The 57,671-nt window shown below is 36.8% G+C and carries 49 protein-coding genes (2 of these 49 only partly in view); 30 read left to right on the top strand and 19 right to left on the bottom strand.

Annotated features, from left to right (window positions below):
- Positions 1-2,043, bottom strand: partial view of a M16 family metallopeptidase gene (locus SB679_RS03000; protein WP_410700742.1) — the 5' portion only. Its footprint begins 897 nt before the window's first position; 2,043 of the gene's 2,940 nt are visible here — the first part of the coding sequence; its start codon is at positions 2,041-2,043; its stop codon lies off the left edge, out of view.
- Between the two features lie 34 nt (positions 2,044-2,077).
- Complete coding sequence (locus SB679_RS02995; RefSeq protein ID WP_410700741.1) at positions 2,078-3,271, bottom strand: pyridoxal phosphate-dependent aminotransferase; 1,194 nt, start codon at positions 3,269-3,271, stop codon at positions 2,078-2,080.
- 175 nt (positions 3,272-3,446) lie between these two features.
- Between SB679_RS02995 and SB679_RS02990 the strand changes: the two genes are divergently transcribed.
- The 5 genes from SB679_RS02990 (at position 3,447) to SB679_RS02970 (ending at position 8,714) form a co-directional block, all read left to right on the top strand.
- Positions 3,447-4,274, top strand: coding sequence for a GLPGLI family protein (locus tag SB679_RS02990; RefSeq protein ID WP_410700740.1), 828 nt, complete (start codon positions 3,447-3,449; stop codon positions 4,272-4,274).
- A gap of 105 nt (positions 4,275-4,379) precedes the next feature.
- Entirely contained in the window at positions 4,380-5,015 is a 636-nt protein-coding gene (gene rsmG, locus SB679_RS02985) for a 16S rRNA (guanine(527)-N(7))-methyltransferase RsmG (protein ID WP_410700739.1), read from the top strand.
- Between the two features lie 65 nt (positions 5,016-5,080).
- Positions 5,081-5,485 (top strand): hypothetical protein, encoded by a 405-nt coding sequence (locus SB679_RS02980; RefSeq protein WP_034714752.1) that lies wholly within the window; start codon positions 5,081-5,083, stop codon positions 5,483-5,485.
- Positions 5,482-6,024 carry a DUF922 domain-containing protein gene (locus SB679_RS02975; RefSeq protein ID WP_410700738.1) on the top strand — a complete coding sequence of 181 codons (543 nt, stop codon included), beginning with the start codon at positions 5,482-5,484 and terminating at the stop codon, positions 6,022-6,024. The genes SB679_RS02980 and SB679_RS02975 overlap by 4 nt, the downstream gene beginning before the upstream one ends.
- Entirely contained in the window at positions 6,021-8,714 is a 2,694-nt protein-coding gene (locus SB679_RS02970) for a PD-(D/E)XK nuclease family protein (protein WP_410700737.1), read from the top strand. Before SB679_RS02975 ends, SB679_RS02970 begins: the two co-directional genes overlap by 4 nt.
- 60 nt (positions 8,715-8,774) lie before the next feature.
- Here SB679_RS02970 and SB679_RS02965 read toward each other — a convergent pair whose 3' ends face one another.
- The 4 genes from SB679_RS02965 to SB679_RS02950 all read right to left on the bottom strand — a co-directional run bounded on the left by SB679_RS02965 (position 8,775) and on the right by SB679_RS02950 (position 14,199).
- Complete coding sequence (locus SB679_RS02965) at positions 8,775-10,724, bottom strand: T9SS type A sorting domain-containing protein (RefSeq protein ID WP_410700736.1); 1,950 nt, start codon at positions 10,722-10,724, stop codon at positions 8,775-8,777.
- Between the two features lie 161 nt (positions 10,725-10,885).
- Positions 10,886-12,064: an acyl-CoA dehydrogenase family protein gene (locus tag SB679_RS02960; RefSeq protein WP_410700735.1), complete on the bottom strand. Its 1,179-nt coding sequence runs from the start codon at positions 12,062-12,064 to the stop codon at positions 10,886-10,888.
- Between the two features lie 120 nt (positions 12,065-12,184).
- On the bottom strand, positions 12,185-12,988 hold the full coding sequence (locus tag SB679_RS02955) for an NUDIX hydrolase (protein ID WP_410700734.1): 804 nt from the start codon (positions 12,986-12,988) through the stop codon (positions 12,185-12,187).
- A gap of 23 nt (positions 12,989-13,011) precedes the next feature.
- Positions 13,012-14,199, bottom strand: a complete 1,188-nt coding sequence (locus SB679_RS02950; RefSeq protein ID WP_410700733.1) for an MFS transporter — start codon at positions 14,197-14,199, stop codon at positions 13,012-13,014.
- A 175-nt stretch (positions 14,200-14,374) separates the two neighbouring features.
- On the opposite strand from SB679_RS02950, the gene SB679_RS02945 reads away from it, so the two are divergent.
- From SB679_RS02945 to SB679_RS02920, 6 genes are all read left to right on the top strand, one after another.
- On the top strand, positions 14,375-17,218 hold the full coding sequence (locus tag SB679_RS02945) for a SusC/RagA family TonB-linked outer membrane protein (protein WP_410700732.1): 2,844 nt from the start codon (positions 14,375-14,377) through the stop codon (positions 17,216-17,218).
- 10 nt (positions 17,219-17,228) lie between these two features.
- Entirely contained in the window at positions 17,229-18,668 is a 1,440-nt protein-coding gene (locus tag SB679_RS02940) for a RagB/SusD family nutrient uptake outer membrane protein (protein ID WP_410700731.1), read from the top strand.
- A 3-nt stretch (positions 18,669-18,671) separates the two neighbouring features.
- Positions 18,672-20,105, top strand: coding sequence for a glycoside hydrolase family 30 protein (locus tag SB679_RS02935; protein ID WP_410700730.1), 1,434 nt, complete (start codon positions 18,672-18,674; stop codon positions 20,103-20,105).
- Positions 20,106-20,115: 10 nt separating this feature from the next.
- Positions 20,116-22,338 (top strand): glycoside hydrolase family 3 N-terminal domain-containing protein, encoded by a 2,223-nt coding sequence (locus SB679_RS02930; RefSeq protein ID WP_410700729.1) that lies wholly within the window; start codon positions 20,116-20,118, stop codon positions 22,336-22,338.
- A gap of 86 nt (positions 22,339-22,424) precedes the next feature.
- Positions 22,425-23,234 carry a family 16 glycosylhydrolase gene (locus SB679_RS02925; RefSeq protein WP_410700728.1) on the top strand — a complete coding sequence of 270 codons (810 nt, stop codon included), beginning with the start codon at positions 22,425-22,427 and terminating at the stop codon, positions 23,232-23,234.
- Between the two features lie 44 nt (positions 23,235-23,278).
- Positions 23,279-24,718 (top strand): glycoside hydrolase family 30 protein, encoded by a 1,440-nt coding sequence (locus SB679_RS02920; protein WP_410700727.1) that lies wholly within the window; start codon positions 23,279-23,281, stop codon positions 24,716-24,718.
- A 173-nt stretch (positions 24,719-24,891) separates the two neighbouring features.
- On the opposite strand, the gene SB679_RS02915 is transcribed toward SB679_RS02920, so the two are convergent.
- The 3 genes from SB679_RS02915 to SB679_RS02905 all read right to left on the bottom strand — a co-directional run bounded on the left by SB679_RS02915 (position 24,892) and on the right by SB679_RS02905 (position 26,574).
- Entirely contained in the window at positions 24,892-25,098 is a 207-nt protein-coding gene (locus tag SB679_RS02915) for a bacteriocin-like protein (protein ID WP_410700726.1), read from the bottom strand.
- 248 nt (positions 25,099-25,346) lie between these two features.
- Positions 25,347-26,156 carry an enoyl-ACP reductase gene (locus SB679_RS02910; RefSeq protein WP_317739575.1) on the bottom strand — a complete coding sequence of 270 codons (810 nt, stop codon included), beginning with the start codon at positions 26,154-26,156 and terminating at the stop codon, positions 25,347-25,349.
- Positions 26,157-26,274: 118 nt separating this feature from the next.
- Positions 26,275-26,574, bottom strand: a complete 300-nt coding sequence (locus SB679_RS02905) for a hypothetical protein (protein WP_034714453.1) — start codon at positions 26,572-26,574, stop codon at positions 26,275-26,277.
- 621 nt (positions 26,575-27,195) lie between these two features.
- Between SB679_RS02905 and SB679_RS02900 the strand changes: the two genes are divergently transcribed.
- The gene (locus SB679_RS02900; protein WP_410700725.1) at positions 27,196-28,563 is read left to right on the top strand and encodes a hypothetical protein; all 1,368 of its coding nucleotides are present in this window, start codon (positions 27,196-27,198) and stop codon (positions 28,561-28,563) included.
- A gap of 25 nt (positions 28,564-28,588) precedes the next feature.
- Here SB679_RS02900 and SB679_RS02895 read toward each other — a convergent pair whose 3' ends face one another.
- The 3 genes from SB679_RS02895 to SB679_RS02885 all read right to left on the bottom strand — a co-directional run bounded on the left by SB679_RS02895 (position 28,589) and on the right by SB679_RS02885 (position 30,361).
- Positions 28,589-28,918 (bottom strand): hypothetical protein, encoded by a 330-nt coding sequence (locus SB679_RS02895; RefSeq protein WP_410700724.1) that lies wholly within the window; start codon positions 28,916-28,918, stop codon positions 28,589-28,591.
- Between the two features lie 111 nt (positions 28,919-29,029).
- Positions 29,030-29,884, bottom strand: a complete 855-nt coding sequence (locus SB679_RS02890) for a nucleoside phosphorylase (RefSeq protein ID WP_410700723.1) — start codon at positions 29,882-29,884, stop codon at positions 29,030-29,032.
- An 18-nt stretch (positions 29,885-29,902) separates the two neighbouring features.
- Complete coding sequence (locus tag SB679_RS02885) at positions 29,903-30,361, bottom strand: hypothetical protein (protein WP_410700722.1); 459 nt, start codon at positions 30,359-30,361, stop codon at positions 29,903-29,905.
- A gap of 231 nt (positions 30,362-30,592) precedes the next feature.
- Here SB679_RS02885 and SB679_RS02880 point away from each other — a divergent pair, with 231 nt between their 5' ends.
- The 4 genes from SB679_RS02880 (at position 30,593) to SB679_RS02865 (ending at position 37,408) form a co-directional block, all read left to right on the top strand.
- The gene (locus tag SB679_RS02880; protein WP_410700721.1) at positions 30,593-32,425 is read left to right on the top strand and encodes a cytochrome-c peroxidase; all 1,833 of its coding nucleotides are present in this window, start codon (positions 30,593-30,595) and stop codon (positions 32,423-32,425) included.
- Between the two features lie 416 nt (positions 32,426-32,841).
- Complete coding sequence (locus SB679_RS02875; RefSeq protein WP_410700720.1) at positions 32,842-33,777, top strand: T9SS type A sorting domain-containing protein; 936 nt, start codon at positions 32,842-32,844, stop codon at positions 33,775-33,777.
- 521 nt (positions 33,778-34,298) lie between these two features.
- Complete coding sequence (locus SB679_RS02870; RefSeq protein WP_410700719.1) at positions 34,299-36,455, top strand: alkaline phosphatase PhoX; 2,157 nt, start codon at positions 34,299-34,301, stop codon at positions 36,453-36,455.
- A gap of 53 nt (positions 36,456-36,508) precedes the next feature.
- Positions 36,509-37,408 carry a leucine-rich repeat domain-containing protein gene (locus SB679_RS02865; protein ID WP_410700718.1) on the top strand — a complete coding sequence of 300 codons (900 nt, stop codon included), beginning with the start codon at positions 36,509-36,511 and terminating at the stop codon, positions 37,406-37,408.
- Between the two features lies 1 nt (position 37,409).
- Here SB679_RS02865 and SB679_RS02860 read toward each other — a convergent pair whose 3' ends face one another.
- A complete protein-coding gene (locus SB679_RS02860; protein WP_034714472.1) occupies positions 37,410-37,733 on the bottom strand; it encodes a translation initiation factor in 324 nt (107 codons plus the stop codon).
- 230 nt (positions 37,734-37,963) lie between these two features.
- Between SB679_RS02860 and gpmI the strand changes: the two genes are divergently transcribed.
- The 5 genes from gpmI to SB679_RS02835 all read left to right on the top strand — a co-directional run bounded on the left by gpmI (position 37,964) and on the right by SB679_RS02835 (position 42,838).
- The gene (gene gpmI, locus SB679_RS02855; protein WP_410700717.1) at positions 37,964-39,505 is read left to right on the top strand and encodes a 2,3-bisphosphoglycerate-independent phosphoglycerate mutase; all 1,542 of its coding nucleotides are present in this window, start codon (positions 37,964-37,966) and stop codon (positions 39,503-39,505) included.
- Positions 39,506-39,653: 148 nt separating this feature from the next.
- On the top strand, positions 39,654-40,634 hold the full coding sequence (locus SB679_RS02850) for an acyl-ACP desaturase (RefSeq protein ID WP_034714476.1): 981 nt from the start codon (positions 39,654-39,656) through the stop codon (positions 40,632-40,634).
- Positions 40,635-40,726: 92 nt separating this feature from the next.
- Positions 40,727-41,158 carry a BT0820 family HAD-type phosphatase gene (locus SB679_RS02845; RefSeq protein WP_034714478.1) on the top strand — a complete coding sequence of 144 codons (432 nt, stop codon included), beginning with the start codon at positions 40,727-40,729 and terminating at the stop codon, positions 41,156-41,158.
- Positions 41,159-41,261: 103 nt separating this feature from the next.
- Positions 41,262-42,071, top strand: a complete 810-nt coding sequence (gene map, locus SB679_RS02840) for a type I methionyl aminopeptidase (RefSeq protein WP_034714480.1) — start codon at positions 41,262-41,264, stop codon at positions 42,069-42,071.
- Positions 42,071-42,838 (top strand): class I SAM-dependent methyltransferase, encoded by a 768-nt coding sequence (locus SB679_RS02835; protein WP_410700716.1) that lies wholly within the window; start codon positions 42,071-42,073, stop codon positions 42,836-42,838. Before map ends, SB679_RS02835 begins: the two co-directional genes overlap by 1 nt.
- A gap of 63 nt (positions 42,839-42,901) precedes the next feature.
- Here the strand turns inward: SB679_RS02835 and SB679_RS02830 are convergent, their stop codons facing one another.
- A complete protein-coding gene (locus SB679_RS02830; protein ID WP_034714484.1) occupies positions 42,902-43,228 on the bottom strand; it encodes a DMT family transporter in 327 nt (108 codons plus the stop codon).
- Positions 43,229-43,300: 72 nt separating this feature from the next.
- A complete protein-coding gene (locus tag SB679_RS02825; protein WP_410700787.1) occupies positions 43,301-43,864 on the bottom strand; it encodes a Crp/Fnr family transcriptional regulator in 564 nt (187 codons plus the stop codon).
- A gap of 356 nt (positions 43,865-44,220) precedes the next feature.
- Between SB679_RS02825 and SB679_RS02820 the strand changes: the two genes are divergently transcribed.
- From SB679_RS02820 to SB679_RS02780, 9 genes are all read left to right on the top strand, one after another.
- Complete coding sequence (locus SB679_RS02820) at positions 44,221-45,222, top strand: LacI family DNA-binding transcriptional regulator (RefSeq protein WP_410700715.1); 1,002 nt, start codon at positions 44,221-44,223, stop codon at positions 45,220-45,222.
- A 33-nt stretch (positions 45,223-45,255) separates the two neighbouring features.
- The gene (locus tag SB679_RS02815) at positions 45,256-46,161 is read left to right on the top strand and encodes a carbohydrate kinase family protein (protein WP_410700714.1); all 906 of its coding nucleotides are present in this window, start codon (positions 45,256-45,258) and stop codon (positions 46,159-46,161) included.
- Between the two features lie 10 nt (positions 46,162-46,171).
- Positions 46,172-47,416 carry an L-fucose:H+ symporter permease gene (gene fucP / locus SB679_RS02810; RefSeq protein WP_410700713.1) on the top strand — a complete coding sequence of 415 codons (1,245 nt, stop codon included), beginning with the start codon at positions 46,172-46,174 and terminating at the stop codon, positions 47,414-47,416.
- 39 nt (positions 47,417-47,455) lie between these two features.
- Complete coding sequence (locus tag SB679_RS02805; protein ID WP_410700712.1) at positions 47,456-48,295, top strand: sugar phosphate isomerase/epimerase family protein; 840 nt, start codon at positions 47,456-47,458, stop codon at positions 48,293-48,295.
- Positions 48,296-48,506: 211 nt separating this feature from the next.
- The gene (gene era / locus SB679_RS02800; protein WP_034714496.1) at positions 48,507-49,382 is read left to right on the top strand and encodes a GTPase Era; all 876 of its coding nucleotides are present in this window, start codon (positions 48,507-48,509) and stop codon (positions 49,380-49,382) included.
- A gap of 67 nt (positions 49,383-49,449) precedes the next feature.
- A complete protein-coding gene (locus SB679_RS02795; protein ID WP_410700711.1) occupies positions 49,450-49,878 on the top strand; it encodes a DoxX family protein in 429 nt (142 codons plus the stop codon).
- A 110-nt stretch (positions 49,879-49,988) separates the two neighbouring features.
- Positions 49,989-50,522, top strand: coding sequence for a hypothetical protein (locus tag SB679_RS02790; protein ID WP_410700710.1), 534 nt, complete (start codon positions 49,989-49,991; stop codon positions 50,520-50,522).
- Between the two features lie 136 nt (positions 50,523-50,658).
- A complete protein-coding gene (locus SB679_RS02785) occupies positions 50,659-53,061 on the top strand; it encodes a prolyl oligopeptidase family serine peptidase (RefSeq protein WP_410700709.1) in 2,403 nt (800 codons plus the stop codon).
- A gap of 205 nt (positions 53,062-53,266) precedes the next feature.
- Positions 53,267-53,770 (top strand): GNAT family N-acetyltransferase, encoded by a 504-nt coding sequence (locus SB679_RS02780; RefSeq protein ID WP_410700708.1) that lies wholly within the window; start codon positions 53,267-53,269, stop codon positions 53,768-53,770.
- Positions 53,771-53,813: 43 nt separating this feature from the next.
- Here the strand turns inward: SB679_RS02780 and SB679_RS02775 are convergent, their stop codons facing one another.
- The 4 genes from SB679_RS02775 to SB679_RS02760 form a co-directional block, all read right to left on the bottom strand.
- Complete coding sequence (locus SB679_RS02775; protein WP_410700707.1) at positions 53,814-55,175, bottom strand: MATE family efflux transporter; 1,362 nt, start codon at positions 55,173-55,175, stop codon at positions 53,814-53,816.
- Between the two features lie 72 nt (positions 55,176-55,247).
- Positions 55,248-56,432 carry a sigma-54-dependent transcriptional regulator gene (locus SB679_RS02770; RefSeq protein ID WP_410700706.1) on the bottom strand — a complete coding sequence of 395 codons (1,185 nt, stop codon included), beginning with the start codon at positions 56,430-56,432 and terminating at the stop codon, positions 55,248-55,250.
- 56 nt (positions 56,433-56,488) lie between these two features.
- Complete coding sequence (locus tag SB679_RS02765) at positions 56,489-57,148, bottom strand: YggS family pyridoxal phosphate-dependent enzyme (RefSeq protein WP_410700705.1); 660 nt, start codon at positions 57,146-57,148, stop codon at positions 56,489-56,491.
- A 246-nt stretch (positions 57,149-57,394) separates the two neighbouring features.
- Positions 57,395-57,671 carry the 3' portion of a polysaccharide deacetylase family protein gene (locus tag SB679_RS02760; protein WP_410700704.1) on the bottom strand. 590 nt of this gene lie beyond the right edge of the window, so only the last 277 of its 867 coding nucleotides appear in the window; its start codon lies beyond the right edge, outside the window — the gene reads right to left on this strand; the stop codon is at positions 57,395-57,397.

Genomic DNA, 57,671 nt, shown 5'->3' with positions numbered 1-57,671 from the left:
TCCTTTGTTCTGTTTTGCGTTCGCTCTGGCCTTCTTTAACCTGATTTTATAAGCATCCAATGCTTCCTGATCTGCCTGACAGTTTTTGATCAGATCTTCAAACAGAGAAGCGGTTTGGGCAAAGTTTTCATTTAGCCCTTCGAGAGACACATAGGTTTCTTCATTTCCGGCGCTTACATTAAAGCTTGAAGCCAGTTTGTAGAATTCTTTACTGATGGTTTCAGAAGATTTGTTTTTTGTTCCCAGGTATTGAAGGTATTCTGCTGCCAGAGGAAGAATTTTATTGTTCCATTTCCCGGAATCAAAGTGATAATATAATCTGAACAGGGCGTTATCCGTATTTTTTACAGACAATACATCTACACTTCCTAATTTGTTTTTGGCGATATCTTTATCATAGTTCAGCCATACCGGAGCAATAGCGTTTTCCGGCATTTCATCGATCTTTTTAAGGAAAGGTGACTGATCTTCTCTGTTTACAGAAACGGGAGTAATTGTAGGCTTATCTACTTTTACAATGCTTTTGTCTTCACCTTTTCTCTTGTAGATCGCTACATAATTGTTGTTTTGAAGATACTTTGCAGCGAAATCCATAATATCCTTTTTGGTAAGTTTGGATATTTCGTCTACATATTCCAAAGAAGCTTTATGATCAATATCAGAAGTAAATTCATCCATCAGGATACTTGCTCTTGAAGAATATTTTTCATCTTTCTGAATGATACTTTTCTTTTCATTATTAACAATAGACTGAATCAGGTCATCCGAGAATTCCCCTTTTCTAAGTTTGTCAATTTCCTGAAGAAGAAGGTTTTTCACTTCGTCTAATGATTGTCCTTCGGTAGGTTTCCCCTGTAATAAAAGAACTGAATAGTCTTTTAAAACATATGGGAAAGCATAGGCTCCTAATAATTTTTGTTTTTTTACTAAGTCAAGATCAATTAATCCAGCCTGTCCGTTGGTAAGCATATTACCTACTAAATTAAGTAATCTCGCATCTTTTGTGGTGGCACCCGGAAATCTGAAGCCAAGCATTACATTTTCAGGATTTGGACCTACTACTTCTTTAACGATTGGTGCAGTGATTGATTTTTCCTGTCCTACCTTATATTCAGGAACCGTTTTAGGTTTCATATAAGAAAAGGCTTTATCTATCTTGGCAATCATTTCATCAGGGTTGAAATCTCCGGACATAATGATTCCCATATTATTAGGAACATAATAACTGTTGAAATAATTTCTGATGGCATTAAGAGAAGGGTTCTTTAAATGCTCGATCGTTCCGATGGTGGTTTGCTTTCCGTAGTTGTTATTAGGAAATAAGCTGGCAAACATCATGTCATACACTTTGTCAGCATCATCATCAAGAGATCTGTTCTTTTCCTCGTAAACTGCCTCCAGCTCTGTATGGAAAAGTCTTAAAACAGGCTCTCTGAATCTTTCTCCCTGTACAGCCAGGAATTTATCCACTACATTAGCAGGAATATCTTCTGTGTATACGGTTTGTTCAAAAGAGGTGAAGGCGTTTGTTCCATCAGCACCCATTCCGGCCATCATTTTGTCGTACTCGTTGGCGATGGCATATTTTGCAGCTTCCCCGGAAACTCTGTCAATTTCCTTATAAATTGCTTTTCTTTGAGTTTCGTCTGTTGTTTTATTGTATTTCTCGTAAAGAGCATCAATCTGGTCTAATAGAGGTTTTTCTTTTGCCCAGTCTTTAGAACCGAATTTATCCGTTCCCTTAAAAAGCATATGCTCCAGGTAATGGGCAAGTCCTGTATGATCTGCGGGGTCAGTTTTACTTCCTGCTTTTGTCGCAATATAAGCCTGGATTCTTGGATCTTTACTGGTTGGGCTTAAAATAACAGTCAACCCATTTTTTAAGGTATAATATCTTGCTGAAGTAGGGTCGTTGGTGACGTACTTATAGGAGTAGCCATTCGATTTAGCTTCCTTCCATTGGAAATCCTGTCCGTAAGCATAGCCCGTGAAACTCGCCGCAGCAATACTTGTTACAATTGTGATTCTCTTAAAAAAATTCATGTGTTATAGTCGTATGTTTATATAATAATTATATTTAATTGAATTTAGCCAACAGATCTTTAATTCTTTTCATCGCTTCTGTAAGGTCTTCTTCCGATGCAGCATAAGAGAATCTGATACATTCAGGACTACCGAAAGAAACGCCACCTACACATCCGACACGTGCATTTTCCAACAGGAACATGGCGAAATCATCAGAATCTTTTATCTCTGTTCCGTCTAAAGTTTTCCCGATATAATAAGAAATGTCCGGGAAGAAGTAGAAGGCTGCTTTCGGCAGTAATACTTTAAATCCTGGAATTTCTTTCATGAGGCCATACACAAGATCTCTTCTTTTTTTGAAGGCATCAATCATGTATCTATATTCAGATGGATCTGTCATTAGCGCTGTGATAGAAGCTCTCTGTGCTACCGTATTCGCGCCGCTGGTCATCTGTCCCTGTACTTTCTCACATGCTTTCGCCAGCCATTCCGGGCAGGCAGAATATCCGATTCTCCATCCTGTCATGGCAAACGCTTTAGACATTCCGTTGATAACGGCAGTCTGCTCATATACTTCAGGGAATTGGGCGATAGAAGTAGTTTTTGTTTCGTAGTTGATGTATTCATAGATCTCATCAGAAATCACAGTTACATGTGGATATTTGGCAATTGCTTTTGCCAGAGATTTCAACTCGTCATATGTATAATATCCACCGGAAGGGTTACACGGAGAACTGAAAAGAATAGCTTTTGTTTTTTCAGTAATCGCTTCTTCCAGTTGTTCCGCAGTGATCTTGAAATCAGTGATGTAGGAAGCGGGAAGCATGACAGAGTTTCCACCCATCATTTTTACCATTTCATCATAGCTTACCCAATAAGGAGCGGGAAGCAATACTTCATCTCCGTCATTAACGATGGCTGCCAAAACATTTAAAATAGCTTGTTTGGCACCGTTTGATACACAGATCTGGGTAGGTTTATATTCGAGGTTGTTATCTCTTTTTAATTTATGAACGATCGCCTGGCGCAGTTCTAAAAATCCCGGAACAGGAGAGTAGTGGCTGTAGTTTTCGTTGATGGCATCAAAGGCTGCCTGTTTTATATTGTCTGGAACATCAAAATCCGGTTCGCCAAGGGTCAGGCTGATAACGTCTATTCCGTTGGCTTTCATTTCTCTGGCTTTGTTAGACATTACAAAAGTCTGAGAGTAGCCTAGTCTTTTTACTCTATCTGAAAGTTTGTCCATGTAGTATTTTTGAATTGTAACAAATATATAATAAAAACATCTTGCCGGGAAATAAAAACAATTCTAGTTTATAAGAATTTTGTCAGGTTTATATTAAATCATTAGATTTGGAAATAAGATTAAATGACCGGCTTTTACGGCATTTAACGGTATTGTAACCAAATTAGTATTGAAAATGTACAGATTATTGTTTTTATTATTTGCAACCCTTTTTTCAGCGCAGAACTATCGTTTTGTATATGAATATAAAATGAAGCCGGACGCCGGAAAGAAAGATTCCGTAGTGACGGATTACATGAATCTGGATACGGACGGTAAAAAATCTTATTTTTATAATGCTGTAAAATATGAGAGAGATTCTGCGTATACTGCCGATAAAAACAATGCCGCGCTCTTTCAGAGTAAACATTATGACCAGAACTTAAATTATATCATTGAAAAACAGTATGCTAAAAAAACAGTGAATTTCTATGATAAATTTAAAAGCGTCAATCTGCTGATCACAGAGAACGATGCTCCGAAATGGAAAATAGAAAATGAATTTGCAACCATTAATACTATGAACTGCCAAAAAGCAACAACCGACTATAAAGGTAGAAAATGGGAGGCGTGGTTCAGTAAAGAATATCCTATCAGTGATGGTCCTTATAAGTTCAGCGGACTACCGGGAGTTGTTTTAAAATTGAAAGATGCTGATGATAACCATGTTTTTAATTTAATACAAATCAAAAAAATACAATCACTTTTTGCACTTGTTCCTAAGAGCAGCAAACAGGTGACAAGAGAAGAATATAAAAAGATTATAAAAAACTATACCTTCATTGCCGCTGATGACATCCAGAGCATGAATATGGATTCCAAAGCGGGAATGATGAGCATTCAGTTAAAAGACGGGTATATTGGTAAGTTTGATACCAATCAGCTGAAAAAAAGCGGTGCCGGAATGGATGCTGAAATTGCCAAAAGGTTACGGAAAACAAATAATCCCATTGAAATGGATTAAAAATAAAATAAAAGACTGCTAAAAGGCAGTCTTTTTTTATATACCCGCCTTCAAAATTTGAATAAAGCCAATAAAAAGTTATTTTTGCAGATTATAATAATTCACATGTCTACATCGTTACTATTAAAATACTTTCCGGATCTTACCGAAACACAGATCGAGCAGTTCACATCATTGGAATCCCTTTATCATGAGTGGAACGAAAAGATCAATGTGATTTCCAGAAAAGATATGGAATCGCTTTACGAAAAGCATATTCTCCATTCTTTGGGAGTTGCCAAGGTAATGGTATTCGAGCCGGGAACCAGAGTGCTGGATATCGGAACCGGAGGTGGTTTTCCGGGAATTCCTTTAGCGATATTATTTCCTGAAACAGAATTCACTTTGGTGGATTCTATCGGAAAGAAAATCACCGTAGTTAATGCAGTTGCTGAAGGAGCCGGACTGAAAAACGTAAAAGCCATCCACGGAAGAGCTGAAAAAGTAAAAGAAAAGTTTCATTTTGTAGTCAGCAGAGCGGTAACGCAGATGCCGGAATTTCTGAAATGGCTCAAAGGGAAATTTGAAAAAGAACAGATTAATTCCAAACACAACGGTGTTTTATACTTGAAAGGCGGAGAGCTTGCAGAAGAGCTTGCCGGAATTAAATGTGAAATTTACAACCTTAAAAATTATTTTGATGAAGAGTTTTTTGATACTAAAAAAGTGGTTTATGTATCAAAAGGGAATTTTAATTCTTAATTTAATAGGATTGAGTGATATTTTTTGCTTAATATTGATTGATAATCAAAAATAACGATAACGTCATGAAAAAACTTTTACGTCTAGCGTTTTGTGCACTGTTTTTAGGATTATTTCTAATTTCTTGTGATGATGATGATTATCAAACCGTTGAATCTGTGGATAAAATAAAGATAGACAGTGTAAAAATTGTTAAAGATACCATGGATGTTTTTTCCATACAGCATATCAAGACGTATTCCACATATCCTTCTCATTGCGAAGGGTTTTATGGCTACGACTATGTGTATGATACCAAATTTGACAGAACTGTTACTTCATACAAATACAGATCAAGCGGACCGTGTGGACAGGGGAGTTATACTGCTGCCAGCCAGATTAATTTCAGTCCGCAGCAGACAGGTACCTATACTTTTAGATTCTGGAATGGAGGCAATAACTGGATTACCAAAACAATTGTAGTGGAATGATAATGAAATGGATCATGTTAATCTGTCTGATGGCTGCAGGGGCGATATTTGGGCAAAAGATTAACTGGAAGGAAGATCAGAAACTGGTTTGGGACAATTTTAAAAGTTCCGTAAACAGAAAAAGCAATCCCGATGTGGTAGCGTATACACATTGCGGGTGGGAATATTCCGTAGTGAAGTCTACCAATCCAAAATCTCCCGTTACCATTGAAATTACGACTATTTTCAATGAAGACAAATCCTGGAAAGATGTAAAAAGGATTAATGATTATGTACTGCTGCACGAGCAGAAACATTTTGATATTGCAGAAATATTTGCCAGAAAACTTCGAAAAGAAGTCAGTGAAAAGATCAAAACCTCCGGAGATTTCGATAAAACTTTCAAATCGGTTTACAATACGATATCTACAGAGTACAGAAATTATCAGATCTCCTATGACAAAGATACCCAGCACGGAATGAACAAGGAGAAACAGGCAGAATACAATGCTGCTATTTCTGAACAATTAGAAAACCTAAAAAGCTATAAAGCCTCTTGAAGTTCCTCAATAAAATCATCGACGAATTATTAGTACAAAACACAGATTTATCGGTGTTTAATATCATTCTGCCCGGAAAACGTCCTATTGTATTTATCCGGCAGATTTTAGAAGAAAATAATTATTCGGGATTTCTTCCCAACTTTTTTACAATAGAGGAACTGATCGACAGGATTGCAGATAAATTGCCCATTCAGGGGATTTCTTTGTGGCTTTTTTCGTTTGATGTGTATCAGAGTATGAATTTCATTCCCAGAGAAAGTTTTGCAGATTTTTTAAAATGGTTTCCCACCTTACAAAAAGATTGGGACGATATTTTAAAGTTTTCTGATAGTGATGAAGCGGTGCTTCAATATATGTTTGATGAAGAGCGGATAAAAGAATGGGCACAGGATCTGGGTGATGATGAAGATGTTCCAAGAAGGAAATTCCTTAATTTCTGGAAAAATATGACGGTTTTCCTTCCTGCGTTAAAGAAAAAGCTGCAGGAAAAGAATTGGGCGACTTCAGGAATGATTCACGAAGAAGCAAAATCTAAAATTGAAGCCTTTGCTAAAAATAATACCGAACAGTTTGTTTTTTGTGGGTTCAATGCTTTTACCCCTGTGGAAGAAAAGCTGGTGAGAAACCTGCTGCAATGGGATAAAGGACAATGTTTCTTTCAGGCAGACCGCTATTATTTTGATGACGAAAGACAAGAGGCAGGAAAATTCCTGAGAAATCATATAACATGGAAAGAATTTAATGACAGCAGAGCTTTTCAATGGATTGAAGATGATTTTAACCAGCCTAAAAATATAAAAGTTTACGAAGTTTCGGGGAATGTGGCCCAAACTAAAATCCTTCCGGAAATATTCAAGGAAATTACCAATAAAACCTTTTCAAACACAGCCGTGGTGTTGTTAGATGAAAATCTATTGCCTGCAAGCTTAGATGTGATGTATGGTGTTGATCATCTAAATATTACCATGGGATTTCCGCTGAAAAATTTATCATTCTCCAATGCGGTGAAACAACTTTTTTACCTGCAGAAGCAGTTAGAAAAAAATAAATCTTCTTATTATTACAGGGATATATTTCCGATTCTTGAAGAACTTCCCAAATCTGCTGAAGATGGAGAGATTATCAGTCAGTTTAAAGCTAAAATAGAGGAAAGAAATATCGTTTATATATCCAGAAAGCTTTTGCATGAGCTGCTGAGCGAACTTTCTTATTTTAATTTGCTTCAGAAAGCAGATTCTGTAAGCGCATATCTCGATGAGTTTATTGCCTTCTGCCGCCAGGTGAAATGGCTGGAGATCGATGATATTCAGTATGAAAATGTATCTCATTTTGAAAATGCCTTCAGGATAATCAAAAACCAGCTTACTCCATACGATTTTGAGATTAAAATGGAAACCCTGGAGATTTTGATCAATCAGCATATTAATTCTGAAAGTATTGACTTTCAGGGAGAGCCTTTGCGTGGGCTTCAGATTATGGGACTTCTGGAAACGCGTCTTCTCAATTTTGAAAACGTGATCATGCTTTCTGTGAACGAAGGAAAGCTTCCATTGGGAAATTCACAGAATACCTATATTCCATTCGACATCAGAAGATTTTTTGATCTTCATACCTTTCTTGAAAACGACAGTATTTATGCCTACCATTTTTACAGGTTGATCCAGGATTCCAAGAATGTCCATCTGCTGTTTAATGCCTTAAGTTCCGGAGTAAATACTGGGGAAAAAAGCCGGTTCATCACGCAGATTGAAATGGAGAGTTCTCATCCTATTGAGCACCTGATTATTGAAAATTCTTCGGAGCCGATTACCACCCAGCCCATTGAAATTACGAAGACGGCTGTGGTGTTGGAAAAGCTTGAAAAGTGGAAAGAAAAAGTATCCGCTTCACATCTTACGAGCTATCTCTATAATCCTATTGATTTCTATCTTTCCAAGATTCTGAACACCTCTGAAACCGATGAAATTGAAGAAGAACTGTCTATAAAAAATTACGGGAATCTAGTGCATTACTCACTTCAAGAAGTATATGAAGTATTAAAAGGTAAGGTTTTAAAAGAAAGTGATTTAAACAATTCAATTAAAGCAATAGATCAATATGTTAATATTGCTATAGAAAAGCTTAAACACCAGCCGGAATTCTATGAAAAAGGGATGAATTACATCCATAAGGCCATTGCAAAAAAAGTAATCGAAAGCATTCTTACCTATGATCTTGAGTTGGTGAAAAGCGGAAATGCATTAGAAATTATTGACATTGAAAGGAGGTTTGAAAATGTTGATTTTTATCTGGCTGATAAAGATAAAATTTCGTTCTTTGGATTTATCGACCGCATCGACCGTCTTAATGGAACGTTGAGAATTATTGATTATAAAACAGCAAAAATAAAAAATCTCAGCGTAAAGATAGACGAAGATAATGTTGAGGAATATTTCCTTAACAGCGACCGTAAACAGGCACTACAGCTTTGTATTTATCAGTACGTCGTTCAGAGTCTTCCTGAGTTTTGGGGACTTCCGGTGGAAACAGGTATCTGGAGCTTTGCTGAAGCCAGAAAAGGTGTAATTTCTTTGCAATTTGATAAAGGAACGATTGATGATGCAATGCAATCGGTGAAAAATTTAATTCTTCAGATTTTAGATCCTGACCTTACTTTTATAGAGAATATAAAATCGTATATCAACTAAAATGCACCCCATTGCTGAAGTGCACTACTGTAAAGATTTGATATTGAGAAAAAACTGAATTTATAATTTTACTTTTTTACTGAGTATTTTTCCATTGTTTTGAATGACCTGAACCAGATACACGCCAGATTCTAAACTTTTAGATTCAAATTGTGTTGTACTTACGTCCTGATGAAGAATTAATGCTCCGGAAATACTGTAAATACTGATGTTTTTAATATCATTTTTTGCTTTCACCATAATCTGCCGGTTTTGGGTAAAGATATCTGGTTGTTCTTCAGACTTACCATTGCCTATTGTTTTGTTAAACTGCAAATTGTAGAACTCGGTGACGATTTCAAAAGTATATGGCTGATTTTCCAGGTCTTTGATAGCAATTCCTCCGTCTTTATCATATTGTTCTTTTGAAACTGTTTTCACTACATTTTTATTTCCATCGAAAATATTCACCGCAGACAGTTCATCCCGATTGATTTTTAAGGTAAGAACCCCATTGTTTTCAGATTGTACAATAGCTTCTTCCGTAATGGCAGCAGGAGTTGTTTTAACATAAGGAATCATTTTATTTTCATTGTTATGATCTGATACTTTCAATAAATAAACGCCATCCTGCAAAGAGGACAAACTACGGTCTGAACCTGTTTTTCCTGTCGCTTTTTCATGGTTAAAATCGGTAATTTCAACCAATTTCATTCCCTGAAGCTCCGGTTTTATTTGTGAAGAATAGGGTGGAGGCAAGGTAGATTGATTATTTCCTGCCTGTTTAGAAGTTAATACGGCCCATTCATTGAATAAACCACCGCTTCTAAGCGTATTTAATTTTGCATTGGAAGCCAGTACAAAAGGCAGAATTCCTCCTATATGTCCTAAAGGTCCCCAATAAAAAGAATCCAATTTATATTTATTCAAATCCCACCAGGCATAATATCCACGCTGAACCTCAATGGTTTTCGAAGTATTTTCAGGCGCAATGGCGAGGTCTACCGTTGAGTGTCCTAAAGTCATAGGCGTTTTGTTATACCAGTCATACACATCACTGGCTTTTAAGCACTTTCTGAATACGTGATTTGGATTATTCGTCACTTCATTCACAAATTGAGTTGTAAACAGTTTTCGCCAAATCACCGGACCCCACAATAATCCGCCGTTATCCTGAGTGACATGTTCATCATATTTTTGAAGATATTCCGGGGAAATCACTTCAGAGATATTGTTGGTATAGCTCTTATAGCCAATGTTATTACAGGTATTGACTACATTCGCGAGAAAAGAAGAAAAAGGATAGATATCTTTTTCCAGAACTCCTTTTTGAAGGGTAACTCCTGAAAAATCATACGGACCGTCTCCCATATAAGCATATTTGAATTGGAGATTACCCGGATTAGAAACACTTAATCTTTTTAGAGTAGACATTGCTGCATGAGCTCCCTGAGAATAACCTGTCAAGAAATATTCATTGTACCGCCTTATTCCTAATTGGGCTAACACTTTATTGGCTGCTGTTACGAAATCAATTGTAGCGCCGGCCTCCGTGGGATAGTGTACATACGGATGAACACCGTCTCCGCTTCCCATTCCGACATAGTCCGGAGCCATGACAATATAACCGTTCAGGGCATAAGACAACTCTACAACAAAACCTGCATACAGGACTCCTTTCAGGTTTGAAGGTACATTCTGACGGCTGTCTGTCGTTCCATGATCCGATACTACAGTGGAAAGCTTATAGTTGACATTGGGGTACATAACCAACCCGGTAGCTTTCACCAGCGTATTGTTTTCATTTTTAGTGTAGTAGGTTATTTTATACGCCTTTAAGCCTGTATTGAACCCGTTAAGGTAGCTTACAAAGTCAGGAGCATTCTGTTCTCCCAAATTTTGGGCAATGAAGTTGATTACTCCCTGAGGGGTCAGATCTAAATTCTTTTCAAAATTAACTACATCTCCGGCCTGTTGTGCAAAATAGTAAGGTGCAGCAAGGCTTAATAAAAATAAGGATATTTTTTTCATATTGATATTTTAAGTGATGATTAAGTTAAATATTTACATTAAATAAGCATCAGTGTTAATAGATCAACAACTATTCATTGAATATAAATTCCTCTTGAGGTGAGTAAAATAAAAGAGTCCGGCCAAATGACCGGACTCTTTTATACTATTTTGTTATCTTCTTAAAATGCGTTGATTCCTGTGATATCCATTCCGGTAATCAATAAATGAACATCGTGTGTTCCTTCATACGTAATTACTGATTCTAAGTTGGCCGCGTGTCTCATCATCGGGAATTCTCCCATAATTCCCATTCCGCCAAGGATCTGTCTTGATTCTCTTGCGATATCAATAGCCATTTTCACATTATTTCTTTTTGCCATTGAAATCTGTGCAGGACTCGCTTTATGATTGTTTTTAAGGGTTCCTAACTGTAGGCATAATAACTGAGCCTTAGTGATTTCCGTTAAAAATTCTGCTAATTTTTTCTGTTGAAGCTGGTAAGAACCAATAGGTTTTCCGAATTGCTTTCTTTCTTTAGAATATTGTACCGCTGTACAGTAACAATCAATTGCAGCACCGATTACTCCCCATGAGATACCATATCTGGCAGAGTTCAGACATGATAAAGGACCTTTCAGACCTGTAACTCCCGGAAGAAGATTTTCTTTAGGAATTTTCACGTCATTAAATACCAATTCTCCTGTTTGTGAGGCTCTTAAGCTCCATTTATTGTGGGTGGCAGGAGTCGTAAAGCCTTCCATTCCTCTTTCAACGATAAGCCCCTGTACTTTTCCTTCTTCATTTTTTGCCCATACTACGGCAATATCGCATAAAGGAGAATTCGTGATCCACATTTTAGCCCCATTTAAAAGATAATGGTCGCCCATATCTTTAAAATAAGTTTCCATAGAACCGGGATCGGAACCGTGGTTAGGCTCTGTAAGGCCAAAAGAACCGATCATGTCTCCGGAAGCCAGTTTGGGTAAATATTTTCTTTTTTGTTCCTCAGAACCAAATTCATTAATAGGAAACATCACCAAAGAACTCTGTACAGAAGCAGCTGAACGCACTGCAGAATCTCCTCTTTCCAATTCCTGCATGATAATACCATAAGAAATCTGATCTAACCCGGAACCTCCGTATTCAACCGGAATATAGGGGCCTAGAGCTCCGATTTTACCCAATTCTTTCATTAAGCCTGGCAAATCGGTGTGGTTTTGTGCAGCCTGATCAATCTGTGGCATTACAAAACTTTCTACCCAATCTCTTATCGATTGACGGATCAGTTTGTGTTCTTCAGTTAATAAAGCATCAATTCCGTAATAGTCGGGAATGCTTGTAAGAGGATAGTATGACATTTGTTTTTAATTTCCCTAAAAATAGCACTTTTCAGTATTCCGGGAAAATTTTTTTTGAAAGGCTTTTCATATCCTTTATTTTCACCTTTTTAATGAATAATTCTGGCGGAATTGTTCAGTCTATTTTTCATCGTCACTATCGTCATCCCGGTTTGAAATGGGATATTGACTGGTAGAATTGTGCACTTTGCTTTTAAATTTATACAGATACGGAGCCTTGTTGGCAGAGCCGTCGTACAGCTTTTCCAGCCTGTCAAGAATATTTAAGCTTAAGATCTTCCGCTGAAAATTGTTCCTCCTGAATTTCTCATTTAAAATCGTTTCATAAAGAGATTGCAGATCTTTCATGGTGAATTTTTCAGGCAGAAGATTGCTGGCTGCAACCTCCGTATTGATGTTCATCCGGAGATATTCAAGCCCCGTTTCTATCACGCGGTCATGATCGAAGGCCATTTGTGGTAATTTGCCAACCTCAAACCACTCACAGGTTTCATTGAATGCATCAGGAAAAGTATTGGCAATAGAAAAATCGATAAGGCTGCAATAGCCCACCGTAATAAAACGCTGAAAGATCCAGTGGTCTTTGGGTACTTCAATTCCTTTATTATTAAGTAAAATCTGATGCACATTATTTTCCGTACGGTCGATTCTCCCAAACGTATGAAACTGCTTTAAAAACAGGTCTTTTAGTTGGGTTCTTTCATATAATACCCTTGCAGCAGCCTCTCTGAGGTCTTCATCATTAAAGACAAAACCACCGGGAAGCGACCACAGATCCAAGTCGTGGTATTTTAAGAGCAAAACCTTCAGAATGTTATTATGAAAACCAAAAATAGTGCAGTCAACAGATACGTGTGCCACAAAATCTTTTGTATCAATAAGTTCCTGAAGTGTTTCTTTGTTTTTTGTATCCTTGATTTCCATGGCAGTAAAAATAAAATTATTTTTTATACTTTTTTCCTGGCAAGGTGAAAATATATTAAACTTATCGTAAGAAGCACGATTACAGCAAGTAAAATGTAGAGAGGATAATAGTTTAAGAGCTGTTTTCCGAACAATAATGACATAATAATTGAACTGACAGAGCTGCCCAGCGATGAAAAAATGACAATTAATGAAGTAAACAGATTTATTTTTTCCTTGTGGATCTGAGCAATCATTTTAGAATTGATAACAGGGTAGAGCGGCGCCAGAAATAGTCCGATGACAGGAAATAAAAACAAAAGTACTTTTGAGTTTTCAGAGTCAAAGTATTGTATTCCCAGAATAATAATCAAAACACTGATAATTAAAAAAATACAAAGCGTATAATAAGCAGGTAATGAAAATCTTTGAATAATATTCGCGGTAGCTATTCTTCCTGCATAAGAAAAAAGAGCCAGAAAAGAAGTGGCCTGCAAAGCAAAAAATGAATTGACCTTCAAATGATTTTTATAAAATGAAGGAAGCCATGAATTGAATCCCTGCTCTACAAAAACAATAAAAAATACAACTCCTAAAAAGCTAACAATTACAGGATTAACAAATTTAGAAAGTTCTGAAATAATACTTTCTTTATCCACTTTCTGAGGTTCTGAAATCTCCAGTTTTGAAAATAAAAATATAGTCACTGCACAAATCATGGATATGGATAAGAAGCCAAATTTCCAAAATTCAGAATATTGACTTGATATCAGCCATCCAAAACCTGTATTAACTACAAAAATACCAATCATGAACGACGCTTCGACGCTATTCATCATCTTGGCAAGAGATTTTTCGTCTGAAATATTGTTCCTGATAATCCCAAAAACACAAATCTTGCCGATCGCAAAACAGGTCCCAATGATAGCAAACCAGACCTTATAGAACCAGAAAACTTCTACAAAAGGTAAAACTGATGCGCAAATACCTACAATAATAAGAGCTAAAATCAGTGCCTTTTTTGTACCGATTTTACTGATAAAGTTAACGGCAAAAAGCGAAATAAATGCTATCGGAAGATCTTTAAATGATTCTAAAAATCCCAGTTTTTCGTAGGTTATTTTTGCCTCAGAAAGTTGAAGAATCACAATGCCCATGCAGTTTAAAACCATTGAAAAAATCAGGAAAGTGAGTTTCAGAGGAAGCGAAATATGGGAGAGCTTAGTCGTCATTTTGGGGATTTTTTTATTGGATTTTTATGAGTTTTTATGATTTATACGAAAGAAAAGATGCCTTTAAACCCCCAAAAATAAACGAAAAATTAAAATATTTATTAATATAATGTTAATTATTTAAAAAAAAATATATTTTTATTGTCTCAATTTGAGAATTAAAAACTAACTGTATATGAATGTTAAAATATCAAAATGCCTGGGAATGGTTGCTGTCCTATACTTTACAGCAAATTTCAATGCTCAGAGCCAGGTGAAAAAAGACACTGTTCCGAAAGAGAAGGCTATAGAAGAAGTTGTTCTTGTAGGCTACGGATCAGTAAAAAAGCAGAACCTTACCAGTGCAGCTACTACGGTAAAAGCAGATGCATTTGATAACAGACCGCTCTACAATGTAGGACAAGCATTGCAGGGACAGGCTGCGGGAGTAAGTGTCATTCAGTCCTCAGGAAAACCGGGAGCGACCATTGATATCAAGATTAGAGGAAATAACTCAATTTCGTCAGCAGTAAGTCCTCTTTACGTAGTGGATGGTATACAAACCAATGATATCAGTGGGATCAATACAGATGATATTGTAGATATGACTATTCTGAAAGATGCATCATCTACTGCAATCTATGGTATTAACGGATCTTCAGGTGTGGTAATTATTACAACCAAAAGAGGAAAAGCAGGAAAGCCTCAATTGAACTTTAATGCATACTGGGGATCTTCTAAAACAGTAAAAAATATAGACGTACTTTCTCTTGATCAATATAAATCGTTATTAGGAGACATCAAACTGAACGGAGGAGGAGATTATCTTGCTACAGCAAATAACAGCCGTTATGCAGGGATTAATACGGATTGGACTAAAGAAGTCTTTCAGACAGGATTTGATCAAAATTACAATGTAAATTATTCTTTCGGAAACGAAAATGTTAAAGCATATGCAGCCCTTGGATATCAAGATATCGATGGGATCATCAAGCCTGCAAAGTTCCAGAGAACCTCTGCAAAATTGAATTTGGATGCAGTAATTCTTCCCTGGCTGAAATTAAACTCATCTGTTAATTATTTCCTTACGAACCTTACCAATACCAACGATAATTTAAGTACAGCAAGGGGTGGAGTTGTATTAAGTGCTTTCAATACACCCACATTTTTGCCGGTATATGGAAACCAGGTTAATATGAGTCCTGGAGATTCAGAGATATACGATCAGACAACAGGAGCTATAAAAGATGGGTATAAGTCGGGGCAATTTGCTCCCAACCCCTATCAGTCATCATGGGAAAACCCTGTTGCGTATCAATCCAGAAAAGACAAAACTCTTACGCAGAGATTTTTAAGCAATTTAGGGCTTGAAGTAAAAATTTTTAAAGATCTTACCTGGAGACCAAGTGTATCATTTGATATGACGGATTCAAGGAATACTAAATTTACCGATGGATATCAGACCAGCTATGGAAGATCTAAATTCGGTATTGGTTCTCAGGAATTTTATCAGTATCAGGAATATAATTTTGAGAACACGTTGAATTACACCTTGAAGAGATCAGTACACGATTTATCTATACTTGGAGGACTTCAGATCAATGAAAAAAATATACAGAATACATACTATAGTGGTGATAATTTCCCGGGTGACACGTTTAATTTTAATTATGATTTAGCCAAGAATCAAGGGAATGATTTCCATAAAGAGATTCTAAGACAGGTTTCATTTTTCGGAAGAGTTCTTTATACACTTAATGGTAAGTATACAGTGATGGGTGTTTTCAGAGAAAATGCAAATTCTGCTTTAGCACCGGGTAATAAATGGGGATTCTTTCCGGGAGTTTCAGCTTCATGGCTGATTTCCAAGGAAAATTTCCTTGCAGACAGTAAACTGATTAGTGAATTGAAAATTAGAGGAGGTTGGGGAAAAACAGGTAATGCATCAGCCATTCCGGCCTATTCCCATTTTAATCTTTATGATCCTTACTGGTCTAATGGCATTCCTACCTATACCAATACCCAATCTGATAGCAGTGATCTTACATGGGAAACTACCACAGATACAAACGCGGGTCTGGATATTGGATTGATCAGTAACCGTATCAGACTAAGTGTTGATGTTTATCAGAGAAAAACAGACAACCTGATAACTTCAATTCCTTTAGGTACGAACGATTTTAAAATTTTCAGAAATATAGGTTCTCTTGAAAATAAAGGATTGGAATTAACACTTAATACAGTAAATATTAAAAATGAAAATTTTACATGGAATACTTCATTCAATATTTCATTTGCTAAAAATAAAGTAACGCACATCAGCGATTATCTTAGAACAATTCAGGCTGCAAATATAGACGGGATGGGAAATCTGGTTAGAATCCAGGAAGGTGAGTCATTAGGAATGTTCTACGGATATCAGGTGGCAGGAGTAAACCCTAATAATGGGGATCAGATGTATGTAAACGCCAGCGGAAATACAGTGGCTTATGCAGATTTGAAACCGGAAGACAGAAAATACATAGGAAATCCAAACCCTGATTTTACATTTGGCTTCAGCAATAATTTTACCTTTAAAAACTGGTATGTGGATATGCTGATTACAGGGTCAGTAGGAAATGATCTCTTCAATGCAACGAGATTCGATCTGGAAATGATGAATGATTATAAAAATCAGTCCACAGCAGTATTGAATCGCTGGACAACAGTAGGGCAGATCACAGATGTGCCTAGAGCTAACTCCACTTCTGCACAGGCAATTTCTGATAGATTTATTGAAGATGGTTCTTATGTAAAGTTAAAAGCGGTTACATTAGGATATAACTTCAATAAACCGTTTAAAGGAGTGAATAAACTTAATCTATATGTAACGGGGCAGAATATTTTTACCATCACCAATTATTCAGGGATGGATCCTGAAGTGAACGGATTTAGTCCTAACAGAAATACATCTGGTGCTGATAGATCAGTTTTTGGAATAGATTACGGAACTTATCCTCAGGTAAGAACTTTCATCATCGGGTTAAAAGCTAACTTCTAAATTATTTACAATGAAAATCAACAAAGCAATATATTATTTATTTGGAGCATCAGTTCTTGTTACCGCTGTTTCATGTAATAATTTCCTGGATACAGAACCTATTACAGAGCAAGGGATTCCAGTTGCAAATCCTTTAAAAACAGCAACAGACGCAGAAAATAGAATGAACACCATTTATGCGGCATTCGGAAATGAATACTGGCAGCTGGATTACGGAATGAATGGAGATTCACAAACAGATATTTCCTATGCCGGCGCGGATAACGTTCAAAACTTCCAGCAGGATGAATACCGTATCATTGCCACCAATACTAATATAACAAGAGATTGGAAATACATATACGGTTTCATCAATGACTGTAATATGATTCTTAATTATGTAGATGAAATCAATGATCCTGCATTAACAGCAGCCAGAAAAGCTGAAATGAAATCGGAGGCATCCATTATGAGAGCATTGTATTATTTTCATGCTGTACAGCTTTGGGGAGATGTTCCTTTGGTGACAAAAGCAGTAATAGGGGTGAATTCAGGTAACTTTGATGAAGTATACAGTCAGGTGTATCCGGCAAGGAAAACAGTTCAGGAGGCATATGATCTGATCATTGCAGATCTTGAAGGAGCTATTGCCAATGCTCCGGCTGGAAGTGAAAAATACAGAGCCAATAAAAACTTTGCTTATGGATTGCTGGCTAAAGCTAATGCAACAAAACCAAACCCTGACTGGGCAAAAGTAAAACAATATACTTCCAATATCGCAGGTGTAAACTTACTTCCCGTATATGATAATCTTTTTGACGGACTGCACGAAGCCAATGCCGAATCTATTTTCGAAGCCGACGGTAATGCGGGAAGTGTGTGGGCTTGGGGATCATCAATGTTTTTAGGAACCGACTGGAAGAAATTCAATGTTCCTTCCAATGACCTTGTTAAAACTTTTTCTGATGCCGGAGATACTCAGAGAATGAATAGTTCTATTAATTTTTCGCCGGTGGCATGGTCCGATAATTACTGGCCAAGCACCAACTATCCTTTCATGTATAAAATGCGGAAAACGGATGGAACACAGAATTTTTACGTCATGAGATATGCAGACATCCTTTTACTGAAGGCAGAAGCGGCTGTAAGAACAGCAGATTACACAGGAGCAGCAGGGTATATTAATCAGGTGAGATCCCGAGTGGGCTTGGCCCCGGTTGCAGTTTCTTCTGAAACAGACGGAATTGCTAAAGTTTTGGCAGAGAGAAAAATGGAACTGGCTTTTGAGGGACAGCGCTGGTTTGATCTGAAAAGAACCGGAACGGCCGTTGCTATTCTTTCCCAACAGAAAGACGGAAATGGGAATATTCTTCCGTATGCGGCAAATATCAATCAGAATAGACTGCTATGGCCTATTCCTCAAGGACAGAGAGATAACAATCAAAATTTAACCCAAAATCCAGGTTATTAAAATATGAAGTTTCAAAGTTTATATAGTTTCTTTTTTAAAAGTACTACACTGCTCTATAGTGGTGTGGTACTTTTACCTTTATTGTCATGCAAAACAGCTGCATCCGGTGCAGGAAATGAAGTTCAGGTTTGGCTTACAAAAGGTGATGAAAGCGTAAAATTGCAGATACAACATCCTGTCCGTTTTGTAAACACTCCTAATAACATTCAAAATATTGAAATTGATGACACCCAAAAGTTTCAATATGTTGACGGTTTTGGATATACCTTAACAGGAGGAAGTGTAGAAGTGATTAATAAGCTTTCACCTTTAAAGAGAAAGGCCTTGCTTCAGGAGCTTTTCGGAAGTGGTAAAAACGCCATAGGAGTAAGTTACCTGAGGCTAAGCATAGGAGCATCTGATCTTGATGGTACTGTTTTTTCTTACGATGATCTTCCGGAAGGACAAACAGATCCCTCTCTTTCTAAGTTCAGTTTGGCAAAAGATAAAAATTTAATCGCCATGCTTAAAGAGATTCTGGCAATAAATCCTAACATTAAAATTATTGCAGCTCCCTGGTCGGCTCCGGTTTGGATGAAAGACAACGGGAAATCAAAAGGCGGAAGCTTGAAACCAGAATATTATGGTGTATATGCCGATTATTTTGTAAAATATATTCAGGGAATGCAGAGAGAAGGGATTGCTATAAATGCCATTACCCCTCAGAATGAACCGTTGCATCCGGGGAATAATCCCAGTTTGTATATGCCTTCCAATCAGCAGAAAGATTTTATTAAAAATAATTTAGGTCCGGCTTTTAAGAAAAACAATCTTAAAACAAAGATTGTAGTCTATGACCACAATTGCAACAAGCCGGAATATGCTATGGATATTTTAAGCGATCCGGATGCGTATCAATATATTGATGGATCAGCTTTCCATCTTTATGAAGGTGATGTCTCTGCTTTAGGTACTGTTCATGCTGCTTTTCCCGATAAAAATTTGTATTTTACCGAGCAATGGACAGGCGCAAAAGGAACTTTTAATGAAGATTTAAATTGGCATACCAGAAATGTGGTCATCGGTTCCATGAGAAACTGGAGCAAAACAGCACTGGAATGGAATCTGGCCAATGATCCGCAATACGGACCTCATACAGATGGAGGCTGCACAGAATGTAAAGGAGCAATAACCGTTACCGATAAAGAAAACTTTACGAGAAACGTTGCTTATTATATCATTGCGCATGCTTCAAAATTCATCCCTGCAAATTCCAGAAGAATTGCTTCTACACAGACGAAAAACCTTTCTACAGCAGCTTTTATAACACCTGCAGGAAAGAAAGTTTTGATTGTACAGAACGACTCTAAAAATGAAGAAACCTTTACTATCAAGTATAACGGAAAAACAGCAGCTGTAAACCTCTCAGGAAGTTCAGTGGCAACCTACGTTTTTTAAAGAAAAAGATATGAAAAAAAGATGCCTTTTATTAGCATTCGCAACATTCGGAATAAGCATTTCTGCACAAAAATCTATTGATCAGAAAGTTGCTGATCTGTTGTCTAAAATGACCCTTGAAGAAAAGGTGGGCCAATTGGTACAGTACAGTGGTTTTGAATATGCTACAGGACCTCAGAATTCTAATTCCGCGAGTGTTCTGGATGAAATAAAAAAAGGTAAAGTAGGATCTATGCTGAACGTAGCAGGAACTGAAGAAACGCATTCTTTTCAAAAACTGGCGTTGCAGTCGCGTTTAAAAATTCCTTTATTATTCGGTCAGGATGTGATTCATGGTTACAGAACCACTTTTCCTGTTAATATCGGACAAGCGGCAAGCTGGGACCTTGCATTAATTGAGAAATCTGAACGAATTGCAGCAACAGAAGCATCTGCCTATGGAATTCACTGGACCTTTGCACCGATGGTAGATATTGCAAGAGATCCGAGATGGGGAAGAGTAATGGAAGGTTCCGGGGAAGATACCTATCTGGGAACAAAGATTGGACTTGCAAGAATCAAAGGATTTCAGGGAAAAGGGTTAGGAAATATTGATGCAGTGATGGCCTGTGCAAAACATTTTGCGGCATATGGAGCAGCAGTGGGCGGAAGAGATTACAATTCTGTTGATATGAGTCTAAGACAGCTGCATGAAACCTATTTACCTCCTTTCAAAGCAGCGGCAGAAGCCGGAGTAGCTACTTTCATGAATTCATTTAATGATATCAACGGGATTCCTGCGACAGCTAACAAATATATTCAAAGAGATCTTTTGAAAGGAAAATGGAATTATCAGGGATTTGTAGTTTCAGACTGGGGAAGTATTGGAGAAATGGTTCCTCACGGCTATGCAAAAGATAATAAAGAAGCAGCAGAAAAAGCAATTTTGGCCGGAAGCGATATGGACATGGAAAGCCGTGCCTACATGGCTGAACTTCCAGGATTAGTAAAGGAAGGAAAAGTAGATGCAAAGTTCATTGATGATGCTGCAAGAAGAATTTTAATTAAAAAATTTGAAATGGGTCTGTTTGATGATCCTTACAGATTTAGCAATGATAAAAGACAGCAGGAGCAGACAAACAATTTAGAGAACAGAAAATTTGGAAGAGAGTTTGGCTCCAAGAGTATTGTATTATTAAAAAATACAAATAAGGTTCTGCCACTTTCAAAATCTACAAAGACAGTTGCTTTAATCGGACCTTTCGGAAAGGAAACAACAGCCAATCACGGTTTCTGGTCGGTAGCTTTCAAAGATGACAATCAAAGAATTGTAACTCAGTTTGACGGAATCAAAAATCAGTTGGATAAAAACTCAACTTTATTATATGCTAAAGGCTGTAACGCTGATGATCAGGATACATCCATGTTTGCGGAAGCTGTAGAAACGGCTAAAAAAGCAGATGTCGTGATTATGACCCTGGGAGAAGGACATGCAATGAGCGGAGAAGCCAAAAGCCGAAGCAATATCCATTTTTCAGGGGTTCAGGAAGAATTGCTGAAAGAAATTGCAAAAACAGGTAAACCTATCGTGTTGATGATCAATGCCGGAAGACCGTTGGTTTTTGACTGGGCGGCCGACAATATTTCAACGATCGTGTATACCTGGTGGCTTGGAACGGAAGCAGGAAATTCTATTGCAGACGTTCTGTTCGGAACAGTGAACCCGGCTGGAAAATTACCAATGAGTTTTCCGAGAACCGAAGGACAGATTCCGGTATACTATAATCATTATAATACAGGAAGACCTGCTAAAAATAATACCGACAGAAATTATGTTTCCGCATATATCGATTTAGATAATGATCCGAAATTCCCTTTTGGGTATGGACTAAGTTATACAGATTTCAACTATTCTGATATGACGTTAAGTTCAACGGATCTGAAAGGAAATCAGACATTAGATATTAAAGTAACGGTTTCCAACAAAGGAAAATATGATGGGGAAGAAGTCGTACAGCTTTATATCAGAGATCTTTTTGGAAAAGTGGTAAGACCGGTAAAAGAATTAAAAGGATTCCAGAAAATCTTCATTAAAAAAGGAGAAAGCAAAACGGTAAACTTTAAACTTACCACGGAAGATTTGAAATTCTATGATGATGCACTGAATTATGATTGGGAAGGCGGTGAGTTTGACATCATGGTGGGAACCAGTTCTAAAGATGTTCAGACTAAAAGAATTAATTGGGTAAAATAAATAAAAATACACCAACACGAGCGGGCTTTAGTCCGCTTTTGGAGGTAAAGGGAGTTCGGTTTTAACTCAATATATAAAAATCATTAATGAAAATCAATATTCAACATATCATGACTCTGTTAATGGGAGGAGCTTTGGCTTTTTCTGTTTCAGGCTGTGTCTCAAATAAACCCGATTCCAGCAGGAAATTGATCTGGAATGATGAATTTAATGGAAAAGGATTACCGGATTCTTCGAAATGGAATTATGAAGTAGGCGGAGATGGCTATGGAAATGACGAAGCCCAGTTTTATACCAAAAACCGCCTGGAAAATGCCAGGGTTGAAAATGGAAACCTGGTCATTGAAGCCAGAAAAGAAAACTGGGAGAAAAGTAAATATACTTCCGCAAGGCTTTTGACCAGAGGGAAATTCTCCTTTCAGTATGGAACCGTGGAAGTAAGGGCAAAACTCCCCAAAGGCCGCGGAACCTGGCCAGCGATCTGGATGATGAGCGAAAATATGAAGCAATGGCCTGATGACGGGGAACTGGATATCATGGAACATGTGGGTTTTAATCCCGGATATATCCATGCCTCAGTGCATACAAAAAAGTACAATCATATTCTGGGAACCCAGAAAACAGACACTCTGATTGTACGTGATGCCAGTGAAAAATTCCATGTCTATAAAGCAGACTGGACTCCTGAAAAGATTGATGTATACATTGATGATACAAAGTTTTTCACCTATGAAAATAAAGAAAAAAGCTATGAGGCCTGGCCTTTTGATCAGCCGTATTTTATCATTTTAAATCTGGCTGTAGGAGGATTTTGGGGTGGAAAAGAGGGAATAGATGACACCATTTTCCCTCAGAAATATTATATAGATTATGTAAGGGTGTATCAGAATAAATAATGAAGTGAGAGTGATTTTTCTCTCCATAAATAGAAAGAAAAAATATGAAAAAATTAATCGTAAGTTGTTTTGTAATGGGACTTGCTTTGAATGCAAATGCCCAGAATTATTGGAAAAAAAATGCAGGGAAAACAGCTAAGGTAATTCTTACCAGTTCCAAAACCAATGAAAAAATGGTGGATAAAGGAACGGTAAAGTTTGAAAAATTTGGACAGCCAAAAGAAACGGATGCCTGCATCTTTGTAGATCCGGATTTTAAATATCAGAAATTGATCGGAATTGGAGGTGCCATCACCGATGCATCTGCTGAAACTCTTGCTAAAATGCCTAAAAATAAGCAGAAGGAGATTATGGAAGCCTATTTTGGGAAAAATGGACTGGGATATACGGTGGTTCGTACCAACATGAATTCTTGTGATTTCTCAAGCGATTCCTATACGTATGTTGCTGAAAATGATACTTCTTTGAAGTCTTTCAATGTAGCTCATGATGAGAAATATAAAATTCCTATGATCAAAGAGGCTCAGAAAATGATAGGAAAAGACTTTACATTTTACTTTTCTCCATGGAGCCCGCCAGCTTGGATGAAATCCAATAAAAGTATGCTGAAAGGAGGCAGATTGGAAAATCAATATTATCAGCCTTGGGCAGACTACTATGTTAAATTCATTAAAGAATACGAAAAAAGAGGAATCAATGTCTGGGGAATGACTATCCAGAATGAACCGATGGCGACGCAAACCTGGGAGTCTTGTATCTATTCTGCGGAAGAAGAAGGGGAGTTTCTTAAAAATAATTTAGGACCAACCCTTTGGAAAAATGGATACAAAGATAAAAAAGTAATGATCTGGGATCACAACAGAGATTTAATTTACCAAAGAGCTACCACGACGCTAAGCGATCCGGAAACTTCAAAATATGCTTCAGGTATTGGCTACCACTGGTATGAAACATGGAACAACAAAACGCAGTTGTTTGATAATTTATTAGAAACTCAGAGGGCATTTCCGGATAAATTTTTAGCATTTACAGAAGGATGTAAAGAGCAGTTTGATATGTCCAGAATCAATGAAGTGAGCCTGGGGGAATTATACGGAAGAAATATGATCAATGATTTCAACAAAGGAACCGCCTTATGGACAGACTGGAATGTTTTGCTGGATGAAACCGGAGGCCCGAATCATGTTGGAAACTTCTGTTTTGCACCTATTATTGCCGATACAAAAACAGGAGAAGTTCATTACACCTACGAATATTATTATGTAGGCCATGTGTCAAAATATATCAAGCCTAATGCCCAGAGAATAGGAAGTTCTTCCAACAGAGCTGCCTTAACCTCTACAACGTTTATGAATGAAAATGGACAATTGGTAACGGTAATTATGAACGACACCGATAATGATATCGAAACCAACCTTTGGATCGAAGGAATGTCAGCGAAGCTTTCAGCACCTTCACACTCTATACAGACCGTAATTTTATAGACTTCATATTAACATTTTAATGAAAACCGGCGGGCTCTCTGAGCCCGCCGGTTTGTTTTGTCTGAATAAAATTGATTACATCTTTTGATATTCATATATTCCCAGGAAACCTAAAATGGTTTGATAGAGTTTGCGAGTTGATATAAAGAATTAAATTTAGAAATCTAAGGAAATTAATTCAGTATCAAATCAGCATTCCAGCCAGCAGGGAAACAATTGCTTTCTTCTGAATATGAGCATGTTTTTCCTGTTGCATTTTCACATTGTTCTTGTGTAGCATAAGGATGGTAGAATGGTGATTTAGGTCCCGGGCATCCTTCTTTAGTGCCTCCTTTTACTGATTTTAAAGCCTCTCTTGAGATGTTTCTAAGATTTTTCATGATAATAAGTTTTTAGTTTTCCTACTCTGTTATAAGCTTTTCAGATTCCGCTTTTATTTAATCCTAAAGTAGTGATTTTTTTAATATGTCAATTATAATCATATGAATTATTGATTGTATGTAAAAATAGAAGGATATTTTTAGGTGAATCTTAAAAATGGACATAAAAAAACAACGCAAAATAGTTTGCGTTGTTTTTTTATAGTATGATCCAAATAATCCTTGCAGACTATTGGAAATGTCAATATTTATTCAACATCATATTTGTTGATGACCTTCTGAGAAACTCCGGTATTGCTGAATCCTCCATCATGGAATAGGTTCTGCATAGTTACTTTTTTGGTAAGATCAGAGAACAGAGTTACACAGTAATCTGCACATTCCAGGGCTGATGCGTTTCCTAATGGAGACATATCTTCAGCATAGCCTAAGAAACCTCCGAAACCTTTTACTCCGCTTCCTGCAGTGGTAACTGTAGGAGACTGAGAAACTGTATTTACACGCACTTTTCTTTCTCCCCAGTAATATCCGAAAGTTCTTGCAATACTTTCTAAATACGCTTTATTATCAGACATATCATTGTAATCCGGGAACGTTCTTTGTGCTGCGATATAAGAAAGTGCCAAAATACTTCCCCACTCATTCATACAGTCTTTTTCCCATGCCGTACGCATTACTTTGTGGAAAGATACTGCTGAGATGTCCCAACCTTTTTCCAACCAATCGTAATTCATTTCGGTATAGTGTTTTCCTTTTCTTACATTTACGGACATTCCTATAGAGTGAAGGATAAAATCTATTTTACCAAACTTCGCTACTGCAGCATCAAAAAGTTTTTCAAGATCTTCAGTAGACGTTGCATCTGCACCGATTACTTCAGAACCTGTTTTTTCTGCTAAACCGTTAAGCTCTCCCATTCTCAAAGCGATAGGAGCATTAGACAGGATAAATTCAGCACCTTCTTCATGGCATCTCTCAGCAACTTTCCATGCGATAGATTGTTCATTAAGGGCTCCAAAAATAATTCCCTTCTTGCCTTTAAGTAAACCGTATGACATAATTTTTTAATGTTTATTAACTACAAATGTAGCGATAATTTATGTTTAGAGCATAATAAAAAACAGAGCCTTTATAAAAAGACTCTGTTTTCTTGAAAATATTTATACGACTGAAATTCTAATTGGTTTTCTTGTTCCATTCTGCTTTTACATCCTCAGCAGCATCTTTTGTTTTCTCCCATGCATCATTGGCATGATCCTTAACACTTTCCCACGCATCAGAAGCGTTGTTCTTTACTTTGTCAAGCCAATCTTCCTGTGTAGCTTCCTCATCATTTGCTCTTTTTTCATTAATATAATCCTTAGCTTTATCTGCCAATTCATTTACTTTCCATTTTGCTTTGTCCGCTGCATTTTGTAAAGAGTTTTCTGTGTTGTTTACTGCATTTTCCGCTTTGTTATAATCTGAATTGTTCATAATATTAAAATTTTGTTGTGATGGTATTGAATAAACAAGAACCATTCCTAAAATAAAAAGATGTTGTTAAATTTTTCATAATATTTTGTTATAATTTTCTAAACATTATTTCATACGTAGTATTATTTTAATTCATAATAAAAATAATATGAAAATTGGAAATGGGTTAAAAAGAAATCCTATTCATATTATAGGCTATACTCCAAATATAAATAGAGTGTTCTTATTCATTGAAATGCAAAATCGGAGGTTAAAATTTATCATCAATGCTGCTATGAATTGATGAGAGTAAGACGATACTGAAGGTTAAAATGGCCTCTCATTCCATAAAAACATGTTTCATTACTTAGTGATAAATTATATTTTAATCATTTTTTAGTGATTTTTTTATGAATTTTATAATTTTTTTTATAATTTTTAAAATGTAAATATACTGTTAATGCCTTTTTATACACGATTTAACCATTTGTTCATATTGGTATATGTTTCATTTAATTGTGATTAAATGGGGATTTATTCCCATATATGAGTAGTTAATTGAGGAATTGTTAAAAATTTTGATGTTTTATTGGAAATTGTTATATTTGCACCGTTCTATAATGAACAATTATTCAGGAAGTCATGTTAAAAAAACTAAAACCTCAATTCATTTTCCCCCTTTTATTATTAAATTATTTCGCTTACGCACAGGTGGGGATTGGTACTCCGAGTCCTGATAATTCGGCTATGTTGCAAATTAGTTCCAAAAATAAAGGAGTTCTTCTTCCTAGTGTCGCATTAACTGCATTAACGGACAATGTTACCATATCGTCTCCTGCGGTTGGTCTTATGGTATGGAACAACGGAAGTGGAGGTTTATCTGAAACCGGATTTTATTACTGGAATGAATCCAAATGGAATAAGCTGTCAACAACTCCCAGCTCAGGAAATGGGATCAATAGTGGAGGAGGTAGTGGCTGGAATACTACCGGAAGCAACGCCGGAAATTACAGCGGTTCCGGTACAGGACTCTCTTTAGGAACCTCAACACTGGATGATCTTGTATTTAAAGTGAATGCTTCAACTATAGGAAGATTGGGGACTAATAATTCAGTAAGTTTTGGAGTGGGTTCCAATGCTGCTCAAAATGGAATTGCTATTGGGAATTCCAGCAGTTCATATCAGGGGATTTCTATCGGTACAAATGCTTCTGTAACCGCTAATGAATCTGTTGCTATAGGAGCGAATACTCAAATTTCAGGGTATCAGTCAACAGCATTGGGATACAATGCGAAAGTGACTGTGAATGAAGCTATCGCTGTAGGAAATAATGCTGAATCTAATGGTTTTCAGTCAACAGCAATCGGGTATAAGGCAAAAACAACGAAAAATGAATCAACGGCCATCGGGAATAATTCTCAGGCGGGAGGCTTTCAGTCAATAGCATTAGGATTTAACGCAAAGACGAATTCCAACAGTGAAACGGCTTTAGGGTATAATAGTGTAACGAACAACGAAAATTCTACGGCTCTGGGCTCAGGCGCCAGTGCATTGGGACAGTTTTCTACTGCGGTAGGATATGGAGCTTCTACAGCACAGCTTAATGCCATCGTTCTTGGAAATAATAATGCCAACGTAGGTATCGGAACTTCTGCACCCAATACTTCTGCAAAATTAGATGTGAATGGACAATATAAGTTAGGGGAGAAGGGAACTGTGAATAAGAACCAGATCAGTTTTGAGATCTGGCCGAGTGTATCGGTGAATAACCTTCCTCCGGGAAAATCAACAACACTGAATATTGCTATTCCAGCCAATGTACAACCGGGATCTACCAGAGCAACTATTGTGGTGTCGCCAGCAGGGGATTTTGCAGGAAATGCGACATTTTCTATCTCAAATCCGAGAATGACCTCCACATCAAGCATTACCATCAATCTTACCAATATTTCGGGTAATCCGGAAAATTTATATTCAGGTCATTTTTATGTGACAGTGAATGAGTTTTAAAGAAGGCAAAGAGTAGTTGATCGGCTTAATAAACAATCGTATATTCAAGGATAACTCCATCTTCATTTATTGTGCAGACATTCTTGTTATTTGTTACCAGAATATAATTGTTATGTAGATTTGGGGCTAGTTCTTCTTTTAAAAAGTACTCCAATTCATCCTTACTTATATTTTCTTGGCTCCCTTTAAAAAATAATTTTTTCCCTTTGCTGACAAATATATCCCTGATTAAAACAATATCATCAGTATCTGATAATTGAGATAATAAATATTCTGATTTTATTTCTTTGAAGTTTTTACTACTAATAATATGTTGCTTAAGTTCTTCTAAATTATCGACCATAATAGATTTCATTAATTAAAACTGTCATAAAAATACAACCATTCAAATTTCATGATCATATCAAATAATAAAAAGGACCTCAACTTGAGATCCTTTTATTGCTTATAGGTTGCTAAATATGAATTACTTGATAATTCTCTCTAATACCCAGTTAATAAGATTTTTCTCCGATGCATGATGGTCTGCTGAGAATTCACCACGTCTTCTGTTGGCAATTACATTATTTACCGTGATCGCTTTATGTCCCAATAATTTTGAAAGAGCATAGATCGCAGAAGTTTCCATTTCGAAATTGGTTACCCCAAGATCATTTAATGTTTCCAGAAACTTATCATCCAACGCTTTTAAACGAAGCTGTCTTCCCTGTGGAGCGTAAAATCCCGGGAATGTAGCAGTATTTCCGTGGTATTTTGCATCTTTATAATACTCGCCCATATCCTCTGCCCAATCGGAGAAATAAAGCATCGGTTTGATCTTCGCATAAGGGAATTTTTCTAAAAAGTTCTTAGAAAATTCATTCTCAAACTCATAATCCTGATAGAAATGCATTAGTCCGTCCAATCCCACAACATTCTGGGTAACCAGCATATTATCTACCTGAACATCAGGGTTTACACTTCCGCACGTTCCCATACGGAAAAGTTCAAGTGCTTTATGTTCCGTTTTAAATTCTTTGTTTTGAAGATCAATATTTACCAGAGCATCAAGCTCATTCATCACAATATCAATATTTTCAGTACCGATACCTGTAGACATCACCGTGATTCTTTCACCACGTAATGTTCCGGTGTGGGTATAAAATTCTCTTTTGTTTTTTTTGATCTCTACTGTATCAAAATAGTTCGATACTTTTGCGACACGGTCCGGATCTCCTACAAGGATGATCTTGTCTGCAATATCTTCAGGTAAAAGGTTCAAGTGGTATACACTTCCGTCATCGTTCAGAACAAGTTCTGATGCTGCAAGCTTATTAAGCATAATTATATTTTATTTATTTTAATCAATGAAAATGGCATTCTTGTAAGGAGAATTAGCCAGCTCGAAAATTGAGCTATATTCTTCTACAATCCTTTTCTGCCCGTTGAAAACCTCGTAAACAGTAACGGTGGTTTTCTCAAAATTTTTAGGATCTTTTCTCTGGGAGGTCACTTCATAAAAATGATCGTCTTTTTTTATTACAGAAACCAGTTCCTCTTTCGTAGACTGGTTGGATGTTACCATTCCCGGAAAATCCATGAAAACATCTTTCAGTTCTTTATAATTCTTATATACTTTGGTCTGTCCGTTTGAATAAACATACACTTTGGGCACCGGCTGATCCTGCCTTAATCGGATCAAGTAATAATCATCTCCTTTTTTTTCTGCATATACCGCCATTTCCTGTCCCAGTTTCTGGGAAAATACGGAAAATGAAAAAAGACTTGCCACAAAAGCGAATAGTAATTTTGCTTTCATAATAATATTTAGTTTTTAATGTGCTGGTTTCAATGGTAAAATGCCTCCCCAATATCCTTTCATCATCATTTTAAAATCAGGCTTTTAGAATCTGTCGGCCTTTTCAGTATAATGAATTTGATTTCGGGGTTTAAAATTAATAAAAATTCCTTTATCAAAAATATAAACATTATTTAATGCTGCATTAAAGATAAGATAATGTGTAACGAATAGCTTTGCAGCTAAAAATTAATGAAATTTTATCCGTTGCTTGTTACCGTATTGCTGACTGGTTTTGCCGTAATGTCATTTAACCCAACCGACAGGGGAATGAAAAACGACAATACAGTTGTTAATGCAGGTTTATCTGATTTTAAAAGTAAGCTTGAACAATTGAAATCCGATGTAGATCAATTTTCTGAAGACAAAATAACGGTTGAAGAGCTCCGGAAATCATTAAGCAGCACGAGAAATTCCTTTAAAGAGATTGAATTTTACGTAGCTTACCACTATCCTGAATTTACGAAAACCCATCTGAATGCAGCGCCTCTTTTTCATATAGAAGCTGCCGGAACCTCTGCCTATACGCTTCCTCCGGAAGGACTTCAGGTATTGGATGAACTGATTTTCTCTGATGAAGCAGCCAATGAAAAGGAAAAAATCAAAGAAATTACCACCTTTTTATACAACAGCTATTCAAATTTTCATCTGAATTCTTTAAAAAACGGATTAAGCAAAGGAAATAACAAAACGCTGCCGCTTCGTTTAGAACTGATAAGAATTTATACATTGGGGGTGACGGGCTTTGATACGCCCGGTTCTTTACGTATTTCCGAAGAAGCAAGCCATGCGCTGCTGGGAATTAAAAAATACATCAACGACGATCCTTATTTCAAAGGATACAATATCAATAAAGCCAATTCAATCCTAACAGAAAGCAGAGAATATCTGTCAAAAAATACAGACTTTGAAACGTTTGACAGGATAGAATTTTACAAAAAATATATTCAGCCGCTGTATGAAGAATTTGGGAAATGGGATGGAAGGACAGATGACCTGAAAGAATTTTCAGGATGGAATGTAAGTAATACAAACCTTTTCAGCAGCGATTTCCTTGATCCATATTTCTATACCTTATTACAATCTTCCGAAGACAATCCTGAGATGAGGAGTGTAGGAAAAGAAATATTTTACGATCAGAATGTAAGTGAAAATGGTAAAATGAGTTGTGCCACATGCCATCTTCCTGAAAATGCATTTACCGATTTAAAAATAAAATCTCAAACCAATGTTGAAGGAAAAACAGTGATAAGAAATTCGCCTTCTTTGTACAATGTTGTTTTTGCGAAAAGATTCTTTTATGATATGCGGGCTTTTTACATCGAGCAGCAGGCAGAACATGTCATTTATAACAAAGATGAATTCAATACCAGCTATGAAAGCATCATAAAAAAACTGAAAACAAAACCGGAATATAAAAAAGCATTCAAAAAAGCCTTTAAAGACGGGAAAATAAGTAAAGAAAACTTTTCAAAAGCGCTAAGCTCCTATGTGGCTTCACTGTATTCTTTTGAAAGTGATTTTGACCGTTTTATGAGAAATGAAAAAGAAATATCGCAGGATGCCCAAAAAGGATTTAACCTGTTTATGGGAAAAGCAAACTGTGCAACCTGCCATTTTGCTCCACACTTTTCAGGACTGGTTCCGCCGTTTTTTAATGAAAATGAATCCGAAGTGTTAGGCGTAACAAAAAAGCCATTGAACCAACTTCCCATTGAATTAGATACAGACCGCGGAAGGGCAGACAGCCCGATGAAAAAGGAGAAATCATGGATTTATGAAAATTCTTTCAAAACGGTTACAGTAAGAAATATTGAACTTACCAAACCCTATTTCCATAATGGAGCATTCAACACCCTGGAAGAGGTGATGGATTTTTATAATGAAGGTGGTGGAGAAGGAGCAGGATTAAAAATGAAGAACCAGACGCTTCCTGCGGATAAATTAAACTTGTCTAAACCGGAAATCAAACAGATTATTGCTTTCTTACATACTCTGACTGATATCAGTCAGGCAAAAAAATAATGTGGACTTTTGTGAAATATGGGAGTAAGTGTAAAATTTAGTTGAATCTTAATAGTTTTTCATAAAAGACCTTAATGAAGTTTTCAGAGCTGATTTAATATTAATTTTAACAGAACGAACTGATAGTAAATTGTAAAATGAGAATTTTTTTTAAACGATCGTTTTGTGAGATTAGGACTCATTAATAAAATTACACTTATATAATCGAGCATATTTAAAATCACTCCAACCTGAAATAACCTGGTCATGCAAAATTGAAATCAGGTGCTCAAAGCTTCTAAATTTTGCACAATATTTACAAAAATGTAGCTTAACTTATACTGGAAATTTTGTTTGCATATCCAAATCTGAAAATAAATTTAAAAAAATGAACTGCTTAATATAATTTTATTATTTTTTAAAAAAAATTATATGTTATGAAAAAAATCTATTTTTTAATTATCGTCTCAATCTCTACCTATTCTAATGGGCAAATTAGCTTAGCTACTTCTGGGGTTGCATATTCGCAAAATTTTGATAGTATGGGTAGTACCACTACATTGCCATCAGACTGGAGTGCTATCACGGCAGGTGGACTTTTGCCAAGTGGGGTAACAATGCTTCCTGTGGTAAGCAACGGAGGAGCTTCAACTTCGGGTGGTGTATTCAATGTGGGAACCGTTTCAGCTGCTGATAGGGCTTTAGGAGTTTTGGCTGCAACTAATATTGCTGCTTTTGGAGCAAGATTTATTAATAATACTGGATCTCCTGTTACAAGTGTTATAATAGCATTTACTGAAGAGCAGTGGAGGACAGGCGGTAATTCTGCTGCCGAGACAGTAGCATTTTATTACAGTACAAATGCTACAAGTTTACTGGTAAATTCAGGAATATGGATTCCGGTGACGAATTTGAATTTAACTGAGATACTTACCTCTAGTAATGATAATATCGCAGTTGACGGCAATTTATCAATAAATAAAGCAGACAAATCATATACCATTACGGGCTTAAATATTGCAAACGGAGGTGTGCTTTCTATAAAATGGATTGATGCTAAAGAAACTGGTAATAATGGGATGTATGCAATAGACGATTTTTCTTTGACACCAATTGTCACCTCTCTAAGTGTCTCTGATGTCAAAAATGTTAAATCAGATTTCATTAAAAATACTTTTATTAAAAATGAAGAAATTATTTTCGGCACCGATGTGAAAGATATTAAAGTTTATACAATTTCAGGACAAGTTGTAAAAACCGGTTCAGTAAAACAAAATACCCCTTTAAATATTACAGAATTGCAAAAAGGGAATTATATAGTAACAGGAACAATAAATAATCATTTGGTTTCCCAGAAGATTTTAAAAGATTAATTTAAAATACTTTACTTAAAGTTAATCAGTTGTCTATTATCGACAACTGATTTTTTTTAATTGTATTAAAGATAAAATACTATTTCCTCTTCGAAGATTTCCTCACACAAATCTGCAACGGCAAAATCACTTTCTTTTCAATAGAAACTGCTATCTTAATTTGGTCAATGTGTTGAAATCCATATTTCTTTCGTTCTTTTTGTTTCAATACGGTCGTTATAGCTTACCCGTTAAATAATTATAAGCCATTAAGTAGCTCTTCTATCAACCTAAATTTAAGTAGTTTTGTACTATTTTATAACTTTTTTGTTCAAGTTACTGAAGAAATTTTTCTTTAGTAATCAATTAAAATACTTCTAATACATGAACATCTTTTCTCTATCTCTTTTAACATAAAATTAATGTAATTAACATTGGGTTTTTGATTAATTAATACGCACTGCTGTTTATTTAAAGTCCTATTAACAGAGGGAAAACTATAAAAAAATAGCTTTGCAAGGTCTAATAAATCAAAATTAAAAATGAAGAAAAAACTACTGACAATTGCAGCTCTTGCATTACTCACGAGTTCGGCCGTCCAGGCACAAACTTTTATTTTCAACAAAAATGCCTCATGGAGTTATAAAGACAACAACCAGGCACAGGCAGCCCAATGGAAGGATACTACTTTTGACATTTCTACATGGGCAGTAGGAGACGGACCTTTGGGGTACGGAGATCCGGTAACCACAACCATCAGTTCAGGCCTTACCACAGCATATTTTGCAAAGGATATTACCGTAAACCTGTCAGCACTTTCCGACACCATGGAACTTGGAGTGATGAGGGATGACGGTATTGTCGTTTACCTGAACGGAGAAGAGGTCGTAAGAGATAATATGCCTACAGGTACGATTACATTCGGTACCCCCTCCAGCACAACCATTGACGGAGCTGCGGAAAGTGTATACAATATTTTCTCTATTCCAAAATCAAAATTCGTTAATGGAACCAACAGGATTTCTATTGAACTGCATAACAGAACCGGAACAAGTTCGGATTTAAGAATCGATGCGTATCTTAAAACGACTACAACGACCATTCCTCCTGTTACAACCTGTAATTCCACTCATATCAGTTGCTTTACCTCAATCATTCCTACCGCACAAACTAATAAACTGATTATCCCGGCTGAGCATAAATACCAGCTTATTTTAAAAGAAGGCGATAACTACACAGAAGGAGGCGGACTGGTAGGCGGTCAAAATGACTTTACAGCATATGTTCCAAAAACGGCAAGCAGCACGAATGGATACCTTTCCGTCAATCATGAAACCAATCCTGGAGGCGTTACCATGGCGGAAATCAACTATAATGCTTCCACAAAATTATGGCAGTTAACAAGATCCAGAGCGGTGAGTTTCTCAGCACCTAGTTTGGTACAGACGATCCGAAACTGTTCAGGAGGAGTTACTCCTTGGGGAACAGTAGTTACTGCTGAAGAATCTGTAACGTCTAATGATATAAATGCAGATGGATACAAAGATTACGGATGGCTTGTAGAAATTGATCCGGCAACAGCACAGGTTATTTCTACCAATACAGACGGTTCTAAAGGGAAACTTTGGCAGATGGGAATCATGAATCACGAGAATGTTGTGATTAATAATGCAGGAACTACTGCTTATTATGGTGAAGATGGTGGAACTCATATGGTGTATAAATATGTGATGGATACCCCTAACAACCTTTCTTCAGGAAACCTGTATGTTCTGAAATTAGACCAGGGATTGTCCACAGCCGGAGATCCTGTAGGAACTACTGCGGTATGGGTTCAGGTTCCAAACAAAACCAAAGCAGACCAGAATAACACGGCTACTCTTGCCCAGTCATTAGGAGGAACAAAATTCAATGGGGTAGAAGATGTAGATATCAGTCCATTAGACGGGAAAATCTATTTTACAGCAAAAGGATTGGATAAAGTATACCGTTTACAGGATAACGGAACTACGGCATCACAGGTGGAAACTTTCGTAGGAGGAGCTTCTACACTTTATTCTTTCAATACGGCGCAGGGTATGAAATCTGAAGCCTGGGGAGATGGAAATGACAACCTTACTTTTGATGAGCTGGGGAATCTTTGGGTGCTTCAGGATGGAGGTAAAAACTATATCTGGGTAATTGCTCCGGATCATACGGCAGCTAACCCTAAAGTGAGATTGTTTGCTTCTATGCCAGCAGGTTCAGAGCCTACAGGACTTACCTTTACTCCTGATCATAAATTTGGGTTCTTCTCTATCCAGCATCCGGATGCTACCATTGCAACAGATGTTGATGCAACAGGAAACACCATTGATTACAGAGGTAAATCGGCAACTATTGTTATTGCATTAAAAAATAATTTAGGAACCACCGGTTCATTAGGAACCATAGAAAACCAAAATGCTGAAAATACAGTGACGGTTGCGCCAAACCCTACTTCAGGATTGGTGAAAATCAATTCTTCCAAAGGATTGAAAGACATTTCCGTTACTGCCTACAGTATAGAAGGTAAAATTGTCTATACAAAGAAATTTACAGGTTCAAACAAATCACTGGATATCGATTTTACTTCACAGCTTGAAACTTCGCGTGCATTGATCGTAAATATCGAAGCCGAAGGAGGATTCCAGAAAACGGTAAAACTCTTGAAAAAATAAATTATTAATACTTTCATTGCTGCCGGTGGTTTTGCCGGCAGCTTTTTTTGATTATGAAAAAACTTGTACTATTCATCTCCATTTGTGCTCTCTGTCAGGTTAACGCCCAGATTGACCCTGTACAATATCCTACTTTTACGAATATTGAAGATGCTTTAAAAAGTGAAAAAAAAGTGTACAGCATGAGCTTTAGAGGCAAAGGATTATTTAATATTCCGCCTCAGATTGCCACGCTCGAATCGATCTTTTTTCTGAATATTATGGGAAATAAACTGGAGAAAATGGATCAGGAAATATTTACGTTAAAAGAGCTGGAAATATTAAATGCCAATGAAAACAGTATTAAATTCATTCCTGACGAAATTGGAAACCTTACAAAACTCACAACACTTTCTATCAACCTAAACAGTTTAACGAGCGTTAATCCAAATATTGCAAAGCTCCAGTATCTGAAAGTCATTCATCTTGATGCAAACAATCTTAGCATTTTTCCGGAAGCATTGATGGAAATTCCGACTTTAGAAGAAATCAATCTTCAGGGGAATCAGATCAGCTTTATTGCTGATGGATTATATAAGATTAAAAGCTTAAAATTCTTAAATCTTTCAGAAAACCAGATCAACGATTTGGGAGATCTTTCATTTCCAAAAAACCTGAAATACTTGGAACTTCAGCAAAATGCTATTGCCTTACTTCCTGAAAATATATTCCGTTCCAAAAAACTGGAATTTTTAAATGTAAGTGATAACCATATAAAAATGATTTCACCAAGAGTAAAAGGCTTGAAAGATATCGTAAGCATGAATCTGGCCAACAACCAGCTCAAAGATCTTCCGGTTGAAATTTCACAGTTGAAAAACCTTAAAACCTTAATTCTAACCGGTAATCCAATGGAAAAATCCACCATAGAAAAGTTAAAAGCGTTGATACCGCAGGCGCAGATCTACTTTTAATCTATCCGCCGACTCTTTTGGTCTTATAGCCCATATCTTTAAGGATTTCCATGATCTTATCACGGTTGTCTCCTTGAATAATAATGGTTCCGTCCTTTTCCGAACCACCGATTCCTAATGTGGTTTTAATTTTCTTTGAGATCTTTTTAAGGTCTTCCTCACTTCCTTCCCAGCCCTCAATCACGGTAACTGGCTTTCCGTTTCTTCCTTTTTTCTCAAATTTGCACACTAAAGGCTCTACTTGCTTGAATTGTTCTTCAGGCATCTCAAAATCCTGCTCTTCATGTGCAGGAAAAAGGTTCTTAAGCTGGTCTCGTAAATCCATACCGCAAAATTAAAAATAATATTGAATAATTCAGCCCACAAAAACGGTAAAAATCTGCAGAATCTTTACCAGCTGAGAGAAATAGAAAGTAAAAAATAAGCAGACCTTATTCATACATTAAACAATGAATCTGTCCTGCGGTCGATTACCTTTTAATCAAAATTTAAGCTCTTTAAATTCTTACATTCATTGAAAAATAGATAAATTTGTAATACATAAAGTTATACAAAATGTCAAAAAAAGCAATATTAGCGATCCTTGACGGATGGGGATTGGGTCTGAATCCGGAGGTTTCAGCATTAGATAAAGCAAATACACCATTTATAGATAGTTGTTATACAAAATTTCCTCACACAACACTTGAGGCGAGTGGGTTGGCGGTTGGACTTCCTTTCGGCCAGATGGGAAATTCCGAAGTTGGACACATGAACCTCGGTGCAGGAAGAGTGGTTTACCAGAATCTTGTAAAGTTGAATATGGCGGTAGAAAACGGTACATTAGGTCAGGAAAAAGTAATTCAGGACGCTTTTGAATATGCTAAAAGAGAAAATAAAAAAGTACACTTCATCGGATTGGTTTCCAATGGTGGAGTACACTCCCATATCAACCATTTAAAAGGTTTATTAACGGCTGCAAGTGAATTTGGCTTACATGAGAATGTTTTTGTCCATGCATTTACAGATGGTAGAGACTGCGATCCGCATTCAGGATTGGGTTTCATCGATGAACTTCAAAAACACATGGAAAGCACGACCGGAAAACTGGCTACGGTAATCGGAAGATATTACGCTATGGACCGTGATAAAAGATGGGAACGTGTAAAATTAGCATACGATGCCATGACCGAAGGGGTAGGATTGCAAACGACCGACGCCCTGGCAGCTATAAAAGCATCATATGACGAAGGAGTAACCGATGAATTCTTGAAACCCGTGATCCTTATTAATAAAACAGAAACCGGAAACATAGTTCCTGTTGCTAAAATTATTGATAATGACGTTGTGATCTGCTTTAATTTCCGTACAGACAGAGGAAGAGAAATTACAGAAGTGCTTTCTCAGAAAGACTTCCCTGAATTTTTCATGAGAAAATTCAATCTGTATTACGTGACATTAACGAATTACGATAAAACTTTCCAGAATGTACAGGTGGTTTTTGATGAAAATGTATTGCAGGATACAATGGGAGAGGTGTTGGAAAGAAATAACAAGACCCAGATAAGAATTGCTGAGACTGAAAAATATCCCCATGTTACATTTTTCTTTTCAGGAGGAAGAGAGCAGGAATTTAACGGAGAAAGAAGATTGCTTTGCCCAAGTCCAAAAGATGTACCTACATACGACCTAAAACCGGAAATGTCAGCATATGATATCACTAATATCATCGTTCCGGAATTGGAAAATGAAACCGCTGATTTTATCTGCTTAAATTTTGCCAATACCGATATGGTAGGACACACCGGTGTGTTCTCAGCAGCGGTAAAAGCGGCCGAAGTCGTTGATAAATGTATTGAAAAAGTAGCAACCGCAGCCTATGAACACGGATATGCCGTTTTCATCCTTGCGGACCACGGAAACTCTGATGTGATGATCAATCCAGATGGAACTCCGAATACGCAGCATTCTACTAACCTTGTTCCTTTCATCGTAATGGATAAAGATCATACCTGGAATTTGAAGCCTGGAAAATTAGGTGATGTAGCGCCAACAATCCTGAAAGTAATGGGTGTGGAAATACCGGAAATTATGACAGGAGACATTTTAGTTAGCTAAAACCCAATAATAATAGTGAAAAAATGCCGTTATCATGGTATAGTGGCATTTTTATGATTTATGTCAGAATAGTATGAGTTGCATATGTTCTTATGCTGTAAATAATAAATAAATCATATCTTTGTATATTAAAATCTAAATAGTAGAAATGTATCAAAAGCTTGTTAGGAAAGAAGTAATGGGAATTTTGGAAAAGGAAGTAGGTTCTTTTCTTGAAAAATTTTTAACGCCAATCGAAAAGATCTGGCAGCCATCAGACTATCTTCCGGATCCTTCAAGTGATGATTTTAAACATGACCTGGAGGAAATCCAAACATTTGCCCGTGAGATGCCTTATGATTTATTCGTAACCTTAATCGGTGACTGTATTACAGAAGAAGCATTGCCTTCTTACGAATCTTGGTTAATGGGTGTTGAAGGAATCAATCAGGAGGAAAATAAAGTGGGCTGGGCCAACTGGATCAGATCATGGACAGGTGAAGAAAACAGACACGGAGATCTACTCAATAAATATCTTTATCTGTGCGGTAGAGTAAATATGAGACAGGTCGAAATCACTACTCAATACTTAATCAGTGATGGTTTTGATATTGGTACAAGTATGGACCCATACAGAAACTTCATATATACAAGTTTTCAGGAAACAGCAACCAATATTTCCCACAGAAGAGTAGGGACATTGGCAAAACAGTCCGGAAACGGAAAACTAGCTAAAATGTGTGGCGTAATTGCAGCAGATGAGGCCAGACACGCAAAAGCATACAAACACTTCGTAGCAAAAATTCTTGAACTGGATCCGTCAGAAATGATCATCGCATTTGAAGATATGATGCGTAAGAAAATTGTAATGCCTGCGCATTTGATGAGACAGTCAGGGCAGAAAGCAGGAGAACTTTGGGGGCATTTCTCAGATGCAGCACAAAGATGTATGGTGTATACAGGTCAGGATTACATCAATATTATGAAAGACTTATTGGATGAATGGAAGATTGAGCATGTAAAAGGTCTTAACGAAAAGGCAGAAAAAGCTCAGGAATATTTAATGAAATTACCGGGAAGATTACAGAAAATTACAGATAGAGTTTCTACTCCGGATCTGCAGTTTCAGTTCAGCTGGGTGAAAAGTTAGTTCCATATTATCATAAATTATAAAAGTAAGAGTGTCATCGTTTTTTGGCGCTCTTTTTATTTCTTATCTTTGCAACGTTAAAAAAGGACAAAATGTTAAATAATAAAAAAATTGCGGTAGATTTTGACGGAACAATTGTTGATGATGCTTATCCGGCAATAGGGAAACCTAAGATTTTCGCTTTTGAAACATTAAAAAGACTTCAGGCAGAAGGATTTAGATTGATTCTTTGGACATACAGACACGGAAAAACGTTAGAGGAGGCCGTAGAATTCTGCAGTAAAAACGGAATAGAGTTTTACGCAGTGAATTCTAGTTTTGAGGGAGAAGTTTTTGATGCTGAATCACAGTCCAGAAAATTGGATGCCGACTGGTTTATTGATGACAGAAACTTAGGCGGATTTCCAGGTTGGGGAGAAATCTACAATATCATTCAGGAAAGAATCGAATTCCGTGTGGAAGGTAAAGAGGTGCTGGCCTATTCAAAACTTAAAAAAGAAAAGAAAAAAGGACTTTTCTGGTAGAAAATAATATCATGCAGCAAGGTATCAATCGAACAGTTTACCAATCGTAAGTAAATATTGTTACACAGATACATTGTTATATTGTTACATTTATAAATTAAACATGATTCAATTAAAAACAATAGACGAGCTTCGTCTTATGAAAGAAAGTGCCCATTTGGTTTCAAGAACATTAGGAATGTTGGCGAAGGAAATCAAACCGGGGATTACCACTTTATATTTAGATAAACTGGCACATGATTTTATTAAAGATCATGGGGCTGAACCTGCATTTTTAGGATATGGAGGTTTCCCTAATTCTTTATGTATTTCTCCAAACGATCAGGTCGTTCATGGTTTTCCCAACAACGAAGAGATCAAAGAAGGTGACGTTCTGTCCGTAGACTGTGGTGCTATTCTTAATGGTTTCGTGGGAGATCATGCCTATACTTTTGAAATCGGTGAAGTAAAACCTGAAGTTAAAAAATTACTGCAGGTAACGAAAGAATCACTGTACAAAGGAATTGAGCAGTGCGTAAGAGGAAAGAGAATAGGAGATATCTCCCATGCTATTCAAACCTACTGTGAAAAACAGGGTTATGGAGTGGTAAAAGAACTGGTAGGACATGGATTAGGAAGAAAAATGCATGAAGATCCTCAGGTTCCTAACTACGGAAAACAGGGAAGCGGAAAAGTGATCAAAGACGGTCTTGCTATTGCGATTGAGCCGATGATCAACCTTGGAACTGAAAAAGTAAAATTCCATAACGACGGATGGACGGTAACGACATTGGATAACCTTCCTTCTGCCCATTTTGAACATGATGTAGCAGTAATCAACGGAAAGCCGGTATTGCTGTCTACTTTCAAATATGTGTATGAAGCATTAGGTATTGAAAGTGACGAAGAAAAGCCATTCCAACTGGATTTTTAATGAAAAAAGTAGCCAAACTTTTATTAAATACCATTCCGCGTCCCATGCTTATCAAAATGAGTATTTGGGCAAGGCCGCTTATCTATCAGTTTTTTAAAGGAGACGAATTTTATGATCCTATTGATGGAAAATCATACCGCAAATTTCTGCCTTACGGCTACGGAACCCAACGGGAAAACGCACTGTCGCCGGGAACATTGAGTTTGGAAAGACACCGTCAGATGTGGCTGTATCTTCAAAATGAAACAGATTTTTTCATCAAAAACCATAAAATACTGCATATTGCTCCCGAACAGGAGTTTTTGAGGAAATTTAAGCTGATGAGAAACCTGGATTATATTTCAGCTGATCTCTATTCTCCGATTGTCGACGTAAAAGCCGATATTCTGGATCTTCCCTTTGCAGATGAAAGCTTTGATATTGTTTTCTGCAACCATGTACTGGAGCATATAGAAGACGATAAAAAAGCGATGAGTGAGCTATATCGGGTGATGAAGCCAGGCGGGTGGGGGATTTTTCAGGTTCCGATGAGAAATTCGCTGGAAAAAACCTACGAAGATTTCACTATTAAAGATCCTAAAGAACGCCAGAAGCACTTCGGTCAGTACGACCACGTCCGCTGGTATGGAATGGATTATTTTGACCGTCTGAGAAAAGCAGGTTTTGAAACAGAACCGAATTTCTATTCTCAGCAGTTCACCGAAGAAGAAATTAAAAAATACGGGTTAAGAAAAAATGAAATCTTACCCATTGTTTTCAAAAAATAATAAAACGCCTTCAGTATCTGAAGGCGTTTTTATGATATAAATACGTTACAATTAATCTCTATGTTAATGAGAAACTGCTTTCAATCCAACTACAGAACCGATTAGCGTTGCAATAAAGAATATTCTCCAGAAGCTTACCGGATCCTTAAAGAAAAGAATCCCTACGATTACTGTTCCTACCGCTCCAATCCCGGTCCATACTGCATAAGCCGTTCCAATAGGCAGTGTTTGGGTGGCTTTCATAAGCAGAAGCATGCTGATGGTAAGAGAAGCCAGAAAGCCTGTAAACCAGTAGTACATTTCAGAACCCGATGTTTCCTTTACTTTTCCTAAACAAGCTGCAAATCCTACTTCAAAAAGCCCTGCGATAATTAATATAATCCAATTCATTGTTGATAATTTTCTCCCGCAAAGATCCGGATTTAAAAGCAGGGAACATTTTACAATTGTTAAAAAATGAATCTATTTTATTTCAGCCCGGATGCGGCTTAAGCTCACCTGCGTAATGCCCAGATAAGAAGCAATATGCCCCAGCTGAACCCTTTTCAGAAGGTCGGATTTATCTCTCATTAAATCCTTATACCGTTCGAGCGCTGTTTTAAACTGTCTTGAAATAATCAGTTCTTCGGTTTTCACCAACTCCCTTTCTGCAAATTTTCTTCCCCAGTTCGCAATATGAATGTCTTCATTAAAAAGCGTTCTGAGGTCTTCCGTTTTCAGTATATATAAATCACATTCTTCCAGAAGTTCGATGTTCTCATAACCGGGTTTATCCTCTACATAACTTTTCATAGAAACTACGGTTTCTCCTTCGCTGCCGAACCAGAAGGTAATGTCGTTGTTTGAAGTAGAAGCGTAGGCACGAACAATTCCTTTTTTTATAAAACAGATAAAGGGGATTATTTTGTCGGCTTCCATCAGGCAATGTCCTTTAGGATACGTTGTTTCGGTAATGTATTTCTTCAAATTCTCTTTAGAAGTTTCAGGAATTTTGTAGATGCTGTCTATAATTTCGTCTATGTTCATGGAGTCTGTGCTGATAATGGGAAGTGTGAATTCCATTCACAAAAGTATTTCTTTTCAGATATTTTTCAATACGAAAATAGCTAAATATTAAATAGTTGAAAAAAAATCAAAATTTCTTTGGATAAACGTTTAACCAAAAATTAATCTGATAGAATCGTTGAGTTTATATTTAATTCATATTCAATTAATAAAAGAAAAGGATGGGCAAATTAATATATTGATTTACAATAAATTAAACTCTTTTCATTTTTGAATTTTAAAACGCGCGAAAATACAATAATTTATCAAACCACCAAAAAAATCAGCTGTTGTTTTGATAGCATTTTATAAAATACTTTTGTACTTAATTAGTTCTTATGAAAAGAGTTTCCATTAAAGACATAGCCAGAATTGCCGGAGTTTCCGTGGCAACAGTTTCCTATGTCCTTAATAAGAAAGAGGGGAACAGAATCAGTGAGGCTACCAAAGAAAAAATTTTAGAAGTTGCTGAAACGATTAACTATACGCCAAACAAAATGGCAAAAAGCCTCAAAACCAATAAAAGCAGGCTGATAGGGCTTATTCTTGCCGATATTTCCAATGATTTTTATTCTACCATTGCAAGAAATATTGAAAATGAAGCCATGAAATTAGGCTACACCCTTTTAATTGGAAGCTCAGATGAAAATCCTGAAAAATTCAAAAAGCTGATCGAGCTTTTCTCTGAACAGCAGGTTGACGGGATGATTGTGGCTCCGGTAGTACATTCAGATTCGATACTGGAAAAACTGATCAAAGAAGAATATCCGGTGGTGACCATCGACCGATATCTCAATAATCTGGATATCCCGGGAATCATGATCAATAATAGGGAGATCTCTGAACAGATATGTGAATTTTTAGTCAGTAAAAACTTTGAGGAAATTATATATATCGGATATGACACCGAACTTCCGCATTTATTAGACCGGGAAAAAGGTTTTGATAAATGTATGGAATCATCCAGAATACCCTGCGAAAAAATTCTGGTTGGCCTGGAGAATATTACCCTTGAAGTTCAAAATGGAATTGAGAAAGTGATAAAGACTCGTTCGAGAAAAAGGGCTTTATATTTTTCCAGCAATAAGCTTGCTGTAGCTGGATTAGGATATTTAATCAAGCATAACATCAATGTTCCTAATGACATTTCAGTCATTGCGTTTGATGAAACAGAAGCGTATACTCTTTTTCAGACCGAAATCACTTATGTAAAACAGCCTTTGGAAGAAATGGCTGCTGAAGCCGTTAAGATTCTTGATAATCAGATTAATAATTATATTCCAAGTGGGAAAAAGGTCATCTTTCCTGCAAAATTAATAGAGAAAAAATCAGTACAATAAAAAATTTAATAATTTAGTTAAACGTTTAACCTTATGATAACAAATAATCCATATGTAGTATGTTTTGGAGAAGTGCTCTGGGATATATTTCCGGAAGGAACGAGAGCCGGAGGTGCTCCGTTTAATGCAGCGTACAACATCTATAAATCAGGTTTTGATGTCAAAATGCTGAGTAGAGTCGGAAATGATGAATTAGGAACCAAGCTGACGGATCAGATTAAAGGATGGGGGCTTACTGCAGAATATATTCAGGTAGACAATGAACATCCGACCAGCACTGTGATTGCGAAAATTGATGAACATAACGAAGCGACGTATGATATCGTTAATCATGTTGCCTGGGATTATATTGATTTTTTACCGGAATATGAAACATTGATTTCCCATGCAGAAGCTTTTGTTTTTGGAAGCCTTTCTGCGAGAAATCCCAAAACCAAAGAAACGCTTATGAAGCTGTTGGAATTGGCTAAACTAAAAATCTTTGATGTTAATTTCAGAGCTCCCTACATCGATGTTGACCTTATTCAAGAGCTTTTGCACAAAGCAGACATTGTGAAAATGAATAAGGCTGAAATGAGACAGATCATGCAGTATTTCAGCGAAGAATATGTAAGTGAAGATGAGAGTGCAGCTTTTATACAGGATCATTTTAAGATCAAAGAAATAGTGTTGACTAAAGGAAGTAAAGGGGCAAGATATTTTGTGGGAAAAGAAAATTACGGCTCTCCGGCTCTTTCCATTGAAATTGCAGACACCGTAGGAAGCGGAGATGCTTTTCTGGCCGGTTTTATTTCCAAACGAGTTCAGGGAAAATCGCCTCAAGAAATTATGGAAGAAGCCATTGCTTTGGGAGCATTCATCACATCAAAATCGGGAGCCTGTCCGGATTACGAATATGAAGAATTCCAAACCTTTAAAAATCAAAAGACATCCAATTAAAACAGCAGTTATGAATTCAGCTAAATTTACTGAGAAGAAATACCTTATCGTATTCTCATTCGTTATTTCACTGTTTTTTTTCTGGGCCATTGCCCTTACGATGGGCGACGTTTTGAATAAGCATTTCCAGAATGTACTTTCTATTTCCAAATCAAAATCCGGATTGGTACAGCTTTCAATTTTCGGAGCTTACGCATTGATGGGAGTTCCTGCGGGAATTTTCATGAAAAAATTTGGGTATAAATTAGGCGTTATTTTAGGATTAGTATTATTTGCAGGAGGATGCTTTCTTTTTATTCCTGCGGCAGATCAACAATCATTCAATTTTTTCAGGATAGCATTGTTCATCCTTGCAATGGGAATGGCGACGCTGGAAACCGTGGCACATCCATTTGTTGCAGCATTAGGAGATGAAAGAACCAGTGATCAGAGAGTAAATTTTGCTCAGTCTTTTAACGGTTTGGGAGCAATTATAGGTCCATTGTTAGGCGGATTTTTCATATTCGGTTCAAGAGGGCAGGATGATCATTCCTTAGATTCTGTAAAAAGCCTGTATGCGTGGATCGGAACAGTTATTTTGGTGATTACCGTTATTTTCTTTTTTATTAAAGTTCCTCATCTGAAAGATCCTCATGCCGAAGAATTGGAACTCCTTGATCATGCTACCGGTGAAGATTACCATGACAGCAATCCCAATGCGCCGCTTTGGAAGCAGAGGCACTTTATTTTTGCTGTGATTGCCCAGTTTTTCAATATCGCAGCACAAGGCGGAACATGGGCGTTTTTCATTAATTATGGTGTGGAAAAAATGCATCTTCAGGAAACCCAGGCTTCCTATTATTTCTCTTTAAGTATGGCGATGATGATGATCGGACGTTTTATAGGCACATTTTTAATGAAATATATTGCTCCCAATAAACTATTGGCGATTTTTACAATGTGCAATATTGTTCTTTGTATCATTGTTTCCCAAAGTTTCGGATGGGTATCATTCATCAGTTTGATTATGCTGAATCTATTCTTAAGCATTATGTATCCTACCATTTTCAGCCTGGGTCTTAAAAGATTGGGCAATAAAGTTCAGCAAGCATCATCTTTCCTGGTAATGGCGATGTTCGGAGGCGCAGTTTTCCCTCCAATCATGGGTAAAATAGCAGAAACGGATGTTGCTCATGCTTATTTGCTGCCGATTATTTGTTATGCAGTGATCATCTTGTTTGCGCTGAAATTCTACAAACCTAAAACACTCAAATAAAGGGTGAATCAAACTTTTATAATTCCATAAACAGTTACAATGAATATACAATTTGGAGCTTCCCTTCTTTCATGGATCACACCGGTCTGGACGGCTGAAGCAGGAAAATATGCCATAGAGAAAACAGCAAAAGCCGGTTTTGATCTACTTGAAATTCTATTGCCGGCTTCCATGGAATTTAATGCTGGAGAAGTAAAACAGCAGCTTAAAGACCATCAGCTTGGTGTCGTTTGTTCTCTGAATCTTCCCAAAGAAGCACACATTGCTTTTTATCCAAAAGTGGCGGAAACTCTAATGAAAAAGGCGGTTGATAAAACTTCCGAACTGGAAGCCGATTTTATTTGTGGAGTTCTTCATGGCGGAATCGGTGTTTTTTCAGGAAATCCACTGACAGAAAGCGAGGCAGAAATCATTACCGAAGTCTGGAGCAATGTGGCAGATTATGCGAAGGAAAAAGGAGTAAACATAGCCATTGAACCTATTAACAGGTATGAAACCTATGTTTGCAACACAGCAGAAAATGTACTGGGTCTGATTTCAAAAACCGGAAAAAATAACCTTTTCCTTCATCTGGATACCTTCCATATGAATATTGAGGAAAATAATTTTTATGACCCTGTTATTCTTGCCGGGAAAAAGCTTAAACATATTCATATGACAGAGTCTCACCGTGGAATGCTTGGGGAAGGAACTGTTAATTGGAATGAACTTTTTAATGCGTTAAAAGCAATAGATTTTGAAGGGAATCTGGTGCTGGAAAACTTTTCATCTTCCATCCCGGGAATGCAGCAGATGGTTTCTTTATGGCAGAAATCGCCTCACGATGCAGAAGAATTAGCGTTAGGAAGTTTAGCATTTATGAAAAAATATGCAGTGTAAAATGTGTTTAAACTTTTTATTGTAATCCATTTTCAGTCAATTTTAATTATATCGTACAATTTCACGGAACCTCTCTGGATTTTCAGGGAGGTTTTTTATTTGAATTGCTGGATAATTAAAAAAAGATCATCATAAAAGTTGCAAACAACTCTCATATTGGGCAAACACCAATTTTGTTTTTAGTAACTTTGCATTTTGTAATATTATTTTTATGCACAAAGCAGGATTTGTAAATATAGTTGGAAAGCCCAATGCCGGAAAGTCTACGTTACTCAACCAACTGATGGGAGAGAAGCTGGCTATTGTAACGCAAAAGGCCCAGACCACCCGCCACAGAATTTTTGGAATTTATAATGAAGAGGACTTACAGATTGTATTTTCTGATACCCCGGGCGTTTTAGACCCAAAATACGGATTACAGGAGAAAATGATGGATTTTGTAAAGGATTCTTTACAGGATGCTGACGTTTTTCTATTCATTGTAGACGTTACCGATAAAGCAGAACCATCGGAATTTTTAATTGATAAATTAAATAAAATCCCCGTTCATGTATTGCTCTTACTGAACAAAGTAGATCAGACAGATCAGGCAGGTCTTGAAAAATTAGTTGAAGAATGGCACCAGAGGATTCCAAAAGCGGAAATTCTTCCGATCTCTGCATTGAATGCCTTTAATACAGATATTATTCTTCCGAAACTGAAATCTTTACTTCCTGACAGTCCGCCGTATTACGATAAGGACCAATATACAGATAAACCGGAACGATTTTTCGTTAATGAGGCTATCCGTGAGAAAATCCTTTTAAATTATGATAAAGAAATTCCTTATTCTGTAGAAGTTGTAACAGAACAGTTTAAAGAAAAAGAAGGAATCATTTTTATTGATTCGATCATTTATGTGGAAAGAGATACCCAAAAAGGAATTATCATCGGACACAAGGGAGAAGCCATCAAAAAAGTAGGGACTGAAGCGAGAATAGATCTTGAAAAATTCTTTGATAAAAAAATCCATCTGAATTTATTCGTGAAAGTGAAAAAAGACTGGCGAAAAAATGACAGAGATTTAAAAAACTTCGGGTACAGATAGACTAAAAATGTCCTGGTTTCCGTTCTATTAAAAGATTTTTATTACCTTTAATCTAAATTTTCAGTAGATGAACTATTTTAACTCAAATTCTAGCTCAGTTCTTAAAGATATTATTTTATTAGCGGTGAGGGTTTTTGTTGGTTTTGCCATGCTTTCTCATGGATTCCCAAAGCTTCAGATGTTATTAGCGGGTGGTAAGATCGAATTTTTCGATTTTATGGGATTGGGGCCTCAATTTTCCCTTATCTTGGCAGTTTTTGCTGAATTTGCCTGTTCTATTCTTTTGATACTTGGACTGTTCACCAGAATATCATTGGGATTTTTGATCTTTACGATGATTATTGCTGCTTTCGTAGTACATGGAGCTGATCCGTTTGAGAAAAGAGAAATGGCTTTTATCTACCTGTCTATTTATCTTATGATTATGGCTTTTGGTGCTGGAAAATTTTCAGTAGACCACATGATAGAAAAAAGGAAAAGAGCTTCAGATTGGTAACAATACTGAGTTTACACATATAAAAGAGCATTTAACGATGCTCTTTTTTTATTAATATCTGACATCATTGCTTTAACAGAAAAAAAGGGTTCATATAATAGAAATAAAGAATGAAAAACTATACATACTGGAAAAACTGTATCACTTTTTTAGAAAAAGGAGACATTGAAAATGCGATCCATTATGCTATTGATATGGCTTTAAAATCAAAAGTACCTCAAGAATTGATAGACAAAATAATGGCGGTCAATCTAAAAGGATACGAAAAAAAGATAGAAAGCAAAATGAATGAATGTATTGCGCGTGCAAATACTGAAAATGCACAGGCTTTGTGTTTATATTATAGTGTAGACAATGGTTGGGACAGCACCATATATATTTGTAAAGACTATACTAAAGCAAACAATCATTGGATTTCTGAAAGTAAAAGTTGGATTGAGATTGGAAAAGCCAGAGGTTTTTCAGGAATATATAAAAATGATGCCGGGGAAGCCTTTTTTGCGGATACAGTAAGTGCAGGCATTTGTACACTGCTAATGTTGAGAACAACTATTGCATTTTATCATGTTGCACAAAAATTTTCGGATTGTGGGTTGAAACTTTGCATTACAGCAACCGAAAGTGATTTTGTAAGAGTGGTGTGACACACAGTGTATTGAAATTTCCAATTGCAGTAATCAATAATCACAACTTTTTGTCTTTGATGATTTACTCTTTTCACAAGAGTTTAATTAGCTTATATATCTTAAAAATTCATTAAATTCGTAAAAAATGAATATTATGAAGATAAAGTTGACGATTTGCCTTCTGGCGTTTCTTAATTTCTACGAAGCCCAGGAAAATGTTACTTATCAGAAACCATCTGCTGAAATCCTTAAACTCGCAGATTACGAAAGACCTCCAAGTGTCTTAATGAACAGTAAAAAAGACTGGATACTTTTTACTTACCGTCCAACTTATAAAACATTGGAAGATCTTAGTCAGCAGGAAATGAAGCTGGGTGGGCTAAGAATTAATCCCGTAACTAATATTTCAAGTTCTGCAGCATACTCAAATAACCTGAAAGTTAGAAAGATCGCCGATAAGAACGAAATTCAGGTGAAAAACCTGCCTGCTAATCCTAAAATTACGTTCACTTCATTTTCTCCTGACGAGAAAAAACTGGCGTTTACCAATACCACCAGCAAAGGAGTTGAACTCTGGATCGTAGACCTTGAAACGGCAACGGCCAAAAAGATAACGGCTGACAATCTGAATGCCAATTTAGGAAGCCCTTATATCTGGTATAAAGATTCTCAGAATTTACTCATCAAAACACTTCCTCAAAGCAGACCGACTCTGATCGACTCAAGTAAAGATCTGCCGACAGGACCTATCGTTTCTACTGCTGATGGAAAGGTTTCCCAAAACAGAACCTATCAGGATCTTCTGAAAAACCCTCAGGATGAAAAGAATTTCGAAATTCTTACGGCTTCCGAAGTATATAACGTTGACCTGAACGGAACCCTGAAAAAAGTAAAAGAACAGGATATGTATTCCGGATTAAGCCTTTCTCCGGATGGAAACTATCTGATGACGACAACAATCAAGAAACCGTTTTCTTATGTAGTTCCTTTAAACCGTTTTCCTATGACGACCACCGTGTATGATATCAATGGAAAAACCATAAAAGTCGTTAATGAAGTTCCTCTGAACGAGATTATGCCGAAAGGATTTTCATCGGTAAGAACCGGAAAGAGAGATATGGGATGGAGAAGTGATAAGCCTGCAACATTGGTATATACCGAAGCGCTGGATGGAGGAGATCAATCTAAAACAGCAGAATACAGGGATGAAATTTTCACATGGGAAGCACCATTTAACGCAGACCCGAAATCTTTCTTTAAAACAAAGCAAAGATATGAAGATGTAAGCTGGACTAATGATCATTATGCCATCGTTTCGGAAGGCTGGTATGATACAAGAAATACAAAATCATTCCTGGTTGACCTGAATAACGGGGAATCTAAAGTTATTGATGACCGTAATTACCAGGATGTTTACAGCGATCCCGGAAATTTTAATACCACAAAAAATGAATACGGAAGATTTGTTGTGGATATGAAAGGAGGAAAATCCTATCTGATAGGAGATGGGTTCACCAAAGATGGACAGCATCCTTTTATTGATGAAATGGATATGAAAACCCTTACCAAGAAAAGGCTGTATACTTCTAATCTGAAAAATGCCAAAGAAAGTATTATTGATATTTTAAACCCGTCAAAAGGAGAAATCCTAACGACTCAGCAGTCTGCAAGCCAGTATCCGAATTATTTTAAAAGAAATATCAAGTCCAATAAAACAGAAGCTGTTACGAATTTTGCCAATCCCTTTGAAAGTATCAAAGATGTGTACAAAGAAGTAATTACGTATAAAAGAAATGACGGCGTTACCCTGACAGGAACCCTTTATCTTCCTGCCAATTACGATAGAAAAGCAAAAACAGAAAAACTTCCGTTATTAATCTGGGCGTATCCTACAGAATATAAAGACAAAAATACAGCAGGACAAAATACCCAGAATCCGAATGACTTTACCTTCCCGTATTATGGATCGTTCGTCTATTGGACAACCAAAGGATATGCAGTACTGGATGATGCTGCTTTCCCTATTATCGGAGAAGGAAAAACAGAACCTAATGATACTTTTATTCCTCAGTTGGTTGCCAATGCAGAAGCTGCGATCAATGCGGTGGATAAGCTAGGGTATATTGATAAAAAGAAAGTAGCGGTAGGAGGGCATTCTTACGGAGCTTTTATGACCGCGAATCTTTTGACTCATTCTAAACTTTTTGCCTGCGGTATCGCGAGAAGTGGGGCGTACAACAGAACGTTGACACCTTTCGGTTTCCAGAGCGAGCAAAGAAATTATTGGGATATTCCGGAAATCTATAATGCGATGTCACCGTTTATGAATGCGGACAAAATGAAGACACCATTGCTTTTAGTACATGGAGATGCAGACAATAACCCAGGAACCTTTACCCTTCAAACGGAAAGATATTTCCAGGCATTGAAAAACCTGGGAGCACCGGTAAAAATGGTATTGTTACCGAAAGAAGCGCACAGCTATCAGGCAAAAGAAAACATTTTTCACCTTTTATGGGAACAGGATCAGTTCCTGGAGAAATGTTTAAAGAAATAAAAATCATCCTTCCGTTCATTTTGGACGGGTTTTGCTTTGTCATTGCGATGAGCAAAGTGAAGAACCCATCTCTTTTTGTGAAATAGAATAGTTTAAAAGCATTAAAATTTAATAACTTGATTATGAGTATAATATATAGAATTAAGTTCTGGAGTCTATGTAAATGATTCATTTTTGAGATATTTGTAAAAAGTTCACAGTAAAAATGGAAGAGATACACTTCAGGAATGCAGACCTGGAAGATTTAGAAAAAATAGTGGAAATATATAATTCTACCATTCCTTCAAGAATGGTGACAGCTGATACAGAAGATGTTTCTGTGGAAAGCCGGAAAAAATGGTTTGAGGAGCATAATCCCGAAACAAGACCTCTTTGGGTAATTGAAAATCATGACAATGGGATAATTGGCTGGGTAAGTTTTTCTTCATTTTATGGAAGACCGGCGTATAATGGAACGGTTGAAATGAGCATTTATCTGGACGAAAGTTGTCGTGGAAAAGGTTTTGGTAAGAAAGTTCTTCAATATTGTATCGACAATGCAGGTAAGTTTGGAGTAAAAACATTATTAGGTTTTATCTTTTTGCATAATGAGCCGAGTTTGAAACTCTTCCGATACTTTGGTTTTGAAGATTGGGGAATGTTTCCTAATGTAGCGGTTTTGGATGGAGTAGAAAGGAGTTTGGTGATTTTAGGAAAGAGAATCGGTTAAGATAATAAAAAAGCGGCCTTTTAAGACCGCTTTATTTTTACTATTATGAATTCTGCTTAATTCTCTTTGCAGACATATTTAAAAATCGTTTGACAAGGAAAAAGGCTGAAATGGTCAATCCTAATCCCAGGGCGATCCACATTCCAAAAGCACCCATTTCCATAGTAACACAGAAGAAATACCCTAACGGAATGGTTATCACCCAGTAGGCGACAAAAGTGTAGATGGAAGGAATCTTTACATCCTGCATACCTCTCAGCATACCTAAAGCCGTTACCTGAACTCCGTCGGAAAGCTGGAATAAAGCAGCGATGATCATTAACTTTGAAGCCAGCATGATCACTTCTACTTCTTCTTTTTTAGTAAAGAAAGTAGGAAGGATATTTCTTCCCAAAATGAAGAAAATTCCGCAGATGCACATGAAAATAAACGCAATCTTAAGGTTGTTAATTCCCATTTTTCTCAGTTCCACAAAATTTTGCTCTCCCATCTTTCTTCCAATCATTACAGTCGAAGCCACACTGAATCCAACACATAAATTGAAGGTAAACGAAGCCATACTCAACGCAATCTGATGAGAAGCGATATCATGCGCTGAAATCAGTCCGCAGATAAATGCAGCCCCTGCAAAAGCTGTTACTTCAAAAAACATTTGTAAGGCAGTAGGCAATCCTAATCTTACCATTTTATCAAACATTTTTTTAGAAAATACCTGAATTTTTAAGGAAAAATCTTTAATATATCGTCTTGTTTTTTCTTCTTTGACCAATACGAAATAAAGGAATACTACCATAAATATTCTGGATATCAGGGTTGCTAACGCGGATCCTTTGACACCCATCGGAGGAATCCCCCAAAGTCCTTTAATGAAAACGTAGTTTAAAACAATATTAATAACGTTCGCAATGATCGTAGCTTTCGTTACCCCGATCGTATAAGATAATCCTTCAGAAACTTCCCTTAATGTCTGGAATGCCATAAAAGGAATCATACTGATCGCCATAATTCCTAAGAAATGTACGGTATCAGGAATAATCTTCGCCGGCTGCCCGGAATGATAGAGTAGAGGCAGACCTAACAGCAGTATACTCATCAAAATAATCCCCACAGCCATATTGATGATAAATCCATGACTGAAGACAGAATTGATGGTAGCGTGGTCATGCTTGGAATGCGCTTCGGAAACCAGTGGCGGAATCGCAAAGGAAAATCCTAAAGCAAGAACAAATGTGGAGAAAAATACGGCATTTCCCAGGGAAACGGATGCCAACGCATCGGCACCCAGCATTTTTCCAACGATAATATTATCAAATAAGTTTACCGAAACCTGCCCCACCTGCGTAAGCATCACAGGGAGAGCCAAAGTAAGGCACTCTTTCGTATAGTTTTTATTTAAAAAATTCATGATGGCTCAAAAAAAAATTTGCAGTATAAAGTACTGCAAATTTTTTATAATTTATTTTAATTAATAATTAAATTACTTTCTTACAAAACTTGCAACATCCTCTTCGGAAACAGAATTTCCACCAAGGATAATTAATCTTTCAACAACATTTCTCAGTTCTCTGATATTTCCGGTCCAGGAAAGAGCTTTCAATGCTTCAACAGCCTTCGTATCAAATTTTTTCACAGCAGTACCGTGTTCATCAGCAATCATTCCTGAAAAATGATCAACCAATAATTTGATGTCTTCTTTTCTGTCGTCCAATGGCGGAACGTAGATTTCAATCACAGAAAGTCTGTGATAAAGGTCTTCTCTGAATTTTCCTTCTTCAATTTCCTTCTGCATGTTTTTGTTGGTTGCTGCAATCACTCTTACATCAACCTTTATCTCTTTATCGCTTCCCACAGGAGAAACTTTGCTTTCCTGTAATGCTCTTAATACTTTAGCCTGAGCGATAAGACTCATATCTCCGATTTCATCCAGGAAAATGGTACCTCCGTTAGCCTGCTCGAATTTACCCTGCTTATCTTTAATCGCACCGGTAAAAGATCCTTTCACATGTCCGAAAAGTTCAGATTCAATCAATTCAGATGGAATCGCAGCACAGTTCACTTCGATCATCGGACCTCTTGAACGGTCACTTTGATTATGAATAGCATGGGCTACAAGCTCTTTTCCGGCACCGTTAGGCCCTGTAATTAAAACTCTGGCGTCAGACACAGCAACTTTTTCAATCATATCCTGAATCTTCTGCAACGCAGGAGAATCACCGATCATCTGATATTTTTTGCTCACCTTTTTCTTCAGCGTTTTGTTTTCCGTCTGAAGATTTTTGTTCTCTTTTTTCAACGTCTCTTTCACCAAAGCATTTTTCACGCTGGTAATAAGTCGGTTGATGTCGATTGGTTTTGAAATGAAGTCATATGCACCATCCCTTAAGCAGGAAACAGCAGAATCAATATCTGCGTGGCCTGAGATCATGATAAAAGTAGTTTCAGGTTTTAGAGCTAGAGTCTGTTTTAAAAGTTCAGTACCTGATAATTTAGGCATTTTTATGTCCGATATCACTAATGCGAAATCTTCTTTTTCTAGCTGTTTGTAGCCTTCAAGGCCATCTTCTGCGATAACAAATTCATAGTCGGTAAGTTCATCAGAAAGAATGCTGTGTAATACTCCCGAAATTGCTTTTTCGTCTTCTACAATAAGGATTTTTTGCATAGTTGCAAATTTAGATTTTTTGATTCAATTATTAGCAAAAACTATACCTAAATGTTCTATTTTGAATAATCTCTTCTTCCGAAAATAGCAGAACCCACCCTTACGGAATTGGCACCACAGTCAATAGCAATGGGAAAATCGTCGCTCATTCCCATGGATAAGGTTTTTAATTCTTTTACATGACTTAATTCATCAAACAGATTTTTCAGCACCGAAAATTCTTTACGAACCTGTTGCTCATCATCCGTAAATGTGGCCATTCCCATTAATCCTGTAATTTCAACATCCGGGAAATTTCCATTGATGTATTGCTGGTAAATATCTTTGGCTTCGGCAATTTCAAGCCCGAATTTACTTTCCTCTTCAGCAATTTTTACCTGAAGCAGGACTTTGATTTTTCTGTTATGCTTATGGGATTCCTTATTAATCTCCAATAAAAGTTTTTCAGAATCCACACTTTGGATGGTATCGATAAACTCAGCGATGTATTTTACTTTATTCGTCTGAAGATGGCCGATTAAGTGCCATTGGATATCTTTCGGAAGCAATGGATATTTCTCCATCAGTTCCTGAACTTTATTTTCTCCAAAAACTCTTTGCCCCAGGTCATAAACCTCCTGAATGGCTGAAACAGGATGGGTTTTGGAAACAGCAACCAATTCCACAGAGGAGGGAAGTTGTTTTTTGATCGTATTATAGTTTTCTGTAATCTCCATACCTGCAAATTTCTGAATTTTAAAAGCAAAAAACGAATGATTTATAAAATTTTAAAGCGCACAATTTTTAATCAGGAAGGTTCTGTGGAAAAACGTTTCGACCCCGGTCAGCATGAATTTTATGATTAAAATTGTCCTGCCAAACGGAGTCGAAGCGCTTTTTTGTTTTTAGAATCTGTTCAGATTTTAAGGTGAATACTTACAATGTATTTATATTGAATTATTGTTGCTGTATTTTAAATCAGATTAATTCAAAATCTCGTTGATTTTTGGATACTGAGATATCTTACGGAAAACGAATCTGTTGCTCTTCTGTAATTTATCAATAAACAACTCCAGCTCATTGATAGAATCAGAGTCCGCTAAATATTGATCATGCGTAAGAAGCACCAGGTGTCTTGACGTCTTTTCCAGGTCATTGAAAAAGATGCTGTCTACTTTTTTCAGCATCGCTTCATGGTTTCCTTTTAGGGCCATTTTATTGGTGGGTTTCCATTCAAGATCCCATCCGATCACTTTATAC

The sequence above is a fragment of the Chryseobacterium sp. SIMBA_029 genome (assembly GCF_046535275.1).
Lineage (GTDB): Bacteria > Bacteroidota > Bacteroidia > Flavobacteriales > Weeksellaceae > Chryseobacterium.
The sequence above is the reverse complement of the archived record's forward strand: the minus strand, read 5'-3'. Positions and strand labels throughout refer to the sequence as shown.

What these genes read in the sequence shown, in the direction of transcription:
- SB679_RS02995 (WP_410700741.1), bottom strand. Translation starts at nt 3,271, where the DNA reads ATGGACAAACTTTCAGATAGAGTAAAAAGACTAGGCTACTCTCAGACT.
- SB679_RS02990 (WP_410700740.1), top strand. Translation starts at nt 3,447, where the DNA reads ATGTACAGATTATTGTTTTTATTATTTGCAACCCTTTTTTCAGCGCAG.
- rsmG (WP_410700739.1), top strand. Translation starts at nt 4,380, where the DNA reads ATGTCTACATCGTTACTATTAAAATACTTTCCGGATCTTACCGAAACA.
- SB679_RS02980 (WP_034714752.1), top strand. Translation starts at nt 5,081, where the DNA reads ATGAAAAAACTTTTACGTCTAGCGTTTTGTGCACTGTTTTTAGGATTA.
- SB679_RS02975 (WP_410700738.1), top strand. Translation starts at nt 5,482, where the DNA reads ATGATAATGAAATGGATCATGTTAATCTGTCTGATGGCTGCAGGGGCG.
- SB679_RS02965 (WP_410700736.1), bottom strand. Translation starts at nt 10,724, where the DNA reads ATGAAAAAAATATCCTTATTTTTATTAAGCCTTGCTGCACCTTACTAT.
- SB679_RS02960 (WP_410700735.1), bottom strand. Translation starts at nt 12,064, where the DNA reads ATGTCATACTATCCTCTTACAAGCATTCCCGACTATTACGGAATTGAT.
- SB679_RS02955 (WP_410700734.1), bottom strand. Translation starts at nt 12,988, where the DNA reads ATGGAAATCAAGGATACAAAAAACAAAGAAACACTTCAGGAACTTATT.
- SB679_RS02950 (WP_410700733.1), bottom strand. Translation starts at nt 14,199, where the DNA reads ATGACGACTAAGCTCTCCCATATTTCGCTTCCTCTGAAACTCACTTTC.
- SB679_RS02945 (WP_410700732.1), top strand. Translation starts at nt 14,375, where the DNA reads ATGAATGTTAAAATATCAAAATGCCTGGGAATGGTTGCTGTCCTATAC.
- SB679_RS02940 (WP_410700731.1), top strand. Translation starts at nt 17,229, where the DNA reads ATGAAAATCAACAAAGCAATATATTATTTATTTGGAGCATCAGTTCTT.
- SB679_RS02935 (WP_410700730.1), top strand. Translation starts at nt 18,672, where the DNA reads ATGAAGTTTCAAAGTTTATATAGTTTCTTTTTTAAAAGTACTACACTG.
- SB679_RS02930 (WP_410700729.1), top strand. Translation starts at nt 20,116, where the DNA reads ATGAAAAAAAGATGCCTTTTATTAGCATTCGCAACATTCGGAATAAGC.
- SB679_RS02925 (WP_410700728.1), top strand. Translation starts at nt 22,425, where the DNA reads ATGAAAATCAATATTCAACATATCATGACTCTGTTAATGGGAGGAGCT.
- SB679_RS02920 (WP_410700727.1), top strand. Translation starts at nt 23,279, where the DNA reads ATGAAAAAATTAATCGTAAGTTGTTTTGTAATGGGACTTGCTTTGAAT.
- SB679_RS02915 (WP_410700726.1), bottom strand. Translation starts at nt 25,098, where the DNA reads ATGAAAAATCTTAGAAACATCTCAAGAGAGGCTTTAAAATCAGTAAAA.
- SB679_RS02910 (WP_317739575.1), bottom strand. Translation starts at nt 26,156, where the DNA reads ATGTCATACGGTTTACTTAAAGGCAAGAAGGGAATTATTTTTGGAGCC.
- SB679_RS02905 (WP_034714453.1), bottom strand. Translation starts at nt 26,574, where the DNA reads ATGAACAATTCAGATTATAACAAAGCGGAAAATGCAGTAAACAACACA.
- SB679_RS02900 (WP_410700725.1), top strand. Translation starts at nt 27,196, where the DNA reads ATGTTAAAAAAACTAAAACCTCAATTCATTTTCCCCCTTTTATTATTA.
- SB679_RS02895 (WP_410700724.1), bottom strand. Translation starts at nt 28,918, where the DNA reads ATGAAATCTATTATGGTCGATAATTTAGAAGAACTTAAGCAACATATT.
- SB679_RS02890 (WP_410700723.1), bottom strand. Translation starts at nt 29,884, where the DNA reads ATGCTTAATAAGCTTGCAGCATCAGAACTTGTTCTGAACGATGACGGA.
- SB679_RS02885 (WP_410700722.1), bottom strand. Translation starts at nt 30,361, where the DNA reads ATGAAAGCAAAATTACTATTCGCTTTTGTGGCAAGTCTTTTTTCATTT.
- SB679_RS02880 (WP_410700721.1), top strand. Translation starts at nt 30,593, where the DNA reads ATGAAATTTTATCCGTTGCTTGTTACCGTATTGCTGACTGGTTTTGCC.
- SB679_RS02875 (WP_410700720.1), top strand. Translation starts at nt 32,842, where the DNA reads ATGAAAAAAATCTATTTTTTAATTATCGTCTCAATCTCTACCTATTCT.
- SB679_RS02870 (WP_410700719.1), top strand. Translation starts at nt 34,299, where the DNA reads ATGAAGAAAAAACTACTGACAATTGCAGCTCTTGCATTACTCACGAGT.
- SB679_RS02865 (WP_410700718.1), top strand. Translation starts at nt 36,509, where the DNA reads ATGAAAAAACTTGTACTATTCATCTCCATTTGTGCTCTCTGTCAGGTT.
- SB679_RS02860 (WP_034714472.1), bottom strand. Translation starts at nt 37,733, where the DNA reads ATGGATTTACGAGACCAGCTTAAGAACCTTTTTCCTGCACATGAAGAG.
- gpmI (WP_410700717.1), top strand. Translation starts at nt 37,964, where the DNA reads ATGTCAAAAAAAGCAATATTAGCGATCCTTGACGGATGGGGATTGGGT.
- SB679_RS02850 (WP_034714476.1), top strand. Translation starts at nt 39,654, where the DNA reads ATGTATCAAAAGCTTGTTAGGAAAGAAGTAATGGGAATTTTGGAAAAG.
- SB679_RS02845 (WP_034714478.1), top strand. Translation starts at nt 40,727, where the DNA reads ATGTTAAATAATAAAAAAATTGCGGTAGATTTTGACGGAACAATTGTT.
- map (WP_034714480.1), top strand. Translation starts at nt 41,262, where the DNA reads ATGATTCAATTAAAAACAATAGACGAGCTTCGTCTTATGAAAGAAAGT.
- SB679_RS02835 (WP_410700716.1), top strand. Translation starts at nt 42,071, where the DNA reads ATGAAAAAAGTAGCCAAACTTTTATTAAATACCATTCCGCGTCCCATG.
- SB679_RS02830 (WP_034714484.1), bottom strand. Translation starts at nt 43,228, where the DNA reads ATGAATTGGATTATATTAATTATCGCAGGGCTTTTTGAAGTAGGATTT.
- SB679_RS02825 (WP_410700787.1), bottom strand. Translation starts at nt 43,864, where the DNA reads ATGAACATAGACGAAATTATAGACAGCATCTACAAAATTCCTGAAACT.
- SB679_RS02820 (WP_410700715.1), top strand. Translation starts at nt 44,221, where the DNA reads ATGAAAAGAGTTTCCATTAAAGACATAGCCAGAATTGCCGGAGTTTCC.
- SB679_RS02815 (WP_410700714.1), top strand. Translation starts at nt 45,256, where the DNA reads ATGATAACAAATAATCCATATGTAGTATGTTTTGGAGAAGTGCTCTGG.
- fucP (WP_410700713.1), top strand. Translation starts at nt 46,172, where the DNA reads ATGAATTCAGCTAAATTTACTGAGAAGAAATACCTTATCGTATTCTCA.
- SB679_RS02805 (WP_410700712.1), top strand. Translation starts at nt 47,456, where the DNA reads ATGAATATACAATTTGGAGCTTCCCTTCTTTCATGGATCACACCGGTC.
- era (WP_034714496.1), top strand. Translation starts at nt 48,507, where the DNA reads ATGCACAAAGCAGGATTTGTAAATATAGTTGGAAAGCCCAATGCCGGA.
- SB679_RS02795 (WP_410700711.1), top strand. Translation starts at nt 49,450, where the DNA reads ATGAACTATTTTAACTCAAATTCTAGCTCAGTTCTTAAAGATATTATT.
- SB679_RS02790 (WP_410700710.1), top strand. Translation starts at nt 49,989, where the DNA reads ATGAAAAACTATACATACTGGAAAAACTGTATCACTTTTTTAGAAAAA.
- SB679_RS02785 (WP_410700709.1), top strand. Translation starts at nt 50,659, where the DNA reads ATGAAGATAAAGTTGACGATTTGCCTTCTGGCGTTTCTTAATTTCTAC.
- SB679_RS02780 (WP_410700708.1), top strand. Translation starts at nt 53,267, where the DNA reads ATGGAAGAGATACACTTCAGGAATGCAGACCTGGAAGATTTAGAAAAA.
- SB679_RS02775 (WP_410700707.1), bottom strand. Translation starts at nt 55,175, where the DNA reads ATGAATTTTTTAAATAAAAACTATACGAAAGAGTGCCTTACTTTGGCT.
- SB679_RS02770 (WP_410700706.1), bottom strand. Translation starts at nt 56,432, where the DNA reads ATGCAAAAAATCCTTATTGTAGAAGACGAAAAAGCAATTTCGGGAGTA.
- SB679_RS02765 (WP_410700705.1), bottom strand. Translation starts at nt 57,148, where the DNA reads ATGGAGATTACAGAAAACTATAATACGATCAAAAAACAACTTCCCTCC.